Source organism: Mycobacterium sp. KBS0706 (assembly GCF_005938675.2).
GTDB lineage: Bacteria > Pseudomonadota > Alphaproteobacteria > DSM-16000 > Inquilinaceae > Inquilinus.
This window is the reverse complement of sequence record NZ_VCCH02000020.1, coordinates 1-55,882: the sequence shown is the minus strand read 5'-3', so window position 1 is coordinate 55,882 and position 55,882 is coordinate 1. Positions and strand designations below refer to the sequence as shown.

The 55,882-nt window shown below is 71.5% G+C and carries 50 protein-coding genes (1 of these 50 cut by a window edge); 16 read left to right on the top strand and 34 right to left on the bottom strand.

Annotated features, from left to right (window positions below; genetic code table 11):
- The 3 genes in view from addA to tsaE are tightly spaced (each overlapping or abutting the next) and all read right to left on the bottom strand, a layout consistent with a single transcriptional unit that may run on beyond the window.
- Window positions 1–3,022, bottom strand: the 5' portion of a protein-coding gene (addA, locus tag FFK22_RS13350) for a double-strand break repair helicase AddA (protein WP_138887961.1). 419 nt of this gene lie to the left of the window's left edge; only the first 3,022 of its 3,441 coding nucleotides appear in the window; it begins with the start codon at window positions 3,020–3,022; its stop codon lies beyond the left edge, outside the window.
- Window positions 3,019–5,964, bottom strand: a complete 2,946-nt coding sequence (addB, locus tag FFK22_RS13345) for a double-strand break repair protein AddB (RefSeq protein ID WP_138887960.1) — start codon at window positions 5,962–5,964, stop codon at window positions 3,019–3,021. Before addB ends, addA begins: the two co-directional genes overlap by 4 nt.
- Window positions 5,961–6,431: a tRNA (adenosine(37)-N6)-threonylcarbamoyltransferase complex ATPase subunit type 1 TsaE gene (tsaE, locus tag FFK22_RS13340; RefSeq protein ID WP_138887959.1), complete on the bottom strand. Its 471-nt coding sequence runs from the start codon at window positions 6,429–6,431 to the stop codon at window positions 5,961–5,963. The genes addB and tsaE overlap by 4 nt, the downstream gene beginning before the upstream one ends.
- A gap of 113 nt (window positions 6,432–6,544) precedes the next feature.
- Between tsaE and FFK22_RS13335 the strand changes: the two genes are divergently transcribed.
- Window positions 6,545–7,555: an NAD(P)/FAD-dependent oxidoreductase gene (locus FFK22_RS13335; RefSeq protein WP_221938572.1), complete on the top strand. Its 1,011-nt coding sequence runs from the start codon at window positions 6,545–6,547 to the stop codon at window positions 7,553–7,555.
- Between the two features lie 3 nt (window positions 7,556–7,558).
- On the opposite strand, the gene FFK22_RS13330 is transcribed toward FFK22_RS13335, so the two are convergent.
- Complete coding sequence (locus FFK22_RS13330; protein ID WP_138887957.1) at window positions 7,559–8,164, bottom strand: LysE family translocator; 606 nt, start codon at window positions 8,162–8,164, stop codon at window positions 7,559–7,561.
- Window positions 8,165–8,287: 123 nt separating this feature from the next.
- On the opposite strand from FFK22_RS13330, the gene FFK22_RS13325 reads away from it, so the two are divergent.
- Together FFK22_RS13325 and FFK22_RS13320 are read left to right on the top strand one after the other, a co-directional pair.
- Window positions 8,288–9,424, top strand: coding sequence for an aminotransferase class I/II-fold pyridoxal phosphate-dependent enzyme (locus tag FFK22_RS13325; RefSeq protein WP_138887956.1), 1,137 nt, complete (start codon window positions 8,288–8,290; stop codon window positions 9,422–9,424).
- Window positions 9,425–9,502: 78 nt separating this feature from the next.
- The gene (locus tag FFK22_RS13320; RefSeq protein ID WP_138887955.1) at window positions 9,503–10,468 is read left to right on the top strand and encodes a hypothetical protein; all 966 of its coding nucleotides are present in this window, start codon (window positions 9,503–9,505) and stop codon (window positions 10,466–10,468) included.
- A gap of 12 nt (window positions 10,469–10,480) precedes the next feature.
- On the opposite strand, the gene FFK22_RS13315 is transcribed toward FFK22_RS13320, so the two are convergent.
- Window positions 10,481–11,533: a calcium-binding protein gene (locus FFK22_RS13315; protein ID WP_138887954.1), complete on the bottom strand. Its 1,053-nt coding sequence runs from the start codon at window positions 11,531–11,533 to the stop codon at window positions 10,481–10,483.
- A 186-nt stretch (window positions 11,534–11,719) separates the two neighbouring features.
- Window positions 11,720–13,024 (bottom strand): adenosylhomocysteinase, encoded by a 1,305-nt coding sequence (ahcY, locus tag FFK22_RS13310; RefSeq protein ID WP_138887953.1) that lies wholly within the window; start codon window positions 13,022–13,024, stop codon window positions 11,720–11,722.
- Window positions 13,025–13,260: 236 nt separating this feature from the next.
- Here ahcY and FFK22_RS13305 point away from each other — a divergent pair, with 236 nt between their 5' ends.
- Window positions 13,261–14,028: a DeoR/GlpR family DNA-binding transcription regulator gene (locus tag FFK22_RS13305; RefSeq protein WP_138887952.1), complete on the top strand. Its 768-nt coding sequence runs from the start codon at window positions 13,261–13,263 to the stop codon at window positions 14,026–14,028.
- An 11-nt stretch (window positions 14,029–14,039) separates the two neighbouring features.
- Entirely contained in the window at window positions 14,040–15,200 is a 1,161-nt protein-coding gene (locus FFK22_RS13300) for an MFS transporter (RefSeq protein WP_138887951.1), read from the top strand.
- A 14-nt stretch (window positions 15,201–15,214) separates the two neighbouring features.
- Here the strand turns inward: FFK22_RS13300 and FFK22_RS13295 are convergent, their stop codons facing one another.
- The 10 genes from FFK22_RS13295 to FFK22_RS13250 all read right to left on the bottom strand — a co-directional run bounded on the left by FFK22_RS13295 (window position 15,215) and on the right by FFK22_RS13250 (window position 24,613).
- The gene (locus tag FFK22_RS13295) at window positions 15,215–15,592 is read right to left on the bottom strand and encodes a hypothetical protein (RefSeq protein ID WP_138887950.1); all 378 of its coding nucleotides are present in this window, start codon (window positions 15,590–15,592) and stop codon (window positions 15,215–15,217) included.
- Between the two features lie 104 nt (window positions 15,593–15,696).
- Entirely contained in the window at window positions 15,697–16,680 is a 984-nt protein-coding gene (locus FFK22_RS13290; RefSeq protein WP_138887949.1) for an NAD(P)-dependent oxidoreductase, read from the bottom strand.
- Window positions 16,681–16,691: 11 nt separating this feature from the next.
- Window positions 16,692–18,479, bottom strand: coding sequence for a phosphoenolpyruvate--protein phosphotransferase (ptsP, locus tag FFK22_RS13285; RefSeq protein WP_138887948.1), 1,788 nt, complete (start codon window positions 18,477–18,479; stop codon window positions 16,692–16,694).
- 4 nt (window positions 18,480–18,483) lie between these two features.
- Entirely contained in the window at window positions 18,484–18,786 is a 303-nt protein-coding gene (locus tag FFK22_RS13280; protein WP_138887947.1) for an HPr family phosphocarrier protein, read from the bottom strand.
- On the bottom strand, window positions 18,783–19,208 hold the full coding sequence (locus FFK22_RS13275; RefSeq protein WP_221938571.1) for a PTS sugar transporter subunit IIA: 426 nt from the start codon (window positions 19,206–19,208) through the stop codon (window positions 18,783–18,785). The genes FFK22_RS13280 and FFK22_RS13275 overlap by 4 nt, the downstream gene beginning before the upstream one ends.
- A gap of 28 nt (window positions 19,209–19,236) precedes the next feature.
- On the bottom strand, window positions 19,237–20,070 hold the full coding sequence (gene rapZ / locus FFK22_RS13270; protein WP_306770107.1) for an RNase adapter RapZ: 834 nt from the start codon (window positions 20,068–20,070) through the stop codon (window positions 19,237–19,239).
- A 47-nt stretch (window positions 20,071–20,117) separates the two neighbouring features.
- Window positions 20,118–20,579: an HPr kinase/phosphorylase gene (locus tag FFK22_RS13265; protein WP_221938570.1), complete on the bottom strand. Its 462-nt coding sequence runs from the start codon at window positions 20,577–20,579 to the stop codon at window positions 20,118–20,120.
- A 49-nt stretch (window positions 20,580–20,628) separates the two neighbouring features.
- Window positions 20,629–22,059 (bottom strand): pre-peptidase C-terminal domain-containing protein, encoded by a 1,431-nt coding sequence (locus FFK22_RS13260; protein ID WP_186002450.1) that lies wholly within the window; start codon window positions 22,057–22,059, stop codon window positions 20,629–20,631.
- Window positions 22,060–22,097: 38 nt separating this feature from the next.
- Window positions 22,098–23,840: a stimulus-sensing domain-containing protein gene (locus FFK22_RS13255; RefSeq protein WP_138887944.1), complete on the bottom strand. Its 1,743-nt coding sequence runs from the start codon at window positions 23,838–23,840 to the stop codon at window positions 22,098–22,100.
- 74 nt (window positions 23,841–23,914) lie between these two features.
- The gene (locus tag FFK22_RS13250; protein ID WP_138887943.1) at window positions 23,915–24,613 is read right to left on the bottom strand and encodes a response regulator transcription factor; all 699 of its coding nucleotides are present in this window, start codon (window positions 24,611–24,613) and stop codon (window positions 23,915–23,917) included.
- A gap of 141 nt (window positions 24,614–24,754) precedes the next feature.
- Here FFK22_RS13250 and FFK22_RS13245 point away from each other — a divergent pair, with 141 nt between their 5' ends.
- Window positions 24,755–25,480, top strand: coding sequence for a HugZ family protein (locus tag FFK22_RS13245; RefSeq protein WP_138887942.1), 726 nt, complete (start codon window positions 24,755–24,757; stop codon window positions 25,478–25,480).
- Between the two features lie 12 nt (window positions 25,481–25,492).
- Here the strand turns inward: FFK22_RS13245 and pip are convergent, their stop codons facing one another.
- Window positions 25,493–26,443: a prolyl aminopeptidase gene (gene pip, locus FFK22_RS13240; RefSeq protein ID WP_138887941.1), complete on the bottom strand. Its 951-nt coding sequence runs from the start codon at window positions 26,441–26,443 to the stop codon at window positions 25,493–25,495.
- A 123-nt stretch (window positions 26,444–26,566) separates the two neighbouring features.
- On the opposite strand from pip, the gene FFK22_RS13235 reads away from it, so the two are divergent.
- The 3 genes from FFK22_RS13235 (at window position 26,567) to FFK22_RS13225 (ending at window position 30,011) form a co-directional block, all read left to right on the top strand.
- Window positions 26,567–27,313: a thermonuclease family protein gene (locus FFK22_RS13235; RefSeq protein ID WP_138887940.1), complete on the top strand. Its 747-nt coding sequence runs from the start codon at window positions 26,567–26,569 to the stop codon at window positions 27,311–27,313.
- The gene (locus FFK22_RS13230) at window positions 27,313–28,644 is read left to right on the top strand and encodes a M48 family metalloprotease (protein ID WP_138887939.1); all 1,332 of its coding nucleotides are present in this window, start codon (window positions 27,313–27,315) and stop codon (window positions 28,642–28,644) included. Before FFK22_RS13235 ends, FFK22_RS13230 begins: the two co-directional genes overlap by 1 nt.
- A gap of 233 nt (window positions 28,645–28,877) precedes the next feature.
- Window positions 28,878–30,011: a M48 family metalloprotease gene (locus tag FFK22_RS13225; protein ID WP_138887938.1), complete on the top strand. Its 1,134-nt coding sequence runs from the start codon at window positions 28,878–28,880 to the stop codon at window positions 30,009–30,011.
- 3 nt (window positions 30,012–30,014) lie between these two features.
- Here the strand turns inward: FFK22_RS13225 and FFK22_RS13220 are convergent, their stop codons facing one another.
- The 7 genes from FFK22_RS13220 to FFK22_RS13190 all read right to left on the bottom strand — a co-directional run bounded on the left by FFK22_RS13220 (window position 30,015) and on the right by FFK22_RS13190 (window position 36,501).
- A complete protein-coding gene (locus FFK22_RS13220; protein WP_138887937.1) occupies window positions 30,015–30,902 on the bottom strand; it encodes an RNA polymerase factor sigma-32 in 888 nt (295 codons plus the stop codon).
- 160 nt (window positions 30,903–31,062) lie between these two features.
- Entirely contained in the window at window positions 31,063–31,881 is an 819-nt protein-coding gene (locus FFK22_RS13215; protein WP_138887936.1) for a hypothetical protein, read from the bottom strand.
- A 140-nt stretch (window positions 31,882–32,021) separates the two neighbouring features.
- Window positions 32,022–32,522, bottom strand: coding sequence for a CarD family transcriptional regulator (locus FFK22_RS13210; protein ID WP_138887935.1), 501 nt, complete (start codon window positions 32,520–32,522; stop codon window positions 32,022–32,024).
- A 275-nt stretch (window positions 32,523–32,797) separates the two neighbouring features.
- On the bottom strand, window positions 32,798–33,139 hold the full coding sequence (gene fdxA, locus FFK22_RS13205) for a ferredoxin FdxA (RefSeq protein ID WP_138887934.1): 342 nt from the start codon (window positions 33,137–33,139) through the stop codon (window positions 32,798–32,800).
- A gap of 7 nt (window positions 33,140–33,146) precedes the next feature.
- Window positions 33,147–33,623, bottom strand: a complete 477-nt coding sequence (locus FFK22_RS13200) for a TerB family tellurite resistance protein (RefSeq protein ID WP_138887933.1) — start codon at window positions 33,621–33,623, stop codon at window positions 33,147–33,149.
- Between the two features lie 9 nt (window positions 33,624–33,632).
- Window positions 33,633–34,013, bottom strand: a complete 381-nt coding sequence (locus FFK22_RS13195; RefSeq protein ID WP_138887932.1) for an RNA-binding S4 domain-containing protein — start codon at window positions 34,011–34,013, stop codon at window positions 33,633–33,635.
- The gene (locus tag FFK22_RS13190; protein ID WP_138887931.1) at window positions 34,006–36,501 is read right to left on the bottom strand and encodes a helicase-related protein; all 2,496 of its coding nucleotides are present in this window, start codon (window positions 36,499–36,501) and stop codon (window positions 34,006–34,008) included. Before FFK22_RS13190 ends, FFK22_RS13195 begins: the two co-directional genes overlap by 8 nt.
- Before the next feature lie 122 nt (window positions 36,502–36,623).
- On the opposite strand from FFK22_RS13190, the gene FFK22_RS13185 reads away from it, so the two are divergent.
- From FFK22_RS13185 to htpG, 4 genes are all read left to right on the top strand, one after another.
- Window positions 36,624–38,123 carry a DUF2125 domain-containing protein gene (locus tag FFK22_RS13185; RefSeq protein ID WP_138887930.1) on the top strand — a complete coding sequence of 500 codons (1,500 nt, stop codon included), beginning with the start codon at window positions 36,624–36,626 and terminating at the stop codon, window positions 38,121–38,123.
- Window positions 38,124–38,156: 33 nt separating this feature from the next.
- Window positions 38,157–39,698 (top strand): hypothetical protein, encoded by a 1,542-nt coding sequence (locus FFK22_RS13180; protein ID WP_138887929.1) that lies wholly within the window; start codon window positions 38,157–38,159, stop codon window positions 39,696–39,698.
- 23 nt (window positions 39,699–39,721) lie between these two features.
- Window positions 39,722–41,761, top strand: coding sequence for a hypothetical protein (locus tag FFK22_RS13175; RefSeq protein ID WP_138887928.1), 2,040 nt, complete (start codon window positions 39,722–39,724; stop codon window positions 41,759–41,761).
- Between the two features lie 99 nt (window positions 41,762–41,860).
- Window positions 41,861–43,726, top strand: a complete 1,866-nt coding sequence (htpG, locus tag FFK22_RS13170; protein ID WP_138887927.1) for a molecular chaperone HtpG — start codon at window positions 41,861–41,863, stop codon at window positions 43,724–43,726.
- Between the two features lie 131 nt (window positions 43,727–43,857).
- Here htpG and FFK22_RS13165 read toward each other — a convergent pair whose 3' ends face one another.
- Window positions 43,858–44,889: a TAXI family TRAP transporter solute-binding subunit gene (locus FFK22_RS13165; RefSeq protein ID WP_138887926.1), complete on the bottom strand. Its 1,032-nt coding sequence runs from the start codon at window positions 44,887–44,889 to the stop codon at window positions 43,858–43,860.
- A gap of 204 nt (window positions 44,890–45,093) precedes the next feature.
- Between FFK22_RS13165 and FFK22_RS13160 the strand changes: the two genes are divergently transcribed.
- Window positions 45,094–45,804 carry a VWA domain-containing protein gene (locus tag FFK22_RS13160; RefSeq protein ID WP_138887925.1) on the top strand — a complete coding sequence of 237 codons (711 nt, stop codon included), beginning with the start codon at window positions 45,094–45,096 and terminating at the stop codon, window positions 45,802–45,804.
- Window positions 45,805–45,813: 9 nt separating this feature from the next.
- Complete coding sequence (locus tag FFK22_RS13155; RefSeq protein ID WP_138887924.1) at window positions 45,814–46,539, top strand: molecular chaperone DnaJ; 726 nt, start codon at window positions 45,814–45,816, stop codon at window positions 46,537–46,539.
- Window positions 46,540–46,542: 3 nt separating this feature from the next.
- On the opposite strand, the gene FFK22_RS13150 is transcribed toward FFK22_RS13155, so the two are convergent.
- The 7 genes from FFK22_RS13150 to FFK22_RS13120 form a co-directional block, all read right to left on the bottom strand.
- Window positions 46,543–47,985, bottom strand: coding sequence for an MFS transporter (locus FFK22_RS13150; RefSeq protein WP_138887923.1), 1,443 nt, complete (start codon window positions 47,983–47,985; stop codon window positions 46,543–46,545).
- 308 nt (window positions 47,986–48,293) lie between these two features.
- Entirely contained in the window at window positions 48,294–49,787 is a 1,494-nt protein-coding gene (locus FFK22_RS13145; RefSeq protein ID WP_138887922.1) for a carboxypeptidase M32, read from the bottom strand.
- The gene (locus FFK22_RS13140) at window positions 49,784–50,512 is read right to left on the bottom strand and encodes an SURF1 family protein (protein ID WP_138887921.1); all 729 of its coding nucleotides are present in this window, start codon (window positions 50,510–50,512) and stop codon (window positions 49,784–49,786) included. The genes FFK22_RS13145 and FFK22_RS13140 overlap by 4 nt, the downstream gene beginning before the upstream one ends.
- Before the next feature lie 4 nt (window positions 50,513–50,516).
- The gene (locus tag FFK22_RS13135; RefSeq protein WP_221938569.1) at window positions 50,517–50,864 is read right to left on the bottom strand and encodes a DUF983 domain-containing protein; all 348 of its coding nucleotides are present in this window, start codon (window positions 50,862–50,864) and stop codon (window positions 50,517–50,519) included.
- Window positions 50,865–50,876: 12 nt separating this feature from the next.
- Entirely contained in the window at window positions 50,877–51,758 is an 882-nt protein-coding gene (locus FFK22_RS13130) for a cytochrome c oxidase subunit 3 (protein ID WP_138887920.1), read from the bottom strand.
- Between the two features lie 70 nt (window positions 51,759–51,828).
- The gene (locus FFK22_RS13125) at window positions 51,829–52,431 is read right to left on the bottom strand and encodes a cytochrome c oxidase assembly protein (RefSeq protein ID WP_138887919.1); all 603 of its coding nucleotides are present in this window, start codon (window positions 52,429–52,431) and stop codon (window positions 51,829–51,831) included.
- Between the two features lie 267 nt (window positions 52,432–52,698).
- Entirely contained in the window at window positions 52,699–53,499 is an 801-nt protein-coding gene (locus FFK22_RS13120) for a ScpA family protein (RefSeq protein WP_138893591.1), read from the bottom strand.
- A gap of 119 nt (window positions 53,500–53,618) precedes the next feature.
- Here FFK22_RS13120 and FFK22_RS13115 point away from each other — a divergent pair, with 119 nt between their 5' ends.
- Entirely contained in the window at window positions 53,619–54,179 is a 561-nt protein-coding gene (locus FFK22_RS13115; RefSeq protein ID WP_138893592.1) for a flavin reductase family protein, read from the top strand.
- A gap of 66 nt (window positions 54,180–54,245) precedes the next feature.
- Here the strand turns inward: FFK22_RS13115 and nagZ are convergent, their stop codons facing one another.
- Together nagZ and FFK22_RS13105 are read right to left on the bottom strand one after the other, a co-directional pair.
- Complete coding sequence (gene nagZ / locus FFK22_RS13110) at window positions 54,246–55,262, bottom strand: beta-N-acetylhexosaminidase (protein ID WP_138893593.1); 1,017 nt, start codon at window positions 55,260–55,262, stop codon at window positions 54,246–54,248.
- A gap of 9 nt (window positions 55,263–55,271) precedes the next feature.
- Window positions 55,272–55,882: SPOR domain-containing protein (locus tag FFK22_RS13105; protein WP_143956817.1), on the bottom strand; the 611-nt coding region annotated here is incomplete at its 5' end.

Genomic DNA, 55,882 nt, shown 5'->3' with positions numbered 1-55,882 from the left:
GCCGCGCCGCCGCCTCGCGCGCCCCCGTCGGCAGCTCGGGCAGGGCCTGCAGCAGCGCATGGATCAGGGCACCGCGGCGGAACCGGCCCTGGTCGCTGCCCTCCAGCGGCGACCGGGCCGGCGGCTCGGCCTCGGGCCGCGACGGGGTCAGCGGCCGGGTCGGGTCCGGCTCCGGCGGCGGCGGCCGGTGCAGCCAGTCCGGCGCCGGCACCTCGGCCCCGGCCAGCGGGGCGACGGCTTCGGGACCAGCAGGCCGGTCGGCCTGCGGGCGGTGCAGGCGCAAACCTTCGCCCTCGACGCCGTCGATCGATACCGTCGCGGCATCGGCCAGCGTCGCCAGCCCGTCGCGGACCAGATGGTACCAGCAGCCATCGGCCGGCTTGCCGCGCTCGGTGGCGTAGTGGCCCAGCAGATACAGCCGGTCCTCGGCCCGAGTCAGGGCGACATACAGCAGCCGGCGATACTCCTGGGCGCGGCGGCGGTCGGCGCGCTCCATCGCCTCGCGATAGGCGGGCGGCCGGCTGGCCGCGCGCGGCGCCCACAGCGGCACCGGCAAGGCCTCGTCCGGCCACAGGATCTTCTCCCCGGCCCGGGCGCTGCGACTGGGCATGCCGACCAGGTCGGGCAGGATCACGATTGGCGCCTGCAGGCCCTTCGACCCGTGCACGGTCATGATCCGCACCTGACCGCCGCCCTGCTCCTGCTCGCGCTTGACCTCGGTCTCGCCGGTCTCCAGCCAGTGCAGGAAGCGCTGCAGCGACGGCGGCAACTGCCGCTCGAAGCCCAGCGCCAGCGACAGGAATTCGTCCAGCGGGTCCTCCGCCTCGGGCCCCAGCCGGCCCAGCATGGCGCGGCGGCCGGAGATCACATCGCCCGGGCAGGGCTGGGCCAGCACGCCGGAGAACAGCTCGAACGGCGCCTGGAAGTCGACCCGGTCCAGGATCTCCGACAGCCAGCTCCGCGCCGGCTTCACCGCCGGGTCGGGCGATGCCGCCATCGCCCCCCACAGCGTGCCGCGCCGGCCATGGGCCAGGGCGAACAGCCGGTCGTCGTCGAAGCCGACCAGCGGGCCCTTCAGCAGCTCGGCCAGGGACAGATCGTCCTCCGGCAGCAGCAGGAAGCGGGCCAGCGCCATCAGGTCCATCACCGCCAGCTGCTCGGTCAGCACCATCCGGTCCATGCCGCCGACCGGGACATTGGCCGCCTTCAAGGCCCGCATCAGCTCGACGAAGAAGCGGTTGCGGGTGCGCACCAGGATCAGCACATCGCCGGGCCGGATCGGCCGGCCCTTCGATTCGAGGATCGTGCCGTCGCGCAGCCAGCCGGCGATCCGCGCCGCGATCAGCTTCGCCAGCCTTGCGCCGGGGTCGCTGATGCCGCGCTGCTCGGTCGGCGGCTCCCAGGCCGGCGGCTCGTCGCTCTCGCTCGGGCCCAGGGGCGGCCACAGCTCGACCAGCCCGCCATGCAGCCGCCGGCCCTCCGACACGAAATGACGCGGCGGCTCCGGCGCCACCCCATCCAGCGCCGGGTCGCGGGCGAAGACGGCATCGACCAGCTCCAGCACCGCGGCGACCGAGCGGAACGAGGTTTCCAGCGGGATGGTATGGAAGGGCCGCTCGGCCTCGCGGCTGCGACGGTCGAACAGGCCGTGCACCCGGGCGAACTCGGCCGGGTCGGCGCCCTGGAAGCTGAAGATCGACTGCTTCTCGTCGCCGACGACGAAGACGGTGCGGTCGACATCCTCGCGGGCGCCGAGCCCGGCGAAGAACTCCCCGGTCAGGGCCTCGACCACCCGCCACTGCTCCGGGCTGGTGTCCTGCGCCTCGTCGATCAGCACGTGGTCGATGCCGCCATCCAGCTTGAACAGCACCCAGGCCGATTTCCCGGGCCGCTCCAGCAGGTCGCCGGCCTGCAGGATCAGGTCGTCATAGTCGAGCAGGGCGCGCCGCGCCTTGTCGGCCCGGTAGCGCTCGATCAGCGCCGCGCCCAGGGCCAGCAGCGCCGCGGTGGCGTCGGCAGTCTCGGCGGCGCGCAGCCGCTCGGTCAGCGCCAGGATCCGCTCCGCCTCCGCCTGCAGTGCCTCCAGCACGCCGGCGACCGCGGCCACGGACCGGGTGGCCAGCGTCTTGTAGATCGTGCCTTCCTTGGTCAGGAAGCCGCGGAGGTATTCGGCCCACCGGCCGGCCCGGCCGTCCGGGTCCTCCAGCCAGTTGGCGATGGCGGTGCCGCGGTCCTGGTCACTTTTCTTGTCGCTGTCGAGAAGCGCATAGGCGGCGGCGCGCACGGCATCGCAGTTCAGCGCCGAATCGGCACAGGCGTCCCGCAGCAGGCTGTCGGCGGTGGCGCCCTCGGGCAGCTCGAGTGCCCGGCGGATCTCCGCCACCAGGGCCTCCAGCCCGCCATGCTCGTCCAGCAGGCGGGTCAGCTGGCCGCGCTCGGCCACCAGGGCGCGCACGATCTCGCCGAACTCGTCGGCGCCGACCGACGCCGCCACCCGGTCGACCGCCCAGCCCAGGCTTTCATCCTCCAGCACCTGGCGGCGCACCCGCTCCAGCATCTCGGCGGCGCTGCGGTCGTCGATCAGCTCGAATTGCGGCGGCAGCCCGGCCTCGACCGGGAAACGGCGCAGCAGCGACTGGCAGAAGCTGTGCACGGTCTGGATCCGCATCCCGCCGGGCACGTCCAGCACCCGGGCGAACAACCGCCGCGCCTCGGTCTGGACCTTGGTGGCGGGCGGCGCCCCCACCAGGTCGGCCAGGGCGAGCTGGAGCTTGTCGTCCGGCATGGTGGCCCAGCGCGCCAGGGTGGCGGCGATGCGGTTCGCCATCTCGGCCGCGGCGGCGCGGGTGAAGGTGATGCACAGGATGCGGTCGGGCGGCGTGCCGGCCAGCATCAGCCGCAGCACCCGGTCGGTCAGCACCTTGGTCTTGCCGGTGCCGGCCGAGGCGCCGACCCAGACGGAGTGCCCGGGGTCGGAGGCGCGGCGCTGCGTCGCCGTCGGATCGGGGCGGATCGCGCTCATCCCTCGCCGTCCCCCGCCGACCATTCCTTGACCCGGGCCAGATGGGCATAGTCGGAGAAGCGCGGCGCCAGGCCGCGCGGTTGCGACAGATAGGGCGTCTCCGGCAGGTCGAAACGGCCGACCAGGCCCAGCAGCCCGGCCAGCGCCTGTTCGGCCAGGGCGGCGAGGTCGCCCTCGGCCGGTTTCACCGGCTTGATTTCGCCGGCGGTCGCGGCGCCGGACAGGCGCCAATGCTCCAGCCCGGCCACCGGCACGCCCGAGGGCACGCCGGGGAAGCCGCCGTCGCGGATCATCATCGCCTCCAGCGGCAGCTGCGGCTGGTGCCCGGCCAGGATCTGCTCGTTCGACGGCACCACGCCGGTCTTGTAGTCGACCACCACCAACCCGTCCGGCCCCTGGTCGATGCGGTCGGCGACGCCGGACAAGGCGAAGGCACCGGCCGGGGCGGCCAGGGTGACCAGCCCCTTCTGCTCGGTCAGGATCGCCCGCCGCCCGGCCGCGCGCAGCTGCGCCTCGGCCTCCACGAACCAGGCGGCGATGCGAGCGAAGCGGGGCCACCAGAAGGTGCGGATGTCCGGCCCCGGCGGCAGCTTGGCGAACTCGGCCCGGCCCAGCGCCAGCAGCCGGTCGAGGGCATCGGGCGGCAGCGTCTCGGGATGGGCTTGCAGGAAGGCGGCCAGGGCGTCGTGGATCGCGGTGCCGCGCTCGGCCGCGCCCGGCTCAGCCTCGATCGGGTCCAGCGGCTCCAGCCCCAGCACCATCCGGGCGTAGATGGCGTAGGGGTCCTGCATCCAGACCGAGATCTGGGTCACCGACAGGCGCCGCGGCCGGGCGGCGACCGGGGGCTTGGGCTTGGGCGGCGCCACCGGCCGCACGGCGTCGGGCTCGTCGATGTGCCGGGCCAAAGCGCGCCAGTCGCGCTGCGGCGGCGCCAGGGCCAGGCCGGCGCCGTCCAGCACCGCCTGCAGCCGCAGCAACCAGCGCGACGGCACCGTCGGCGTGCCCTCCACCTTCTCCGCCCGGGTCAAGAAAACCTCGGCCCCTGCGGCGGCCTGGGCGAAGTCGTTGGCGGCCAGGCCGATGCGCCGCTCCGGCGCCGGCAGGCCGAATTGCCGCCGCATCGGCCGCGACAGCCAGGGGTCGGCGGCCGGCGCGGACGGCCAGGTGCCCTCGTTCAGCCCGCCCAGCACGATGCGGTCGAACCGGGCCATGCGGGCCTCGACCGGGCCCAGGATCGCCAGCCGCGGGTGCCGGCCCCAGCGTGGCCGCACCACGGCCCCGTCCATCATCGCCTCGAACAGGCCGGGCCAGTCCTGGCCGGGGATCGTGGGAAAGCCGTCGAAGCCGGTCAGCAGCTCCTCGGCCAGGGCCTGTGCCGCGTCGCCGTCCTCGGCCCGCCACAGCCGGGCGGGGCCGGACTCGGCATCGGTCTCGGCCAGCGCCTCGGCGCAGGTGATATGCAGGCGCAACAGCTCGGCCGGTGACTGGGTCTCTTCGCCCACCGCGGCGACGAAGGGGCCGAGGATGTCGCCGACCTTGTCCAGCCAGGCGGCGAGCGCCGGCCCGGCGCCACTGGCGGCCAGCGCCGCTTTCAGGCCGGCGATGCCCGGCTCGGGCGCCGGGCCGCGCAGCACCTGTCGCTCCAGCCGCCGCAGCGCCTCGCGGAACAGGCCGATCGGCCCGCCGCCGGCCGCCAGCGGGTGCTTCAGCAGGGCCAGCACCGACAGCGGCGAGGCGTCGCGGAAGGCGACGTCGGCGACCAGCCGCAGATAGGCGCCGACCGGGGTGTCGGCCAAGGGCCGGCCGGCCGAATCATCGACCGCAACTTGCCAACGTGTGAGATGGGCCGCCACCCGGCGGGCCAGGTCCCGGTCCGGCGTCACCAGCGCCCCGGTGCGGCCGGGCGTCTCCAGCACCTCGCGCAGCAGCAGGGCGATGACGCCAGCCTCCTCCTGCGCCGTGGCGCAGTCGATCCGGGCCAGGCCGGCCAGCGCCGCGGCCTCCAGCCCGGCGGGGCTGCGCCAGGCATCGGTGGTGGCGGCCGGCCGCATCACCTCGCGCAGCAGCACGGTGCGGTCGGGACCGCCGGCCGGCGGCGTCGGCCAGTCGGCGACCGCTGTCCGGTCGACGCCCAGCCCTTCGAGCATGCGCTTCAGCGGCTGCTGCGGGTGGCCGTCATCGAGCTGGTCCCAGCTCTCGCCATCCATGAAGCGGTCCAGCCCGGGCAGCACCAGCGCACCCTGCGGCAGCGACGCGACCACGCGCAGCAATTCGATCTCGGCCGGGTTGGTGCCCAGCAGGCCGGCGGCGATCACCGGGTCGGCCGGCGCCGATTCCGACCAGGCCTCGGCCTGGGCGCAGGTCAGCCGGGTGCGCCATTCGGCCGGGTCGAGGGCGTCGAGGTCCTTCAGCACCTCGGGCCAGGCGGTGGTGACGATGCCGAGGAAGCGCAGCGTTTCCTGCCAATGCTCGGCCAGCTCCGTCGGCACCAGCCCGTCCAGCCGGTCGAAGCCCAGCCCCTCGGCCTGCACCTCGTCCAGCAGCCGGGCCAGCGCCGCCGCCAGATGCATTGCTTGGTCGGCGCCGACCTCCTGGTCCTTCCGGGCCAGGACCAGCCGGGCCAGCAGGATCTGCCGCTGCCTTGGCTGAATGGCCGGCGGCAGATCCAGCGCCTCGGCCACCGCCGGGGTCTCGCCGGCGGCCAGGCCCAGCGCGTCGGCATCGATGTCGCCGACCGGCAGCAGCCGCGGCAGCAGCAGGGGTTTGCCCTCTGCTGCGCGCAGGAAGGCGTCGCGCAGGGTGGTGCCGGCCCGTCGGCCCGGCAGCAGCACGGTCATGGCGCCCAGCGCCAGCGGGTCGCCCGCGGCTTGGGCCAGCAGGCCGCGGGCCAGCGCATCGGCAATGCCGCCGCCGGCCCCGATCGTATAGACCCGCGGGGTCACGGCCCCTCGCGCAGGGCCCGGGCCAGGGCCGCGCCGCGGCCGCCCAGGCCGATGATCGTGGCGATGCGGCCGTCGGCCTCGCCATGGGCCAGCTCGATCTTCAGCCGGTCGGTCGGCACCAGCGGGCCCAGCCGGTCCGGCCATTCCACCAGGCAGATGCCCAGCCGCGCCTCGTCCCAGCCGAGCTCCAGCACCTCCTCCGGCGCCGCCAGCCGGTACAGGTCGAAATGCCACAGCTCGCCCGCCGGCAGGTCGTAGGACTGGACCAGGGTGAAGGTCGGGCTCGGCACCTCCAGCTCCGGCTCGCCCGAAGCGGCGCGGATCAGGGCCCGCGCCAGGAAGGACTTGCCGGCGCCGAGATCCCCGGCCAGCAGTACGATATCGCCGGGCTGCAGCCGCGCCGCCAGCCGCGCCGCCAGGGCTGCGGTCGCGGCTTCGTCCGGCAGGTCGAGGGTGAATCGGAACATCGGCCGATTGTTCGCATAATGGGGCCCATTGCGTCACCCCGCGTCGCATCGCGATGATGCGCCGGGCCACGGAACCGGCTATCCCATCGGGGCCTGGAGCCCGGAGGACCACCATGCTGCACCGCACCGACGTCGCCATCATCGGGGCCGGCCCGGTCGGGCTGTTCGCGGTGTTCGAATGCGGCATGCTGAAGATGAAGTGCCATGTCGTCGACGTGCTCGACGTCCAGGGCGGGCAATGCGCCGCGCTCTATCCGGAAAAGCCGATCTACGACATCCCCGGCCAGCTGCGGATCGAGGCGGCGGAACTGATCGATAGGCTGGTGGCCCAGGCCGCGCCCTTCGACCCAGTCTATCATCTCTGCCAGCGGGTCGAGACGCTGGCGCGGCAGCCGGACGGCCGGTGGCTGGTCGGCACCAGCACCGGCACTGAGATCGACGCCGCGGCGGTGATCGTCGCCGCGGGGGTCGGCGCCTTCGGCCCGAACCGGCCGCCGCTGGCCGGGATCGAGGCCTATGAGAACCGCTCGGTGTTTTACATGGTGACGCGGAAGGAGGCGCTGCGCGGCAAGCGGGTGGTGGTGGCCGGCGGCGGCGACAGCGCGCTCGACTGGTCGATCCTGCTGGCCGACATCGCCGCCAAGGTCATGGTGGTGCACCGGCGCGACAAGTTCCGCGGCGCGCCGGACAGCGTCGCCAGGCTGCATGCCTTGGCCGAGGCCGGAAAGATCGAGCTGGTCACCCCCTACCAGCTGCACGGGCTGGAGGGGGCGGGCGGCCAGCTCTCCGCCGTCACCGTGGCGACGCTGGACGGCGAGGTGCGGCGGCTCGACGCCGACGTGCTGCTGCCCTTCTTCGGCCTGTCGATGAATCTCGGCCCGATCGCGGACTGGGGCCTGGCGCTGGACAAGAGCCACATCGCCATCGACCAGGCGACGGCGGCGACCAGCGTGCCCGGCATCTTCGCCGTCGGCGACATCGCCACCTATCCGCACAAGCTGAAGCTGATCCTGACCGGCTTCGCCGAGGCCGCCTCGGCCGCCCATGCCATCCACCCGCTCGCCCATCCGGGCGAGGTGCTGCATTTCGAGTATTCGACGACGTCCGGGGTGCCGGGGGCGTAGGCCTCAGCCCAGCAGGTCGGCCGCGATCGGGTACAGCGAGGCGACCAGCAGCAGGGCCATGCCGAGGTTGAAGGCGCGGACCGCGGCGGGGGCGTGCAGCACCCGGCGCAGCGCCGTGCCGAACAGGGCCCAGCACCCGACGCTGGGCAGGTTCACCAGCCCGAACACCACGGTGACGATGGCCAAATTGCCCAGGAATCCTGCCTGCGGCGTGTAGGTGGCGATGGCGCCCACCGCCATAACCCAAGCCTTGGGATTGATCCATTGGAACGCCGCGGCCTCCAGGAAGGTCATCGGGCGCCCGGCCTCGCCGCCGGCCGAGATCGGCCCCGACCGCGCGATCTTCCAGGCGAGGTAGAGCAGATAGGCGGCGCCGCCGTATTTCAGCAGCTCGTACAGCAGCGGCCAGGCGGCGAAGGCGGCGCCCAGCCCCAGCCCGACCGCCGCCACCATCACGGTGAAGCCGACGGCGATGCCGACCATGTGCGGCACCGTCCGGCGAAAGCCGAAGCTGAGGCCGGAGGCGGTCAGCATGATGTTGTTCGGCCCCGGCGTGATCGAGGTGACGAAGGCGAACAGGGTGAAAGAGGAGAGCAGCTCGGGCGTCATGGCCGCACAGTGGCGCGGCCGGAGGATCGATACAATCGGAACATTGTCCCGAACAATTCCGGCGTGGAGCAATATCAATCTCCGTGCCACCCTCCGGCCGCGCCGCCGCCTGAGGAGACACCGATGTCCTTGCCCGAATTCGCGCTCGAAGCCTATTTCGCGCGCTGGGAGTTCACCGCCCGCCACAATCTCTGTGCCTCCGACATGGAGTCGCTGACGCTGACCGATCTCCTGGCCCTCGGCACGCCGCAGCAGCGTGAGGCCTGGGACCGGCTGTGGCTCGGCTACACCGAGACCGCCGGGGCGCCGACGCTGCGGGCCGCCATCGCCGGGATGTATGCCGGGCTGGAGGCCGACGACGTGGCAGTCACGGTCGGGGCGGGGGAGGCGATCTTCCAGTCGGTGCGGGCCCTCCTCGGCCCGGACGACCATGCGGTGACGTTGATCCCGAACTACCAGTCGCTCGAGGCGGTGGCCGCCAGCATCTGCGCCGTCACCGGCGTGCCGCTCGACCCGGCTCCGGAGTCCGAACACGGCTGGTCGCTCGACCCGGACCGGATCGCGGCGGCGCTGCGGCCGAACACCAAAGCCATCATCCTGAACCTGCCGCACAACCCGACCGGCTACCTGCCGCCGCGCCCGGTGTTCGACGCGATCATCGACCTCGCGCGGTCGCGCGGGATCTGGATCCTGTCGGACGAGGTCTATCGCGGGCTGGAGCGGCGCGAGGAGGAGCGCCTGCCGCCGGCGGCCGAGCTCTACGAGCGCGCTCTGTCGGTCGGGGTGCTGTCCAAGACCTATGGCCTGCCGGGGTTGCGCCTCGGCTGGGTCGCATGTCGCGACCGCGAGCTGCTGCGCCGGATCGTGCGGCAGAAGGACTACACCACGCTGTGCGCCCCGGCGCCGAGCGAGGCGCTGGCCGAGATCGCGATCGGCGCGCGCGACCGGCTGATGGCGCGCAGCCGGGCCCTGGTCGCCAAGAACCTGCCGCTGCTCGACGCCTTCTTCGCCCGCCACGCCAACCGCTTTGAGTGGCAGGTGCCCGCGGGCGGCTGCATCGCCTTCCCGCGCTATCTCGGCGGCGAGGGGGTGGATGCCTTCGCCGATGACCTGGTCGAGCGCTCCGGCGTGCTGCTGCTGCCGGCGCGGGTCTACCGCTCCGCCCTCGGCCCGGTGCCGGCGGACCGCTTCCGCATCGGCTTCGGCCGCGCCGACATGCCGGAGGCCCTGGCGGCGCTGGAGGTGCATCTCTCCGCCTGACGGCCTGCGACGCGATGGCGGGGAGGCGCGGCGGGGCCGCAGCGTGTAGGGTGCGGCCGGACCACCGGAATGAGACCCATGCTGCGCCGCCTCGCCTTCGCTCTCTTGATCCTGCTGCCGGCCCTGCCCGCGGCGGCGGCCGACCAGACCCTCGGCACCTTCCGCGGCACGGTCGCGGGCACCGGCGGAGAGACCGAGGCGATCGAAGGCTTCGCGGCCGTGGTGAAGGACGATCGCGGCCGTTTCGTCCTCGGCATGACCGCGACCGGCGAGGGTGTGATCCGCGCCCGCCAGATCCAGCTGCTGCTGCCGGCCGATGTCGCGCCGGGCGATCTTCCGGTCGGCAGTTACGATTCGGCCCGCCACGACAAGGACGGCAAGGCCGCCGGCGCGCTCTACCTTGCCATCGGCGCGGACGGGTCGCGGGTGCGCGACTGCCGGCTGGTGCCGCAGGGCACGGTCGAGATCTCGGCCGTCTCGCCCTTCGCCGGCACGCTGAACTTCACCTGCCGCGATTCGTCAGAGGCGACGCTGTCGCTGACCTTCGACGCGGTGCCGGTCGACCCGAACCAGGTGGTGCCGTCCGAGCCGGCCGCGGCCTCGGCCGGCCCCGGCCGGGTCAGCACCAAGGTCGGCGCGCCGGTCAACGCCACCATCACCGGCACCGGCTCGGCCAAGCGCCAGGCCGCGGGCAGCCGGCTGCTGCTGCTGTATCTGGAGCAGGAGCGCGACGTCCACGGCACCAAGCAGATGATGCCGGTCGGCGCCGTGGTGGTCGCCCTGCCGAAGGACGCGGCGCTCGGCGCGCACGACCTGAAGCCGTTCTCCCAGGCGGTCGCGGCCGACAAGTCGGCGACCGGTTACGGCGTCTCCTTCAGCCTGGAGGCCGGCGACGGCTCGATCGACGGCTGCGACCAGGCGGCGAGCGGCACCCTGACCTTGACCGGCCTGGACCCGCTCGCCGGCTCTGCCCGCTTCACCTGCGCCGATCAGAGCGACCTGTCGGTCGAGAGCGACTTCGACGGCATCCCGACGACCGACTGACGGGCTGCTCGGCTAGAGCACGAAGTCGGCGGCCACCAGGCCGATGGAGCCGGTCAGCTGGATGTGGAAGTCCGAGACGCCGTCGCCGTTCACGTCGCCGGCGATGGTGGTGACGGCGCCGTTGGACGTGTAGCGCAACTCTCCCGCGTCGCCGTTGTAGAGGCCGGTGCCGATGAAGGTGAAGGCCTGGTTGCCCGCCACCGTCGTGTCGGCGTCGATCGCCGACAGGTCGATCTTGTCGCCCTGGGCGTGGCTGAAATCGGTGATCACATCGGCATTGGCGCCGACCGCGCTGTGATTGGTCTGGGAGAAGGCGAAGGTATCTGCCCCGCCGCCGCCGGTGAGGGTGTCCTTGCCGGCCCAGCCGTTCAGCACATTGGCGGCCGCGTTGCCGATGATGGTGTCGTCGGCGGTGCTGCCGTTGACGTTCTCGATGCTGCTGTAGCTGTCGCCCTGGGCGCTGCCGCCGCTGCCGACGCCGGTGGCCAGGTTCACGGTCACGGCCACCTCGTTCTCGGTGTAGGTGACCGCGTCGATGCCGTTGCCGCCGTCGAGGACGTCCATGCCGGCGCCTCCGCGCAGCACGTCGTTGCCGTCGCCGCCGGACAGGAAATCGGCCCCGGCGTTGCCGGTCAGGGTGTTGGCGCCGGAATTGCCGATGATGGTGTCGGCGCCGGCGCCGCCGGTCCCGCTCAGGTTGAAACCGCCGGTCAGGATCAGCCGCTCGACATATTGCGGCAGGGTGTAGGAGACGCTGGAATAGATCGTGTCGGTGCCGTCCATGGCCGAGTATTCGGTGACCGTGTCGCCGGCGTTGTCGACGATATAGGTGTCGTCGCCGAAATTGCCGATCAGGGTGTCGGCGCCGGTGCCGCCGTCGAGATAGTCGTCGCCGCCACCGCCATCGATGAAGTCGACCTCGGAGCCGCCATAGGCGATGTCGTCGCCGATGCCGGCATTGATATAATCGGCCCCGGCCAGGCCGTAGAAGGTGTCGTTGCCGCTGTTGTCCTGGCCGACCGCCGGCAGGCTGTCATCGCCGCTGGTGCCTGTGAATATCGTCATGGTTGTCTCGCTGGCTGGGAATAAAGTTTTAGAATTTCCAAGAGCCCGAAAGTATATGCAGCGGAAGGGCCGGGATTTGTTCCAAATATGTTGAAACTGGGGATCTTCGGCCGCCCGTCGCGCACGCACGAAAAAGCCCCCGCCGGAAGGCGGGGGCTTGTCTCGGTCGGACCCCGGAGGGGGTGATCAGTAGCGGTAGTGGTCGGGCTTGTACGGGCCCTGCGTCGGCACGCCGATGTAGTCGGCCTGCTTCGGCGTCAGCTGGGTCAGCTTGGCGCCGATCTTGTCGAGGTGCAGCGCCGCGACCTTCTCGTCGAGATGCTTCGGCAGGACGTAGACCTTGCGCTCGTAATTGGCATGGTTCTGCCACAGCTCGATCTGCGCCAGCACCTGGTTGGTGAAGCTGGCCGACATCACGAAGCTGGGGTGGCCGGTGCCGCAGCCCAGGTTGACCAGCCGGCCCTGGGCCAGGACGATCAGGCGCTTGCCGTCCGGGAACATCACCTCGTCGACCTGCGGCTTGACCTCCTCCCACTTGTAGTTGCGGAGGCCGTCGATCTGGATCTCGCTGTCGAAGTGGCCGATGTTGCAGACGATGGCGCGGTCCTTCATCGCCCGCATGTGGTCGAGCGTGATGACGTCGACATTGCCGGTCGCGGTGACGAAGATGTCGCCGACCGACGCCGCCTCGTCCATGGTCACGACCTGGTAGCCTTCCATCGCCGCCTGCAGGGCGTTGATCGGGTCGATCTCGGTGACCATGACCCGGGCGCCCTGGCTGCGCAGCGAGGCGGCCGAGCCCTTGCCGACGTCGCCATAGCCGGCGACGACCGCGATCTTGCCCGCCATCATCACGTCGGTGGCGCGCTTGATGCCGTCGACCAGGCTCTCGCGGCAGCCATACAGGTTGTCGAACTTCGACTTGGTGACGCTGTCGTTGACGTTGATGGCGGGGACCTTGAGGGTGCCCTTCTTCATCATCTCATACAGGCGGTGCACGCCCGTGGTCGTCTCCTCGGACAGGCCGCGGACCTCGGCCAGCATCTCCGGATACTTGTCGTGCATGATCTGGGTGACGTCGCCGCCATCGTCCAGGATCATGTTCGGGGTCCAGCCGCCCGGGCCGCGCAGCGTCTGCTCGATGCACCACCAGAACTCCTCCTCGGTCTCGCCCTTCCAGGCGAAGACCGGGATGCCGGCGGCGGCGATCGCCGCGGCGGCCTGGTCCTGGGTCGAGAAGATGTTGCAGGACGACCAGCGCACGGTGGCGCCCAGCGCCGTCAGCGTCTCGATCAGCACCGCGGTCTGGATGGTCATGTGCAGGCAGCCGACGATGCGGGCGCCCTTCAGCGGCTGCGACGCGCCGAACTCCGCCCGCAGCGCCATCAGGCCGGGCATCTCGGTCTCGGCGATCGCGATTTCCTTGCGGCCCCAATTAGCGAGGCTGAGATCCTTGACCTTGTAGTCGGTGAAGGTGGCGGCGTCGGGCATCGAAGGCTCCTCGAGGCAAAGCGGAATTGCTGCAGGGTGTAGCAGCAGGGCCCGTCGGCCACAAGCATAAAGATATCTTTATATATTTGATTCGCGCTCGACCGAACTCGTGGGAGTTCTTTCCCCAATCCGCCGTTGTGCAGAAGAGGGCAGGCGCCGGGCCGGAGAAAGTTCGCCGCCCGCTGTTGCGTGTTTCTGCATGATCGTGCATGATCAGGCAAAACCAGGCAAAGCCCATGACCGACATCCTGCTGCCGGAGGAACGGCGCCGCCGCCTCCTCGACCTGCTTGCCCTCGACGGCAAGATCATGGCCACCGCGGCCAGCGCCGTGCTCGGCGTGTCCGAGGACACGATCCGGCGCGACCTCAACGACCTCGCGCGGGCCGGGGCGGTGCGCCGCGTCCATGGCGGGGCGCTGCCGCTGACCCCCGCCACCGGCACCTTCGCCACCCGCGCGACCGAGCGGCCGGAGGCCAAGGCCGCGCTCGGCCGGGTGGCGGCCGGGCTGATCCGGCCGGGCGAGGTGGTGCTGCTCGACGGCGGCACCACCATGCTGGCGGTGGCCGAGGCGCTGCCGCCCGACCTGCGCGCCACCATCGTCACCCCGAACCTGCCGGCGGCGCTGGCCCTGACCCGGCATCCGGCGGTCGAGGTCGTCCTGCTCGGCGGCCGGGTCGACAAGGCCGACCAGGCCACCGTCGGCACCTCGGTGCTGGCCGCGCTCGACGGGCTGCGCGCCGATCTCTGCCTGCTCGGCGTCTGCAGCCTCGATGTCGAGGCCGGGCTCGGCGGCATGGACCATGAGGAGGCGCTGGTGAAGCGTCGCATGGCCGGATGCGCCGGCCGGGTCGCCGCCGCCGTCACCGCCGACAAGCTGGGCACCGCCGCCCCGTTCCCGATCCTGCCGGTCGGGCGGCTGGACGCGTTGATTACCGAACGGTCGGCCGACGCCGCCCTCCTCGCCGCCTATCGCCAGGCCGGCCTCACCCTGATTCTCGCCTGACCGGAGCCGTCATGACCAGTTTCGCCGAGGGAACGACCGCGACCGCCGATCTTCGCGGCGCGCGCCTCGCCACCCGCGCCATGTTCCTGATCTGCGGCACCGTCACCGCCAGCTGGGCGCCGCAGGTGCCGCTGGCCAAGGCCCGGCTCGGCATCGACGACGGCGTGCTGGGCCTCGCCTTGCTCGGCATGGGCGCCGGGGCGATGGTGGCGATGCCGCTGGCGGGTTTTCTCGCCGCCCGCTTCAGCAGCCGGGTGATCACGGCGCTGGGCGGGCTGGTGATCTGCCTGTCGCTGCCGCTGATCATCCTGGCGCCGGACGCCCTGATGCTGGGCCTCGCCCTGTTCCTGTTCGGCGCCGCCACCGGGTCGATGGACGTGGCCATGAACGTCCAGGCCGCGGCGGTCGAGGCGCGCGGCGGCCGGCCGCTGATGTCCTCCTTCCACGGCATGTTCAGCGTCGGTGGGCTGATCGGCGCCGGTGGCGCCAGCCTCATGCTCGGCCTCGGCCTGTCGCCCCTGACCGTCGCCCTGGTGGTCAGCGGCCTGATGCTGGCGCTGCTGGTCGCCCAGGCCGGGTCGATGCTGCCGCCGGAGCCCAGGCCCACCCAGACCGGGATGCGCTTCACCCTGCCGCGCGGCCTCGTGCTGGTGCTCGGCCTGCTGACCTTCGTGCTGTTCCAGGCCGAAGGCGCGGTGCTGGACTGGAGCGCCGTGTTCCTGCACGAGGCCCGCGGCCAGGACCCGGCCGTGGCCGGGCTCGGCTACGCCATGTTCGCGGTGGCGATGGCGGTGATGCGGCTGGCCGGCGATGGCATCACCAGCCGCTTCGGCGGCGAGGCGGTGGTCCGGCTCGGCTCCGCCCTCGCGGCGGCCGGCTTCCTGCTGGCGATCCTGGTGCCCTGGCCGGCGGCCGCGCTGATCGGCTTCGCCCTGGTTGGGATCGGCGCCGCCAATGTCGTGCCGGTGCTGTTCAGCGCCGCCGGCCGGGTGCCGGGCATGGCGCCCGGGCTGGCGATCTCGACCATCGCCACCCTCGGCTATTGCGGCATCCTGGCCGGCCCGGCGGCGATCGGCTTCATCGCCGACCATCTCGGCCTGCCGGCCGCGCTCGGGATCGTGGCGGCGCTGCTGGTCGCGACCGCGGCCTCGGCCCGGGCTGTGCGGGTGTAGCCCGGATATCCGGGCTAGTTCCGCCGCAACTGGCGGGCCGGCGACGGCAGGATATGGAGGCGCCGGTCGGCCGGCGCGCCGGGTGCCGGCCTGTCGCTGTCGGGCACGGCCGCGGCGACGGACATCCCGTTCAGCCGGGCGACGGTGGCCACGATGTCGCGGCGAAGCTCGGCCGGCAGATACGGATCGCCGGCGTCGATCACGCGCTCGACCCGGGCCAGCAAGTCCTCCAGCTCCTGGATCTGGCGGTCGCCGACGGTCGGGCTCCGCATCAGCGACCCGCATGTCCGGCCCAGCCAGTCGGCCAGGTCGTCGGCATCGCCCAGGCAGATCGGCGACCGGTCCCCATCCCGGACCCAGATCGCCGGTGTGATGTGAACGAATCCCTGCATGCTCTCCCCACGACGAGCCGGCATGGGCCAGTTTTGTATAAAATATTATGTATTGCAATACGGAGAATGCGTGTTGGTCGCCGAGGGCGGCCGCGGGGTGCCGTTCAGCCGACCGGGTAGGGCCCTTCGGTGAAGGTCTCGGCGTGGTAGCCCTTCGACCCGACCAGCCGGGCCAGCGGGCTCCACAGCCCGCCGCCCGACCGCAGCCGGTCGATCACGGCCGCGAAGTCGTGGCGCGGCTGCCAGCCCAGCTCGGCGCGGGCCCGGTCGTTGACATAGACCCGGTCGATGCCCGGCAGCATCCGCCAGCCGCGGCCCGCATATTCGGCCTCGGCGCTGGGGACGCGTCGCCGCAGCACCGCCGGCGCATCGCGCCGCAGCTCCGCTAGGTCCTCCGGCCGGAACGGCGTGGTGGCGCTGACGATGTAGCGGCCGAAGCCGATCGCCCGAGCCTTCTCCAGCGCCAGCAGATGGGCCTCGACCACATCCTCGATGTCGACCCGCCGGAACAGGTATTCGTTGGCCTTGAGGTTGTCGTCGGCATAGGCCGCGCGCTTGGCCCCGTCGTCATCCGCCTCGGGGAAGAAGCGCGAGGTCCGCAGCACCAGGCAGGGCAGGCCCTGGTTGCGGTGGGCCAGCTGGCACAGATCCTCGGCCGCGGCCTTGGTGACGCCGTAGATGTTCTTCGGCACTGGCACCACCGCCTCGGTTACCCAGGCGGCCGGGGCCTCCGCGGGCGGCACCAGGGCATCGCCGAACACGCTGGTGGTGCTGGTGAAGACGAAGGCGCCGATGCCGGCCGCCGCCGCGGCCTCCAGCAGGTTCAGCGTGCCGGTGATGTTGGTGTCGACGAAATCCTGCCGGGCGTGGGTGGCGACATGCGGCTTGTGCAGCGTGGCGGCGTGCAGCACCGCCTGCACCCCGGCCATGGCCTGCCGCACGAGGTCGCGATCGGCGACCGAGCCGACCTGTGCCGTGAACGGCCCCGGCAGCACATCGAGGCCGGTCGTCTCATGCCCCCGGTCCCGCAAGCTGCGGACTAGTGCCTCGCCGAGATGGCCGGAACTGCCGGTGACCAGGACCTTCATCGGCTGCTCTCTCAACCGCCTTCGTTGAAATCGTCGAGCAATGCCGCGATCCGGCCGGAATCGGTCTGGTCCAGCATCATCCGGGCACGGCGGGCGGCGGCGACGCTGTCCAGCGTCAGGATCCGCCGCTTGACCTCCAGGACCCGCAGCGGCGCCATCGACAGGTCGCGGATGCCCAGGCCGACCAGCAGCGCGGTGAAGCGCGGATCGCCCGCGATCTCGCCGCAGGCGCTGACCGGGATGCGGGCGCGCAGCGCCGCCTCGACCGTGAACTGCACCAGCCGCAGCACCGAGGTGTGCAGCGGGTCGTAGAGATGCGACACCGCCTCGTCGCCGCGGTCGGCGGCGAGCGTGTACATCACCAGGTCGTTGGTGCCGATGGCGAAGAAGTCGACCTCGCGCGCCAGGGCGTCGGCGATCAGCGCCGCCCCCGGCACCTCGATCATCACCCCGAGCGGCGGCATCGTTGCCGGCACCGGCACCCGGCGCCGCTTCAGCCGCCGCATCGTCCGGTCCAGCGCCGCCTTGACCGCGCGGATCTCGCCGATCGTGGTGATCATCGGCAGCAGCACCCGGATCGGCCCGTGCGCGCCGGCCCGCAGGATCGCCGCCAGCTGCGCCTCCAAGAGCTTCGGCTCCTTCAGCGACAGCCGGATGGCGCGCAGGCCCAGCGACGGGTTGGCGGTCTCGGCGAAGCGGCCGCCGAGGGCCGAGGCGATCTTGTCGCCGCCGAGGTCGAGGGTGCGGATGGTCACCGTCTTGCCGGCCATGCCCTCGACCATGCCGCGCAGGATCGAATACTGCTCCTCCTCGCCCGGCAGGTCGTCCCGGTTCATGAACATGAACTCGGTGCGCAGCAGGCCGACCCCGGCCGCGTTCAGCTCGGTTGCCATCTGCACGTCGCGCGCCAGCTCGACATTGGCCGACAGGGTGACGTCGACGCCGTCGCGGCTGCGCGAAGGCAGGCCGATCAGCGCCTCGAGCTGCTTGCGGTCGGCCCGCGCCAGGTCGCGCCGGATGCGATAGGCGGACAGGGTCTCGGGCGCCGGATCGATGATCACCTGCCCGGCGGTGCCGTCGACGATCACGGTCTGCCCGGCACGGACCCCGGCCAGCAGGCCCGGCACGCCCAGCACCGCCGGCAGGCCCAGCGACCGCGCCATCACCGCGGTATGGCTCTGGGTGCCGCCGAGGACGGCGGCGAAGCCCATCACCCGGCGCGGATCCATCAGCGCCGTGTCGGCCGGGGTGATCTCCTCGGCCAGGATGATGCTGCCCTCGGGCAGGCCGGCCAGGGCCTGGAACTGGCGCTTGGTCAGGTTGCGGATCAGCCGGGTTCCGACCTCGCGGATGTCGTCGATCCGGCCGGCCAGGTAGCTGTCGTCCATCGCCGCGAACTGGGTGGCGATCGATGCGATCTCCGACTGCACCGCGTATTCGGCGTTGACCCGCTCCTCCGTGATGCGGGCCTCGACCCCGCGCAGCAGGCGCGAGCCGGACAGGATCGCGGCATGGGCGTCCAGCAGGTAGCCGATATCCTCCGCCGCCTGCTCCGGCAGCGTCTGCGCCTTGGCCTTCAGCTTCTTGATCTGGCGCCGGGACTTGGCCAGGGCCTCGGCGAAGCGCTCGCGCTCGCCGGGCAGGTCGGCCTCCTCCAGCCGGTATTCCGGCACCTGCTCGAAGCCACTCTCGATCAGATGGGCCGGGCCGATGGCGACGCCGCCGGAGACGGCGAGGCCACTCAGCACGATCTCGCGGCTGGGCTTGGATGGGGAGAGGTCGGCGATCCGGGTCGCCATCGTTTCAGTCCTCGTCGAAGCCGCGCTCGACCAGGGAGACGAGCGCCGCCAGGGCCTCGGCCGCCTGCGGCCCGGCCGCGGCGACGGCGATGTCCGTGCCGGGTCCGGCCGCCAGCATCATCAACCCCATGATCGACTGGCCGCCGACCTCGGTGCCGTTGCGCTCGACCCAGATCTCGGCGTCGAACTCGGCCACCAGCTTGACGAACTTCGCCGCCGCCCGGGCATGCAGCCCGCGCTGGTTGCAGATGGTGACGCTGCGCGTCAGTCTTTCCTCGGCCATGTCCGGAGACACCGGGCCGGTCATTTGCGCTTCTCCGGCTTCAGCAGGGCCGAGGCGACGCTGATGTATTTCTGGCCGGCCTCGCGGGCGGCGGTCACGGCATCGGTCAGGGTGTCGGTCTTGCGCACCGAGGCCAGCTTGATCAGCATCGGCAGGTTGATGCCGGCGATCACCTCGACATTGGCGCGGTCCAGGATCGAGATCGCCAGGTTCGACGGCGTGCCGCCGAACATGTCGGTCAGCAGCACCACGCCGCGCCCGCCATCGACCGCGGACACCTTGTCCATGATCTCGGCCCGGCGCTGCTCCATGTCGTCCTCGGGCCCGATGCACACCGTGGCGACCTGGGGCTGGGCGCCCACCACATGCTCCATCGCCGCGACGAACTCGTCGGCGAGACGACCATGGGTCACGAGGACCATGCCGATCATCGGGTGGGTGGTCATGTCGTTCCGGTTGCCTTCCTGTCAGCCCTTACGTCGGCATGTCGCGATGGACCAGCCCGCGGCGATAGCCCTGGCCGTCCAGCCAGGCCGCCAGCGTCTCCGCCACGAACACCGATCGATGTTTGCCGCCGGTGCAGCCGACGGCGATGGTGAGATAGCTCTTGCCCTCGCGGTTGTAGCGCGGCAGCAGCGGTTCGAGCAGGCCGAACAGCGAGGCCATGAATGGGTCGAATTGGGCGTCGCGCCGGATCATCGCCTGCACCGCCGGGTCCTGGCCGGTCTGCGGCCGCAGCTCCGGCACCCAGTGCGGGTTGTCGAGGAAGCGGACGTCGAATACCAGATCGGCCTCGCGCGGCAGGCCGCGCTTGAACGAGAACGACATCACCGTGACATAGAGGCCGGGCGTGGTGTCGAGGCCGAAATGCCCCTCGATCAGGCGCCGCAGGTCCTGCGGGCTGGTCAGCGAGGTGTCGACGACCAGGTCGGCCAGGGGGCGCAGCGGGTACAGCTCCAGCCGCTCGCGCCGGATGCCGTCCGCCACCGGCCGGTCGGTCGCCAGCGGGTGGCGCCGCCGCGTCTCGGTGAAGCGACGCTGCAGGATCTCGTCGTCGGCGTCGACGAACAGCAGCCTGACGTCGACGTCGCCGCGGGCGCGCAGCGCCGCGATCTCGGCCTCCAGCGCCTCGACCGAGAAGCCGCGGGTGCGGGTGTCGATGGTCACCGCCATCGGCCGGCCCTCGGCGTGGTCGACCAGCGGGCCCAGCAGCGCGATCGGCAGGTTGTCGATCGCCTCGTGGCCGAGATCCTCGAGGGTCTTGAGCGTGGTGGAATGGCCGGCGCCGGACAGTCCGCTCACCAGCACGAGACGATGACGGGCGCCGGATCGCGCAGGTGCTTGAGGGATGTCTGTCATCGTGCGAGGCGGTGTTCGGGCAGGGCCAGGGCGGCCAGGGCCAAGCGCAGCTTGACCGGCGCCGAAGCCTCGAAGGGGGCCACCGAGACCAGTGGCAGCCGGATGCCGAGATAGGCGCAGACGGAAGGCTCCGGGAGCCGCTCGATCGCCTCGGCCGGCTTCAGGTCGGCGACCAGCAGCACCGGGGCGGCCGGGTCGAACGGCACCGGGATGGGCCCGAAGCCGCGGGCCTCGATCAGCCCGGCCAGCGCCGCGGGCGGGCGCGCCACCACGACGCCGCCCTCGAGCGCGAGCTGCACCCGGTCGTCCGCGACCAAGCGCCCCCCGGCATCGATCAGCCGGAGGGCCAGGTCGGATTTGCCGCTGCCCGACGGCCCGCGCAGCAACACGCCGCGGCCGTCGACTGCGACGCAGGTCGCATGGATCGTCGCCATCGCGGGTGGGAAGGTGGACGGCACCCCCGGCCCCTGTCAATCGCAACGGCAAATCATCAGACAAGAAGACGCGTTATTTCGCCGGCACCGCCTTGGCCTCCAGCGTGTACGGCGTGTCGCCCTGGTAGGAGTAGACCCGCAGAAGATAGGTGCCGGGGTCCAGCCGCAGCTGCAGCTCCTCCGGGTCGGTGCCGGACTCGGCGCCGCTGATCAGGCTCTCCTGGTCCGAGGCGCGCAGGAGGTCGATATCGGCGTCGCCCTGGTCCATGGTCAGGCGGATGGTGACGTCGGCGCGGTTGACCAGGGTGAAGCGCCAATAGTCGTCGCGATCGGTGAAGCCGACCCAGTCCTTGATGGTGACGGCCTGCGGCCCGACGCGCTCGATCGTGCCGGCCTCCTCCGGGGTGTTGCCGGCATGGTCGGGCGGCGGCGGGGCGGCGGTCGCGCCGGCCACGGTCACCCGGTACTCGGTGGCCTCGCTGCCGGCCGGGTAGACGTTCAGGTAGTAGGTGCCGGGATCCAGCGTCGCGGTCAGCGCCTCCGCCTCGGTGTCGGTGTTGGTGCCGCTCAGCAGATTGGTGCCGTCGGCGCCTTCCAGGTTGATGTCGGCATCGGCCGACAGCCCGTCCAGGCCGATGGTGACCGCCTGCCGCTGGGTGATCCGGAAGGCGTAGTAGTCGGTGGCATCCGCCGGGCCGACCCAGTCGCTGGCGTCGGCGCTGGTGCCGGTGACGTCGCCCAGGTCGCGGGCGTCGGACTGGCTGGACCCGGCCGCATCCGCCGGCGGCTCCTCGCCCGGCGTGCCGGAGACGGAGAGGCGGTACGGCGTGTCGTCGCCGTAGCTGGTGATCACTAGGTAGTAGGTGCCGGGCCGGACCACCGCGGTGACATGCTCGTCGTCGGATCCGCCGGCGGCGGAGGAGCCGAGCGTGCCGCCATCACTGTCCTTCAGCTCGAGATCGGCATCGCCGGTCATGCCGGTGAGGTCGACCGTCAGGTTGGTCCAGCCCTCGGTGGTGATGGCGTAGACGTCGGTCTGGTCGGTGGTCGAGACCCGGCCCTCGGCGGCCAGCGGCGAGGGGCCGACGGTGCCGAGCGGCGTCGCCGTCGCGATGGTGTCGTCGGCGGACTCATCGGCCGGAGCCACGCCGGGCGTGCCCTCCGCGGCGGCGCCGGGCATGGCGATGCGCATCGGCGCCAGGGTCTGCGCCCACATGTAGCCGACCGGGGTCTTCGGGGTCTGCACCCGCACCCAGCCGCCCGCGGCCAGCCGGCCGGTGACGATGACCTGCGACCCGAAGGGAAGCGTCTCCTTCAGCTCGGCGGTGCCGTTCGGGGCGCCGCGGACCGAGGCGCTGGCCCAGGTGACGAAGGACAGCGCGTCCATCTCCTCCAGCACCGCCGGCGGTGCTGGAACGGCCGCCGGCGTCTGGGCGAAAGCCGGGCCGGCGGCGGCCAGGGCGAAGACGCTGCCGAGCAGCAGCCCGCGCAGGCACGATGTCATGGAACTCCCCCTTCGATACGGAAACGTCGATGTCGCCCTCATTTGGCGGGGATCTTCACCGTGAAGCGGGCGCCGGGGCGCCCCTCGCGGTTTTCGGAGAAGATCTGGCCGCGATGGGCGGTGATGATCTGCTTGGAGATGCTGAGTCCCAGGCCGGAATGGGTGCCGAATTTTTCCCCGGCCGGGCGCTCGGTGTAGAACCGGTCGAAGATCGCCTCCAGCTTGGCCGGAGGGATGCCGGGGCCGTCATCCTCGATGGTCGCGATCACCCAGGCGCCCTCCCGCCGGGCGCGCAGGGTGATGGCACCGTCGGGCGGCGAGAACGAGATCGCGTTGGTGATCAGGTTGCGGAACACCTGCACCAGCCGGTCCTCGATGCCGGGCACGGTCAGGGCCGAGCCGGGCGGCAGGCTCAGGCTGATCTTGAGGCCGGTGTCCTCCAGCGTGGTCTTGTACAGCTCGGTCAGCATGCCCAGCATGCGGCCGATATCGACCGTCTCGGTCTCGGCCCGCGACAGCTCGGCGTCGAGGCGCGAGGCGTCGGAGATGTCGGTGATCAGCCGGTCGAGGCGCTGCACGTCCTCGAGGATGATGGCCATCAGCCGGCGCTGCTGCGCCGGGTCGGTGATCCGGGCGGTGGTCTCGACCGCGCTGCGCAGCGAGGTCAGCGGGTTCTTGATCTCGTGCGAGACGTCGGCGGCGAAGCGCTCGATCGCGTCGATCCGGGTCCACAGCGCCGCGGTCATCGCCCTCAGCGCCGAGGCCAGCTCGCCGATCTCGTCGCGCCGGCCGCTCATGTCCGGGATCTCGATCTTGCGGCCGCGGCCCTGCTGCACCCGCTCCGCCGCCCTTGCCAGCCGGCGGATCGGCCGGGTGATGGTGCCGGCGAGGTACAGCGACAGGACGATGGTGACGCCCAGCGCGATGGCGAAGACCTTCAGGATCTCCTCGCGCACCGTCTGCAGGTTGCCCTCGATGTTGACGCCCTCGCGCGACATCAGCACCGCGCCCAGCACCAGCCGCACGCGCTGCACCGGCACGGCGACGCCGAGCATCAGCTTGCCGTCGTCGCGGGTCCAGATCTGGCGCCCGACGCCGCCGCTCAGCGCCGCGCGGACGCTGGCATAGTCGTTCGCCTGCTGGTCCTGGCGCTCGACATAGCTCGGCCAGCGCTTGCGTGGCCCGGCGAATTCGGTCGACCAGTCGTAGATCGCGTCCCAGGTGGCGCGCAGCCAGCCCTTGGATTGCGGCGGCAGGAGCGGCCGCACCTCGATGATGCCGCCGGGCTGGCCCAGCATCCGGCTGTCGGCCACCAGCTTGCCGTCGGCGCCGAACAGCCGGGCCCTGGTGTCGTTGGTCTGGTACACCCGGCGCACGATCTGGCGGGCATTGTCCGGGTCCAGCGACTGCTGCGTGTCGACGCCGCCGACCACCGCCGCCTCGGCCAGGTTGGCGGCCAGGATCGTGGCCTCGGCGTCGAGCGAGGACAGCTCGTTCTCGATCAGCCGCTCCTGGTAGGACGACAGGTACAGCATGCCGCCGACCAGCATCATCAGCGCCATCATGTTGACGGCCAGGACGCGGGCGGTGAGCTTGGAGAAGAAGCGCCGGCGCAGGCGCGCGACCGGCGCGTCGACGGTGCGGCCGCCGACCGGGGTCGCGGTGATCGGCTCGGCAGCCGGCTCCGGCGCGGCGGTCGGGACGGCGCCGATGGGGGTGTCCTCGGCCGGCTCGCCGAGGCGCGGCGCGGGGCCGCGGGAGGCTCTGAGCGGGGCCGTCATGGGGGAACCGTCACGGCATCATCCGGCGGGTCGGCGTCCGGTCGCGGCCGGGCAGGGGGCGGCCGCCGGTACGTTCACGCCTCCTTGTAGCGGTAGCCGACGCCGTACAGCGTCTCGATGTGGCCGAACTCCGTGTCGATCGCCTTGAACTTCTTGCGGATGCGCTTGATGTGGCTGTCGATGGTGCGGTCGTCGACATAGATGTGCTCGCCATAGGCCGCGTCCATCAGCTGGTCGCGGCTCTTGACGTGGCCGGGGCGGATCGCCAGCGCCTTGACCAGCAGGAACTCGGTCACCGTCAGGTCGATGGTCTCGCCGCGCCACAGGCAGGCGTGGCGGTTGCCGTCCAGCGTCAGGTCGCCGCGGGCGACGACGGCGGCGGGGTCGGCCGGCGTGGTGTCGGTCGCCAGCTGCTCGCGCCGCAGCAGGGCGCGGATGCGCTCGATCAGCAGGCGCTGCGAGAACGGCTTCTTGATGTAGTCGTCGGCGCCCATGCGCAGGCCCAGCAGCTCGTCGACCTCGTCGTCCTTCGAGGTCAGGAAGATCACCGGCATGTTGGTGGTCTTGCGCAGCCGGCCCAGCAGTTCCATCCCGTCCATGCGCGGCATCTTGATGTCGAGCACGGCCAGGTCGACCGGCTTCTGCGCCAGCCCGCGCAGCGCCTCGTCGCCGTCGGAGAAGGTGCGGACCTCATAGCCCTCCGACTCCAGCGACATCGCGACCGATGTCAGGATGTTGCGATCGTCGTCGACCAGCGCGATGGTCTGGGCCATGGCCCCCTCCACTCTCACGACCCGCCCCCGGCAGGCACAACCTCATTGCCGGGGACGCTGAACGCCCAATATGGCGTATTCACGGCCGAAATGTCACTCGGACGAGGTAATCCCCAGGAAAACCAGCGAGGTAGCGGCGCGATGACGACATCAGAGCTCGCCCCGGCCGCCCAGGCCCGGATTCTGCTGCGCAGCCTGGACCGCGCCGCCCTGGCGACGCTGGACGCGGAAGGCGGCCCCTACGCCTCGCTGGTGCTGGTCGCGACCGACCCGGCCGGGCAGCCGCTGCTGCTGATCTCGCGGCTGGCGGAGCACACCGGCAACCTCGAGCGGGACTCCCGCGCGGCGCTGCTGTTCGACGGCACGGCCGGGCTCGACCAGCCGCTGGCCGGGCCGCGCCTGACCATCTCGGGCCGGGCCGAGCCGGCGGATGATCCGGCGCTGCGCGCCCGCTATTTGGCCCGGCATCCGGATGCGTCCGGCTATGCCGGCTTCCCGGATTTCAGCCTGTGGCGGGTGCGGGTCGAACGCGGCCACATGGTCGCCGGCTTCGGCGCCATCCACCGCTTCGATGCCGACGATCTGCTGATCGGCCCGCCGCCGGCGTTGACCGCGGCCGAGCCCGGCATCATCGGCCATATGAACGACGACCACGCCGACGCCCTCGACCTCTACGCCCAGGCGCTGCTGGGCCGCAGCGGCACCGGCTGGCGGATGACCGGCATCGACGCCGACGGCGCCGATCTGCGCCTCGGCGCCGCCGTCGCCCGTCTGGCCTTCGCCGCGCCGGTGACCGATGCCGAGACGGCGCGGAAGGAGCTGGTGCGCCTGGTCCGCCACGCCCGCGGCGGCGGGCTGGCGGATTGACCGATCGATCGGTCAGCGTAACGCCTTCAGCCGTTCCATGGTCTCGACCAAGGCGGTGCGGATGCCGGGCTCCATCGCCGAATGGCCGGCATCCGGCACCACCACATAGGTCGCCTCCGGCCAGGCGCGGTGCAGCTCATCCGCGGTCCTGATCGGGCAGACCGTGTCGTAGCGGCCCTGCACGATCGCCGCCGGGATGTGGCGGATCCGGTCGACCTGCTGCAGCAGCCGGTCCGGCGGGGTGAACAGGTTGTTCAGGAAGTAATGCGCCTCGATCCGGGCCAGGCCCAGCGCATGCGCGTCCTCGCCGGCCGAGGCCACGATCTCCGGGTTCGGCAGCAGGGTGGAGCAGGAGCCCTCATAGATGCTCCAGGCCCGCGCCGCCGGCAGGTGCACCGCCGGGTCGGGGTCGGTCAGCCGGCGGTGATAGGCGCGGGTCAGGTCGCCGCGCTCGGCCGGCGGCAGGAACTCGACGAAGCTGCGATGCGCCTCCGGGAAGAAGGTACCCATGCCGTGGAAGAACCAGTCGATCTCCGCCGGCCGCATCAGGAAGATGCCGCGCAAGGTCAGCGACCGGCAGCGCTGCGGATGCGCCTGGGCATAGGCCAGGGCGAGGGTCGAGCCCCAGGAGCCGCCGAAGACGTGCCAGCGCTCGATGCCCAGCATGCGGCGCAGCTGCTCCATGTCGCCGACCAGGTGCTCGGTGGTGTTCTGCCGGGTCTCGCCCAGGGGCCGCGACCGGCCGGCGCCGCGCTGGTCGAAGATGATGATGCGGTAGAAGCCGGGGTCGAAGAAGCGGCGATGGGTGGGCGAGGCGCCGGCGCCGGGGCCGCCATGCAGGAACACCACCGGCACGCCGTCCGGCCTGCCGCATTGCTCCCAATAGATGCTGTGCAGGTCGTCGACCGGCAGCAGGCCGGTGGCGAAGGGCTCGATGGTCGGGAAGATCAGGTCGCGCGGCATGGGTCTCGCTGTCGGGCTGAGTCTCGACCCTTACTCTACGGTCTCGGCGGCGCATTGCAAAAAGCCGATCGAAGCGAAGCTCTGCGGTGCGAGGGCGCAGCCGGATCGGGCTATGCTGCAGCGATGCGCGTTCTGCTTGTCCTGATCCTGCTCTGCGCCGCCGGCGGCGCCCGGGCCCAGCCGGCGGACGGGCTCGACTACGGCCTGCCGGTCGCGGTCGAGGCCGTGTCCGACGGCCGCACCGTGGCGCTGGCGGACGGCACGGTGCTGCGGCTCAGCGCGCTCGACCTCCCCGCCGGCCGCTGGCGCGACATCGCCCGCGCGGCGCTGGCCGAGCTGCTGCAGGGCCGCTCGGTCCGCCCGGCCCGGCTGGCGCCGCCCGATCGTTACGGCCGGGTTCCGGTGCAACTGCAACGCGACGACGGTGCCTGGGTCCAGGCGGCGCTGCTCGGCCGCGGACTGGCGCGGGTCGATGCCGCCGGCGCCGATCCCGCAGCGGCGCTGGCCGCGCTGCTGGCGGTCGAGGCCGAGGCCCGCGCCGCCGGGCGCGGCCTGTGGGGCGATTCCGGCCTCGCCGTGCGGCCGGCCGAGTCGCTGGGCCGCGGCGATCTCGACCAGTTCCAGATCGTCGAGGGCCAGGTGCAGCAGGCGGCGCTGGTGCGCGGCCGCGCCTATCTCAATTTCGGCACCAATCCGCGGCAGGACTTCACCGTGACGGCGGAGCCGGAGCTGGTCCGCCGGCTGGAAGCGTCCGGGCAGGACCTGACGGCGCTGCAGGGGCGGCGCATCCGGGTGCGCGGCTGGCTCGACTGGTCGGGCGGGCCGCGCATCGCCCTGATCCGGATCGAGCAGATCGAGAGGCTGGATTGATGATTCGCCGTGACCTGTTGCTGGGCTTGGCCGCCCTGCCGTTGCTGCCGTGCCCGGCCCTGGCTGACACCGCCGAGGCGCGGGCGGTCCGGGCCGCCTTCGGCGGTCCCTATGCCGCCCCGGCGCTGCGCGACCACGTCGCCCGCATCGCCCAGCGTGTGGCGGATGCCGAGACCGGCGGGCGCCTGAAGGTGACGATCGAGCTGCTCGATTCCGACCAGGTCAACGCCGCCGCCCTGCCGGACGGCCGGCTGCTGGTCAATCGCGGCCTGCTGGCCCTGGCGCGCAGCGAGGCCGAGCTGGCCTTCGTGCTGGCGCATGAGATCGGGCATGTCGTCGCCGGTCATGCCCGGCAGGGCAAGGCGCGGCCGCCGGTCGATCCGGCGGTCGCCGGCCTGGCGGAGGTCCAGGCCGAGGCGGAGTTCGACCGGGCGCAGGAGCGCGAGGCCGACCGGATCGGCATCGACGCCCTGGCCCGGGCCGGCTTCGACCCATCGGCGGCGCCCCTCTTCCTGGCCCGGTTCGGCGCCGCCCAGAGCCTGGCTGCGACCCTGTCCGGCCGGCCGGAGCTGGCCACGGCCGCGATCAGCGGCGGCGACCATCCGGAGACGGCGGAGCGGATCGTCGCGGCTCGGGCCCGGGCGGCGGCGCTGCCGCCCGGCGAGACGGGGGAGGACGCCTGGCTCGACGCCATCGACCGCCTGCCCTGGGGCGAGGGGGCGGGCCAGATCCCGATCCGCGGCCAGGCGGTGATCGACCCCGCCGCCGGCTTCCGCTGGGACGCGCCGCCGGGCGTGGCCCTGCTGCGCCAGCGCCGGCGGGTGATGGGCATCGGCCCGGATGATTCGGTGATCCTGTTCGACCAGCTGTCGCAGCCGCGGGCGCTGCCGGCGCGGCTGTTCCTGGAGCGGGTCTGGGGTCGCCGGGTGGGCGGGGTGCAAAACGTCGGCGCCGGCGATCTCGGCGGCTTCCCGGCCGCCTGGGGCGTCGCCGGGCTGGCGATCGGCGCCGACCGGTGGGAAGCGCTGCTGGTGGTGATCGAGACCACGCCGGAGCGGCGCGACCGTTTCAACGTCCTGACCCGCGCCGGCAGCCCCGCCGCCGCGCCGATGCGCGGCGCGGTCGAGAGCTTCCGACGGATCGGCGCGGCCGAGGCCGCGGCGGTGCGGCCGCGTCGCCTCGCCGTGGTCCCGGTCCGGCCGGGGGACGCCGTGGCCGATCTCGTCGGCCGCATGCGGGTCGAGGCGGCGGAGGCGCAGTTCCGCCTGCTGAACGACGTCGGCGGCGACACGCTTTCGCCCGGAAGCCGGGTCAAGCTGATTGTCGAGTGAGGCTTGGTGAAGCGGTTCGAAAGGCTGGAGATGCGGCTCGCCCGCCGTGACCTGCTGCTGACGGCGACGGCCGCGGCTCTGCTGCCGGCCGTCTTCCGCGTGGCCACCGCCGACGACAGGGTGGCGGAAGACGAGGCGCTGGATGCGTTCGGCGGCCTGTTCCGCGCGCCGGCCTTGCGGGATCAGGTCGCCGCGATCGGGAGCGCATCGCCAACGCCGAGGTCCGCTGCGGGATGCGGGTCTCGGTCGAGCTGCTCGATTCGGACCGGGTCAACGCCGCGGCCGGGGCGGACGGCCGCATCCTGGTGACGCGCGGCCTGCTGGCCCTGGCCCGCAGCGAGGCCGAAATCGCCTCGGTGCTGGCACATGAGGTCGGGCATGTCGTCGCCGGCCATGTCGGGCTGCGGGCGGCACGCTCGAGCGAGACCGGAGGGACCGGCGCGGCGGGTCAAACCGCCTTCGACCGGGCGCAGGAGCTGGAGGCCGATCACATCGGCATCTCCGGCATGGCCCGGGCCGGCTACGACCCCGCCGCGGCCGTGGCCTTCCTGGCCCGGCTCGACGCCTGGCACCGCCTCGACGCCACGCTGGTGGGCCGGCCGGAGCTGGCCCTGGCGGTCGCGAGTGGCGGCGACCATCCGGAGATCGCGGATCGCCTTGCCGCGGCCCGGGTCCAGGCGGCGGCGCTGCCGCGCGGCGAGGCGGGAGAGGCGGCCTGGCTCGACGCCGTCGACGGCCTGTCCTGGAGCGAGGGATCGGGCCAGATCGCGATCCGCGGCCGGTCGGTGATCGATCCCGCCGCCCGGTTCCGCTGGGAGGCGCCGCCCGGCGTGCTGCTCACCCGGCGGCGGCGCAGCGTCCTGGGCTCGGGGCCGGACGATTCGGTCATCGTCTTCGACCAGCTGGTGCAGCCGGAGGCGCTGCCGGCCCGGCCTGCTCTCGAGCAATGGGGTAAGGCGATGGGCGGAGTCCGGGGCGTCGAGATCGGCGATCTCGGGGGCTTCGCCGCGGCCTGGGGCCTGGCCCGGGCGCCCGGCGCTTCGGCGGGCTGGGATGCGGCCCTCGCGGTGATCGAGACCTCGGCCGAGCGGCGCGACCGCTTCATGGTGCTGACCCGGTCGGGCAGCCCGGCCGCGGCATCGATGCGCCGTGCCGTCGCCAGCTTCCGCCGGATCGGCGCAGCCGAGGCCGCCGCGGTGCGGCCCCGCCGCCTCGTCGTGGTGCCCGTGCGGCGCCGGGACACCGTCGCCACCCTGATCGCACGGATGCGGGTGGAGGCGGCGGAGGCCTGGTTCCGGCTGCTGAACGACGTGCCGGGGAATGCCCTTCCGCCGCGGGGACGTCTGGTCAAGCTGATCGTGGAGTGACGGCTATTCCTCCAGGAACAGCTCTTCCGGCTGGGCGACATGGCGGGCGATCGAGGCGCGCAGCTTGGTCAGCGCCCGGTGCTCCAGCTGGCGCACCCGCTCCTTGCTGACGCCGAGCTGGCGGCCCAGCTCCTCCAGCGTGGCGCCGCTGTCGCGCAGCCGGCGCTGGCGGATGATGGTCTGCTCGCGCGGGCTCAAAGCGCCGATCGCCTCGGCCAGCCAGCGCGAACGGGTGACGTTGTCGCGCAGGCCGATCACCACCTCCTCGGGCGAGGGGCGGCTGTCGGCCAGCAGCCCCTGCCAGTCGTCCTCGCCATCCTCGGAGATCGGGGCGTTGAGCGACTGGTCGGAGGCCGAGAGGCGCATCTCCATCTGCTCGACATCGGAAACGTCGACGCGCAGCTCGGTGGCGATCCAGGCGCGGCCGGCCTGGGTCAGCCCGGTCTGGGCGCCGGCGTTCTCGATCTTGGCGCGCAGCCGCCGCAGGTTGAAGAACAGCGACTTCTGCGCCGCGGTGGTGCCGGTGCGGACGATCGACCAGTTGCGCAGCACATAGTCCTGCATCGCCGAGCGGATCCACCAGGCGGCATAGGTCGAGAAGCGGACCTCGCGGTCGTGCTCGAAGCGGGCAGCGGCCTGCATCAGCCCGACATTGCCCTCCTGCACCAGGTCGCCGATCGGCAGACCATAGTTGCGGAAGCGCGACGCGGTGGCGATCACGAGGCGGGTATAGGCCCGGACCAAAGCGTGCAGCGACGGTTCGTCGTTGTCCTGGCGCCAGCGCCGGGCGAGCTCGAACTCGGTCTCGCGCGACAGCAGCGGCTCGCTCATCGACGCCTTGATGAACTTCAGGTTGGCGCGCTGGGTCTCGGGATCGTCGAGATGCGGCATGGACGCCCCCTCTTCGGCCGAACGATGCCGCGGATCCGTCCCGCGACCTCGATAGACGAACACCCTCCCGCATGGCGTCGTTCCCTCGCCGGGCGGGAGCTTGTCCCTTCGTCTAGGAGTTCGCCGGAGCGGGGCGGTTTGTTACGGGGAGAGTGGTGTCTCAGGCTTCGACGATCTCGGCCAGCGTCCCATCGGGATCGAACAGCCCAGCGGCCAGGCGGCCGCCGCGGCCGCAGCCGGAATCGAGCGTCACCGTCATGCCTTCGAGCTGCAGCCCGCCGCCCGAAGGATCGTGGCCGCGGATCAGGCGGCGGAAGCCGGCATAGGGCTCGGCAAGCCCGGCGAAGCCGGCGGCCGACCACCAGAAGGCGTCGCCCTGAGCGGCCAGCGGCCGGCTCGGGTCGATGCCGGCGCTGACGAACAGGATGCCGTCGTCCTCGGTGACGCGGGGCTCGGTGAAGGCGGCCCGGCGCAGCGCGGCGTACAGCGCATTGTGGCCGGGGGCGGCGCGGATCGCCTCGCGCAGGCCGTTGGTCCAGCGGGTCAGCCGGACGGCGCCTTCGCGCGCCGCGGCCATGCCCTCCTCGGCCCGGCCGCCATAGGCGCGCAGCGTGCCGTCGACGCCCTGCGCCAGCATCCAGCGCAGCACGTCCAGCGGGTTCGGTGCGAATTGCAGCTGCAGCATCTTCTGCCACATCTCCTCCTGCGCCCCGCGCAGGAAGACGACGTCCTCGGCCAGCACGAAGGGGCGGGAGATCAGGGCCCGCCGCATCGACAGCACCTCGTCGACCAGGGCGTGCACCCGGTCGGACCGGCCGATCAGGTTGCCGAGATAGACCAGCCGGTCGCCGGGCTCGAAGCGGGCCGCGACATGGTCGTGCAGCACGGCCAGGCGGTCGATCTCGCCATGCACGGCGCCCACGGCCCAGATCCGCCGGGGGCGGCCGAGCCGGGCGAAGGTTCCGGTGTCGCCGGTCACGCGGAGAGGAAGGGATCTGTCATCTGCATTGCATTTTAGCGGCTCGCCCCGGTGACGCCAGCCCCCTTCGGCCGGCGGCGGATCCCGGACATGAAAAAGGCGGCCCGGAGGCCGCCTCTTGCAGTCAGCAGAGAAGGCGCTCAGGCCGCCTTCTTCAGCACCTGCTCCAGCTTCTGGGTCGCCTTGACCTCGTCGATCTTCTCGACCGCGGCCAATTCGCGCGCCAGGCGCTCCAGCGCCGCCTGGTAGATCTGGCGCTCGCTGTAGGACTGCTCCGGCTGGTCGGTGGCGCGGTGCAGGTCGCGCACCACCTCGGCGATCGACACCGGGTCGCCGGAATTGATCTTGGCTTCGTATTCCTGGGCCCGGCGGCTCCACATCGTCCGGCGCACGCGGCTGCGCCCGGTCAGGGTCTCCAGCGCGGTCTTGATCCGGTCCTTCGACGACAGCTTGCGCAGGCCGGACTTCTTGGCCTTGCCGACAGGAACCTTGAGCGTCATCCGCTCCTTCTCGAAGCTGATGGCATACAGCTGCACGGTCATGCCGCTGATGCTGTGCGTCTCGAGCGCCTCGATGCGGCCGACGCCATGCGCCGGATACACAACGTAGTCGCCGACGTCGTACTCAAGTTCCTGAGCCATGTCTGCCAATGGAGTCACCCTCTGTGGTCGGACCCAGTGGGCGGAGACCCTGCGGCCGCCACCCTGCGCTTCGCAGCGCCGCAACCGCTGTTCAACCTCCGCACCGAAACTAGAGACGCAGAAATCGATTCCGGCCCACGTATGGAAGGCCGGAACTGGTCATCAGCACCGGGAATGGACGAAGATTATAATACGTTGCGCTTCCGATATGAAGGCCGAGTCCGCCCCGACATGACGCTTTTTTTGCAATGCAGGCCGGCGGACTCGGCGAATCGTCAATTGCCTTCGCCCGGAGTCGCGCTGAAATGCTCGGCGAATTTGTTCTCGACCTCCTTCCAGGAGTCGGCGTCGGCCGGGGCGTCCTTCTTGCGCGTGATGTTCGGCCACAGGGTGGAATATTCGCGGTTCAGCTCGCCCCATTTCTCCGCGGCGTCGGCCTCGGTGTCCGGCTTGATCGCCTCGGCCGGGCACTCCGGCTCGCAAACCCCGCAGTCGATACACTCGTCCGGGTGGATGACCAGCATGTTCTCGCCCTCGTAGAAGCAATCCACGGGGCAGACTTCGACGCAATCCGTGTACTTGCACTTGATGCAAGCTTCACCCACCACATAGGCCATGCTTAACTTACTCCGGCTCTCCATTGGCGGCCGCCGTGGCGCCGTTGCGGGCAAGCACACGGCGGCGGGCAGCGCCGCTATCCGCATCCGAGACGAATAGAAGCGCCGCGACTCGCCGCATCAGATTGGCTTCGAGGGCGTCGACATTACCATCCGCGAGGATGACATCCCACAGCATTTCCACAATGCGGATGCGCGCCGGCTCGTCGCAATGCTCGCGGATGGTGTGGGTCAAGGCGTGCCAGGACACCGCGCCCTCGCTGGCCCGCTCGGCGTCGGTGCCCAGCTGCGCCGCCTCGAACGGGCCCAGCCCGAAGCGCCAGGCCAGCAGCGTCTGGATGCGCTCGCGCTCCGGCTCGTCCAGCGAATCATCGACCCGGGCGGCTTCCATCAGCAGCGCGGCGACGGCCCGGCGCAGCGTGCCGTCGTCCAGGGCCGTCGGCCGGGCGTCACCGCGGGCCCAATCGAGAATATGGTTCAGCATGGCGTGGATTTAGTCGCTGCCGCCCTTCGGCGGAAGAGCCCGGCGGTCGCGGTCGGTCGGGCGGGGGCCGCCGGAAGAGGGCAGCGCCGCCTCCGGAGTCGGCGGCTGCAGGTCGCGGTACAGCCCCTGCGCCTCGCTGGCCGGACCGCGCCGCTCGGCCAGGGACACGATCTCGATCACCCGGATGTGCCGGCCCTGGACGAAGGTCAGCACCATGCCGGGGCGGATTGCCGCATGCGCCTTCTGGGTCGGCACGCCGTCGATGCGGATGCCGCCGCCGGCGCAGACCTTGGCCGCCAGGCTGCGGGTCTTGAAGAAACGCGCCTGCCACAGCCATTTGTCCAGCCGCGGCCGCTCGGTCTCCTCGCGCTCAGCCCCCCGCTCAGCCATTGTGGCGGCGGAGCAAAGCGAGCTTGGCGAAGGGGCTGTCGGCGCTGGCCGCCGCCGGCCGCGGCGCCTGCGGCCGCTTCGTCCTCACCGGAACATAGGTCACGCGTCCCTCGTCATCCTGGGTCGGCCGATACCCGGCCGCCTGCAGGATAGCCGGGATTTCGGCGACGGTGCAGCCGACGATCGGCGCCAGCGCCGGATCGGCGGTCAGCCCGCCCTGGCGGCGGCGCGATTCGGCGGCGTCGCGCAGCGCGTCGATGCGGTCCAGGCGGATCCGCCGCGGGCCGCAGGGCACGAAGCCCGCCAGGTCCAGCGCCGCGGCGTCCTGGCCGGCTTCGGCGAGCACCGAGATCCGGGCCGGGGCGGGCAGGGCGGCGGGCAGGGGCCGTCCGGCGGCGACGGCGCCCAGCAGCACGCGCAAGCCGGTCGGCCGCGGCTTCAGCATCGGCGCCAGATAGACATGGCTCGGCCCGAATCGCATGCCCAGGCCGGACAACTGCTTGCGGTCGGCGGCGGTCAGAGCGTGGATCAGCCCGTCCAGCGTGCGCCGCGGCTGCAGCCCTAGCCCTTCGACCAGCTGGAAGGCGATGCCGCGGGCGGCGCCGGTCAGAGCTGCCTCGCGCAGCCGCAGCAGCGGCCGCAGCTCCTGCGCCACATGGTCGGCCAGGAAGCGCGTCAGCCGTGCCGCCACCCGGTCGCGACCGGCCCCGTCGAGCAGGTCGGTGTCGCGCACCCTCGCGACCGGGGCCAGGGGGGACGGGCCGGCGGCGATCCGGCCGATGCCGGTGCCACGCCAGGAGATGACGCCGTCGGCGGCCAGGGCCAGGTCCTCGTCCGGCGCCGCCTCCAGCTTGCCGACGCGGCCGGCCACCTCGTCCTTCAGCGCCCGCCGCGCGGCGCTGCGGATCGCCTTTAGGTCGTCGTCCTCGATGGTGGCGTCGGGGTAGAAGGCGAAGCCCTCGATGCTGCCGACATGCTCGCCCTCGACCAACACCTCGCCCTTGGCATTGACCGCGGCCAGCAGCTCGCCGCCCGCCTTCATCGACCGGACCAGCAGCGCGGTGCGGCGGTCGACGAAGCGCTGGGTCAGGCGCTCGTGCAGCGCGTCCGACAGCCGGTCCTCGACCGCGCGGGTGGTCTCCTGCCAATGGCCCGAATCGGCGATCCAGCTGCCGCGATGGGCGATGTAGGTCCAGGTCCGGACATGGGCGATGCGGGCGACCAGCGCGTCGATGTCGCCCTCGGTCCGGTCCAGCTTTTCGACCTGCTCCGCCACCCAGTCGGTGTCCAGCCGCCCGGCCAGGCCGGTGGTGAGCTGGCGGAAGATCTGGCCCTGCATGCGGATATGGGCGTCGGACAGCACCTTGCGGAAATCCGGGATCTGGCACACCTCCCACAGCAGGCGCACCGCCGCCGGATTGCGGGCGCGGCCGACCAGCTCCTCGTCGCGCATCAAGAGGCTCAGCGACAGCTGGTCGTCGGCCTCGGCCATGCGCCGCAGCTCCGGCCGCGTCGGCCGCCGCTCCAGGCTGCGCAGCAGGCCCAGCGCGCTGCGGAAGTCCAGGTCGCCGTTGCGCCACATCACCATCTGCAGCGGGTCGAAGCGGTGGTTCTGGACCCGGTCGACCAGCTCCTCGTCCAGGGTGCCGGCCTCATCGGTGGTGCCGAAGGTGCCGTTGGCCATGTGCCGCCCGGCCCGGCCGGCGATCTGGGCGATCTCGGTGGCGCGCAGCCGGCGCGGGAAGCGGCCGTCGAACTTGGTCAGCCGGGCGAAGGCGACATGGTCGATGTCCATGTTCAGCCCCATGCCGATGGCGTCGGTCGCCACCAGGTAGTCGACCTCGCCCGACTGGTACAGCCCGACCTGGGCGTTGCGGGTGCGCGGGCTCAGGGCGCCCAGCACCACCGCGGTGCCGCCGCGCTGGCGGCGCATCAGCTCGGCGATCTCGTAGACGTCGTTGGCCGAGAACACGACGATGGCGCTGCGCGGCGGAAGGCGGGTCAGCTTGCGCATGCCGGTGTGGGTCAGCTCGGAGAAGCGGGGCCGGGTCACGAACTCCGCCTCCGGCACCAGCTTGCGGATCAGCGGGCGGATCGTCTCAGCCCCCATCACCATGGTCTCGGCGTTGCCGCGGGCGTGCAGCAGCCGGTCGGTGAAGACGTGGCCGCGCTCCGGATCGGCGCAGAGCTGGATCTCGTCGATGCCGAGGAAGGCGACCGGCCGGTCCAGCGGCATGCTCTCGACCGTGCACAGGAACCAGCGCGCGCCGGGCGGCACGATCTTCTCCTCGCCTGTCACCAAAGCGACATGCGCCCGTCCCTTGATCGCCACGATCCGGTCGTAGTTCTCGCGGGCGAGCAGCCGGAGCGGGAAGCCGATCATGCCGCTCGCATGGCCGAGCATGCGTTCGATGGCGAGATGGGTCTTTCCGGTGTTGGTCGGGCCGAGCACGGCCGTGAGGCGCGGGCGATCACCTGCGAGGTCCATAAGCGACAATTGAACGCTGCCGGTCGCTAATGCAAGACTGCCGCCCAGCCAGCGGTGTGGGCGGCCCATTGGCCGCAGACGATTTTTCCAGGGCCTCCGCCCGATTTGACGAGGGTCATACGATGCGTACGCTTTCCCTGCTTGCCGCCGGCATCGCCGCCTGGGTCCTCCTGCCGGCTGCCGCCCAGGCGCAGGCGACGGCGGAAGGCGCCGACAAGATCCGGCTCGGCCTCAAGGACTGGATCGCCACCCACCTGGCCACAGCCGACAAGTCGGTGGTGTTCAACTTCCAGGGGCCGATCACGGTCGAGCCCCAGGGCAAGTTCTACAAGGCGGTGATCCCGAAATCGGAGATCCTGTTCGCCGCCGAGGGTGACACCGCCCGCCTCGCCCTCGACCCGGTCGAGCTGCAGCTGACGCCGCAGGAGAACGGCTGGCTCGACACGGTCGCGACCATCCCCACGACCTACAGGGTGATCACCGACAAGAAGGATGAGGGGGTCGAGGTGACGATCGGCACCCAGGCGCTGCGCGGCGTCTTCGCCCCGCAGTACCACGCCTTCATGTCGCTGGACGGCAAGCTGGGCCAGATCACCGCCCGGTCGCTGGATCCGGCCGAGGCCAAGGGCGCATTCAAGATCGACGGGCTCGCCCTGGTCGGCGACAGCAAAGCGGTCGGCCCGGACACCTATGACAGCACCGGCAGCGTGACCCTGTCCGGCATCTCCTTCGTCGACGAGACCGGGGCCCAGCTTCTCCGCCTCGACGGCGCCACGCTCGAAGGCAAGGCGGCGGCCGCCAACATGGCGGCGCTACGCGCCTTCAGCGACAAGCTCACGGATCTGCAGAAGCGCTACCCGCCGCAGGCCGACGGCGAGATGCCGAAGGAGTTCCTGACCGATCTCGGCCGTGTGTTCCAGGGCACCCCGAAGCTGTTCGATGATTTCGGCGTCAGCTACGGGCTGACCGGGGTGGAGGTCACGCCCAACGAGCCCGACGTCGAGAAGGTGACCCTGGCTTCCACCGGTTTCGGCGTCGGCCTGACCGGCCTGGCCAAGGACGGCTCGACCTTCCAGATCACCTTCGACCTGGCCCAGCTCGGCATCCAGCCGCTGCCGGAATTCGGCCAGTTCATCCCGCACAGCGCGACCGTGGACCTGGCGCTGACCAACCTGCCGAACCAGGCGCTGCTGCAGGCGCTGACCGGCATGCTCGACAGCTCGGCCACGCTCGGCCCCGACCAGGCGGCGGAGATCGCGGTCGCACAGCTGCAGCAGGTGGTGATGAACGGCAACGGCGCGCTCGAGATCCGCTCGTTCAAGGCCGCGTCGCCGCTGACCACCATCGACCTGACTGGCACGCTGCGGCCGAACCCGAAGGCGCCGCTGATGCTGACCGGCGACGCCACCCTGGTGGTGACCGGGCTGGAGGACGCGCTGGAGGCCGCCAAGGCCGCGCCGGACGGGCAGGAGATGGTGCAGGGGCTGACCGTGCTGCAGACCATGGGCGCCCAGGACACGGTCGACGGCAAGCCGGCACGCACCTACAAGCTGGTGGTCGGCGAGAACGGCGACATCCTGCTGAACGGCACCGATCTGAAGCCGCTGCTGGGCATGCGCTGAGGCGCGGCCGCGAATCGCATTGGGGGAGCGAACATGACACGGTCGATCTGCATCCTGCTGGGCGCCGCCCCGCTCTGGCTCGCCGGCAGAGCCCTGGCCCAGACCCCGGACGCCGCGGCGCTGCGCGACGGGCTGAACGAGATGCTGAAGCCGATCCTGGCCATCCAGGTGCAGCAGCAGCCGCTGTTCACCGGCCCAGTCAAGGTCGAATCGGGCTGGGACGGCGCCACCGTGGTGTTCCCCGGCATCGACCTGATGCTGAAGGACCCGCAGGGGAAGGGCACGAAATCGGTGGCGCTGCGCTGCGACGCCCAGACCTACCGGGCGACCTCGACCGGCGCCGCCACCTGGCGGCTGGAGAGCAGCCAGCCGCTGAACTGCGTCGCCGAGCCTCAGGGCGAAGCCAAGGTCACCCTGACCAGCCGGGCGCTGCAGGCGCATTTCGTGGTCGACCTCGGCCAGAAGCTGTTCACCGAGGGCGAGTGGCGGGCCGACGCCACGGTGCTCGCCCAGGAGGGCGAACCCGTCAAGGTCACGATCGATACCCTGTCCGGCACCAGCCAGCTCCGGCCGGCCACCGCTCCGGGCCGGCACGATGCCGTGCTCAAGATGGAGGCCCGCGGCCTCAGCGTCGTGGACGACAAGGGCGTCGAGCGCGTCACCCTCGGCCACACCGCCTATGACATGACCATGGACGGCATGGATGTGCACCAGGTCATCGCCTCCTACGGCGAGGTGATGGACGTCTATGTCGAGATGCTGGAAGCCCTGACCACCTCGGGCCAGTCGCCGGCCGATCCGCAGCAGGCGGCCGGGATGCAGGCCGATGTGATGAAGAAGATGATGGGCCCGTTCAAGCAGATGATGGCGTCCTATGGCGGCGGCGGCCAGTTCGCCGGGACGCTGACCGATCTGCGGATCAAGGCGCCGGAGGTGCAGGTGACGGTCGACCGCGTGCGCTTCGCCGAGGGCTATGGCGGCGCGTCCACCCCGGGCGGCGGCACCGGAGTGCTGGAGATCGAGATGGGCGGGCTGGCGCTGGCCCCGAAGCCGCCCTTCGCCGAGTGGATCCCGACCGACGCGACCATCCGGCTGAACGCCAGCAGCATCCCCTGGGCCGATGTCGGCACCGCCTATCTGGCGCTGATGGAGACCTCGGCCGGCCAGGCGGCGGATCCGGCCAAGGCCCAGCAGCAGATGGCGCAGTCGATGATGGAGCTGGGCGGCATCCTGCGCCGGGCTGGCAGCCGGCTCGACGTCACCAGCTTCCATTTCGGCGCCCCGGAGGCGGCGATCGACCTCGGCGGCTCGGTGCAGGGCAAGGATGCGGCGGCGCATGGCGTGACCGCCGATCTCGATCTGCGCATCACCAATCTCGACGGGCTGATCAAGTTCCTGCAGGGCCTGCCGGACGGCGCCGAGGCGGCGGCCGGCCTGTCGATGGCGCAGGTGATGGGTCGCCAGGCCACCACCGCCGACGGCCGCCCGGCGCGGGACTACGACATCGTCGTCGACGATGCCGGCAAGATCCTGGTCAACGGCACCGACCTGGCCGCGCTGATGCCGAAGCAGTAGCCGCCGTCGAATCGGAAGTTCCCATGCGCCGTCTCGCTCCGGCCCTGCTCGGTGCCGCCTTGGTCCTGGCCGTCGGCCCGGCCTTCGCCCAGGCGACGCCGGAGGGCGCCGCCGCCCTGCGGCATGGGCTGACCGCGATACTGACCCCGACCCTGGCGACGGCCGGGCTGGGCGAGCCGATCTTCGAGGGCGGCTGGACGGTCGAGCCGGACGGGGCGGGCTACCGCGTCGCCGGCCCCGCTCTGTCGCTGGCGCTGCGCGACGATGCCGACGGCCGCAAGCGGGTTGTGCGGATCCGCTGCGACGGCGACCGCTACACCGCCACGGCCGGGCAGGGGGCGGTCTATCGTCTGCACGGCGAGACTCCGCTGCGCTGCGAGATCCGGCCGGGCAGCGGCGAGCCGGCGGTGCTGCTCACCAGCCGCAGCCGCCGCGCCGAGCTGACCGTCGATCTCGCCGCGGCGCTGCTGACCGCCTCGACCGACGAGTCCGAAGGCGTGACGGTGACCGAGGACGGCGAGACCAAGCTCGCGGTCCACCGGCTGCTTCTGACCAGCGCCACCACCCCGAGGCCCGGCTCGACACAGCAGGACATCGCCTTGCAGTTCGAGGCGGAAGGCGTGTCCGCGGGCGATCCCGCGGCCGGTGACGGCATGACCCTCGGCGGCCTGCGCTATGGCGGGCGGATCGAGGATGTCGACGCCGCGGCGCTGCGCGACCGGATGTGGCGGCTGATTGCCTTCGCCGTCGACGCCGCCCGGCGCGACCCGAAGGCGTCGCCCCCGCCGCATGTCGAGCGCAAGCTGTGGACCCTGGCGCACCGGGCCCTGGCGCAGGCCGGCGACGCCATGGACGCCGGGCTGACCCTGACCGATCTGCGGATCACCGCGCCTGACTCCGACAGCCGGATCGAACGGCTCGAGATGGCGGCGAACTATGCCGGGTTGAACCGGGCGGTCGCCGCCGGATCCGGGGGCCCCGGACTCGCGGGCAAAATCTCGCTGGAACTGAAGGGTCTGTCGGCCGCTGGGCCGGCAATCGACGGCGCCCCTGCCGGTTCGGCCCGGGGCGGCCCCGTGGTCACGATCGATCGCCTCCTGCTGTCGGCCGCGCAGGCGGCCGGGACGGGCGATTCGAGCAGCCCGGTCGAGTATGGGGCCGAGATCGAGCGACTGCGCGTCGCGCTGTGGCAGGAAAAGACCTTCGTCAGCCTGGCGGACGGCCACTATCGCGGCCGGATCGGCGGGCTCGGCCTGGCCCAGGTGGTCGAGGCGGCGGAGACGCTGGGGCAGGGCGCGGACAACCCGGACCGGACCGCTCTGGCGCCGATCCGGGTGCTGGAGCGGCTGGTCCGGTCGATCTCCGGCTATGAGGTGGATGTCGGCGTCAGCGACCTGAATGTGGCCGCGCCCGACGCCCGGGTCTCGCTCCGCTCCGCCGGATATTTCGAGTCCTATCAGGGCCTGACCGGGGATGACGGCACCGGCCGTCTCAAGCTCGATCTGGCCGGGCTGGGGATCGACCCGCCGCCGCCTTTCGCGGATTGGATTCCGCGGGACGGCACCATCGCCCTGTCGTTCGAGCGGCTGCCGTACCGCTCGCTGCTCGATGCCTATTGGACCTCCCTCACCGGGCTGATCCCGCAGGACGCTTCCGGCGGGATCAGCGATTTCGAGCAGGCCGAGGCGCTCTGGACGGCGCAGATCCTCGGCATCCTGAAGGCGTCCGGCGCCGGCGCGACGGTCGACAGATTCACCATCACCGCCCCGGGCGGCAGCATCGATATCGCCGGCACCGCCGGGGCGAATCCGGCCGCGGCCTATGGCGTGGTCGCGAAAGCGACCCTGCGGGCGGTCGGCCTCGAAGCCCTGACCGCTTTCCTCGGCACCCAGCCGGACGAGGATGCACGGTCTGCGGCAGCCGCCCTGACCCTCCTGCAGACGGTCGGCCGGCAGGCCCGGACCGGCGACGGCAAGGCGGCCCGCGACTACGACATCGAGGTGCAGCCGGGCGGGCAGATGACGGTCAACGGCGCCGACCTCGCCACGCTGATGCCGAAGTAATCGCGGACGCAGGCAAGGGCTGCCCCGGCAGGGGTTGCGGCCCGCCGCGGCTTTGCCCATATCCGGCGGCGACGACCAAGCCACCTCCCGGGACCCGAGATGGACCAGCAGAAGACCGACGAGACCCTGACCTTCCAGGCCGAAGTCAGCCGCCTTCTCGATATCGTGGCGCATTCGCTGTACAGCCAGAAGGAGGTGTTCCTCCGCGAGCTGATCTCGAATGCCTCCGACGCCTGCGACCGGCTGCGCTACGCCGCGATCACGGCGCCCGAGCTTTCGGCCGGCGACGCCGAGTACCGCATCACCCTGTCCGCCGACCCGGCGGCGCGCACCCTGACCGTCGCCGACAACGGCATCGGCATGGGGCGCGAGGAGCTGGTCGGCAATCTCGGCACCATCGCCCGGTCCGGCACCCGCGCCTTCGTCGAGACGCTGTCGGGCGACGCCAAGAAGGATGTCGGGCTGATCGGCCAGTTCGGCGTCGGCTTCTACTCCGCCTTCATGGTCTCGCGCGAGGTCGAGGTGTTCTCGCGCAAGGCCGGCGAGGAGCAGGGCTGGCGCTGGGTCTCCGACGGCAAGGGCGCCTTCACCGTCGGCGCGGCCGAGGACGTCGCCCGCGGCACCCGCATCGTCATGCATCTGTCCGACGGCGAGGACGAGTTCCTGTCGCCGCTGCGGCTGCGCCAGATCGTCAAGACCCACTCCGACCACATCGCCATCCCGATCGTGCTCACCGGCGAGGACGGCAAGGCCGAGACGCTGAACCGCGCCTCGGCGCTGTGGACCCGGTCGAAGGCCGAGATCACGGCCGAGGAGTACAAGGAGTTCTACCACCACGTCGCCCACGCCTTCGACGAGCCGTGGCTGACCGCGCATTGGAAGGCCGAAGGCGCGATCGAGTACAGCTCGCTGCTGTTCGTGCCGTCCAGCCAGCCCTTCGACCTGTGGGAACCGGACCGCAAGCATCGGGTCAAGCTCTATGTCCGCCGGGTGTTCGTGACCGAGGCGGCGGAAGGGCTGATCCCGCCCTATCTGCGCTTCCTGCGCGGCGTGATCGACAGCGAGGACCTGCCGCTCAACGTCAGCCGCGAAATGCTGCAGTCGAACCCGACGGTCCACAAGATCCGCCAGGGCGTGACCAAGAAGGTGCTGGCCGAGCTCGGCCGCAAGGCCAAGGACGATGCCGAGGCCTACGGCAAGTTCTGGACCGCCTTCGGCGCGGTGCTGAAGGAAGGGATCTACGAGGACCGCGACCAGCGCGACGCGCTGCTGCCGCTGCTGCGCTTCCGTTCGACCAAGGGCGACGATCTCGTCAGCCTGGAGGAGTATGTCGGCCGGATGCGGCCGGGCCAGGACGAGATCTGGTACATCACCGGCGACGATGCGGCGGCGCTGGCCCGCTCGCCCCAGCTCGAGGGCTTCCGCGCCCGCGACGTCGAGGTGTTGCTGCTGACCGACCCGGTCGACGAGTTCGCCGTGCCGTCGCTCGGCGAATTCCAGGGCAAGAAGTTCAAATCGGCCACCCGCGGCGGCGCCGACCTGTCGAAGATCGAGGCCCCGGCCGAGGCGCCGAAGCCCGAGGCCGGCGAGGGCATGGACGAGCTGGTCGCGGCGCTGAAGCTGGCGCTGGCCGACCAGGTCAAGGATGTCCGCGCCTCGCAGCGCCTGACCGACAGCGCCGTCTGCCTGGTCGCCGACGAGGGCGACAACGACCTGCATCTGGAGCGGCTGCTGAAGCAGCACCGCCGGGTCGACAGCAGCTCGAAGCGCATCCTCGAGGTCAATCCCAACCATGCGCTGATCCGACGGCTGGCGGAGCGCGCCGCGGCCCAGGATCCGGCGCTGCAGGATTGCGCCTTCCTGCTGCTGGACCAGGCCCGGATCATCGAGGGCGAGCCACTGCCCGACCCGGTCGCCTTCTCCCGCCGTCTGGCCGACGCGCTGGTGCGCGGCCTGGCGGCCTGAGGCCTTTTCGGACTTCGATCGCCTGAACCGACATGTGTTCTCCGCTCTCCCCCTCCCCTTGCGGGAGGGGGAGAGCGGAAAATACGCGTCGGTCTTTGCTCCAGGCTGCAAGCGGTCCGCGGCGGCCGGCCCTACCGCACCTGGTCCGGCGGCACCGTCACACCATGCGCGGCCCAGGCCGCGGCGGCGCCGCGGTGGAAGGGCAGGGCGCGGTTGGTCAGCGGGTCGAGCTCCGGCGAGGCTTCGAAGCCGGCGGCCTCGGCCAGCGAAGCCGCCTCGCCGATCGCGATCTCGGTGGCGCGGCGGGCCGCATCCTCGGGCAGCGCGTCGGTCGCGACCAGCCAGGTCCACATGCCGGCGCTGGGCGGCAAGGGCTGCGGCGCCGGCACAGGAGCCGCCGGCGCCGCAGCCGGATCCACCACGGCGGCGGGATCGGCCGGAGCCGGGGCCGGCGGCGCGGGCGGCAGCGGCACGGTCGCGGCGGCCACGCCCGGGATGGCGGCGGCCACATTGGCGATCTCGGCCACCGTCAGGCCGAAGGTGACGGCCGGCTGCTCCGGCGGCAGGGCGAAGGGCTCCAGGCCGGTGGCGGCGACGGCGTCGATCTTTTTGTCGGCGAACTGCTTCGTGACCTCGGCCAGCGGCATCCGCCGCAGCGTCGCCTCGATCCCCAGCGCCTTCAGCATCGGCTCGGTCAGGGCGTCGTCGGTGGCCAGGGCCACGCGCTTGCCGGCGAGGCCGGAGGCGCCGGCGATGCCGCTGGCCGCCGGCACCACGAAGCGCAGCACCGCGGCCGGCGCCACCGGCGCCAAAGCGCGCAGATGGTCGAACTTCAGTCCCGGCGCCATCGGGCCGGTACCATTCCAGGCCGCGGCGGCAACGTCGAGCGAGACCAAGCCGATGCCCACCCGGCCGCTCTGCAGCAGCGCGCTGTTCGGCAGCGCGCCGGCGGTGATCGCCTCCGACACCGGCCGGTCCGCCTTCAGCCGCTCGACGAAGGCGCTGCCCCAGCGGCCGAGCGGCGAGTTGACCGGGGCGGTGGCGACGATGATTTCGCGGGGCGCGGCGGTCGTGCCCTGTGCCTGGGCGCCCGGGGCGGCGATGCCGAGGATGAAGGCGGCGGCCAGGCCGGCGAGGAGGGGGGCGCGCGAAGAGAGCATCATCGATCCGCAATGGTGAGGCACCGGCGATGAGGCTAGCGGTCGGCCGCGCTTTCCGCCAGAAGCCAGCGCCGGAAGGCCGCGGCGCGGGATTCGTTGCCGGGCGCGCTGCGCGGGAAGATCGGCCTGATCTGATGGGTTCGCGAGCCGTTCCGATTGGATTTCCGTCCGCCGGTCCCCATCCTTATTGGTGATGGAAACGAAGTCATGACGGGCTCCGACGACAAGCTGCCTGCCGGCCAGGCCCGGTCGGAGGTCGACGCCTTCCTGCGCCGGGTGGTGGCGACACCGGAGCGGCGCGATGGCGACCGACGTGGCCGGCTGATCTTCGCGCTCGACGCGACGCAGAGTCGCGAGGACACCTGGGACCGCGCCTGCCGCCTGCAGGGCGAGATGTTCACCGAGACCGCGGCGCTCGGCGGGCTGGACCTGCAGCTGATGTTCTATCGCGGCTTCGGCGAATGCAAGGCGACAGCCTGGGTCTCCGACGGCGCCGAGCTGGCGCGGCTGATGAGCAAAGTGCGCTGCCGCGCCGGCGAGACCCAGATCGGCCGGGTGCTGAGCCACGCCGAGGTGGAGGCCGGGCGCGGCAAGGTCGATGCCCTGGTCTTCGTCGGCGACGCCTTCGAGGAATCGCTCGACCCGGTCTGTGCCCAGGCCGGCCGGCTGGCGCTGCGCGGCGTGCCGGTGTTCCTGTTCCATGAAGGCCCCGACCCGCTGGCCGCCCGCGCCTTCCGCGAGATCGCGCGGCTGACCCGCGGCGCCTATTGCCCGTTCGATTCGTCGAGCCCGGGGCAGCTGCGCGACCTGCTGGCGGCGGTCGCGGTCTATGCTGCCGGGGGCCGCCCGGCGCTGGAGGATCTCGGCCGCCGCCGTGGCGCCGCGGTCACGGCGCTGATCGGGCGGATGGGAGGTTAGGCGGCCACCGTGCTCCAGCTCTTCATCCTGGTCCTGGCGCTCGGCCTCGGGCTGCCGCTGCTCGCCAGCTGGTTCGCCAACACCCAGCCGAAGCAGGTGATCCGCGGCGCGCGCTGGGGTGGCATCCTGCTGCTGGCCGGGCTCGGCCTGTTCCTGCTGCTCACCGGGCGGTTGGCCGGGCTGCTCGCCGTGCTCGGCGCCGCGATCCTGTGGCTGCAGCGCCTGTCGCCGCTCCTGATCCAGGGGCTGCCCTGGTTCCTGCGCTGGCGCCGCGGCCGGCAGACCGCGGCCGGGCCGACGCCGGGCGGCGCCTCGCGGCTGAAGACGCGCAGCCTCGACATCCAGCTCGACCACGCCAGCGGCGCCATGGACGGCTACGTTCTGCGCCCGGGCCCGGCTGAGGGGCGCAGCCTGGCCTCGCTGCAGCTGCCGGCGCTGCTGCGCCTGCTGTTCGAGTGCCGCGCCGACGACCCCGATTCGGCCCGGGTGCTGGAAACCTATCTCGACCGCCGCTTCGGCCCGGACTGGGCCAAACAGGACCAGTCCGGCCCGCGCCAGCAAGGGATGTCGGAGGCCGAAGCCCGCGCCCTGCTCGACCTGCCCGCCGGCGCCTCGCCCGCTGCGGTGAAGGCGGCGCATCGGCGGATGATGAAGCGGCATCATCCGGATCGCGGCGGCTCGGCCGACATGGCGGCCCGGCTCAACGCCGCCCGCGACCGGCTGCTGGGGAGCTGAGGCCTATTCCCCGGGCGCGACCCGGGGAGAGCCCGCCGGCGCCACCGGGGTGACGGCGTGGCCGGAGACTTCGGCGCCGGCATCGGGGGCGAGGCGCAGGAACATCAGCACCGAGCCCAGCGACAGCAGGCCGACCGCGAAGAAGGCCCAGGAGAAGTCGGTGGCCTGCAGCGTGGTGCCGCCATGCAGCAGCAGCGTCAGGTTCAGCAGCACCGCGCCGGTGGCGACGCCCAGGCTGGCCGACAGCTGCTGCGCCGTGCTCGAGAAGCTGGAGGCGCGGCTCATCTTCTGCGGCGGGATGTCGGCGAAGGCCAGCGTGTTCAGGCTGGTGAACTGCAGCGACCGGAAATAGCCGCCGGCCAGCAGCAGCGCCATGATCAGCAGATGCGGCGTGTCCGCCCGGAACAGCGCGTAGCTCATCAGGAAGATCGAGCTGATCGCCGCGTTCCAGACCAGCACCCGGCGGAAGCCGAAGCCGCGGATGATCCGGGTCGCGGTCATCTTCATGCACAGCGCGCCGGCGGCGCTGATGAAGGTCAGCATGCCGGATTCGAACGGGGTCATGCCGAAGCCCAGCTGCAGCATCAGCGGCAGCAGGAACGGGATGGCGCCGATGCCGACCCGGAAGATGGTGCCGCCGACCACCGAGATGCGGAAGGTGCGGAAATGCAGCAGCGTCAGATCGATGATCGGCGCCGGCACCCGGTGGGCGTGCCTGATATAGAGCCAGAGGGAGCCGAGGCCGATGACGAACAGCCCGCCGGTAACCGGCAGCGGCACGATCGATCGGCCCAGCGTCTCGAAGCCGAACACCATGCAGCCCAGGGCGACGCCGGACATCAGGAGGCCCCGAACGTCGAACGGGGTGCGCTCCTCTTCCCGCACATCGTCGATGAACAGCGTCACCAGGATCACGCCGATGATGCCGATCGGGACATTGATGAAGAAGATCAGGCGCCAGGAGCTGTAGGTGGTGATGAAGCCGCCCAGCGGCGGCCCCAGCACGGGGCCCAGCAGCGCCGGGGTGGTCAGATAGGCCATGGCCCGCACCAGCTCGGCCTTCGACACGCTGCGCAGCAGCACCAGCCGGCCCACCGGCACCATCATGGCGCCACCCATGCCCTGGATGATTCGCGCCCCGACCAGCTCGACCGTCGAATTCGACAGGCCGCACAGGATGGAGCCGCAAGTGAAGATGACGATGGCGGCGCGGAACACGTTCTTGGCGCCGAAGCGGTCCGCCACCCAGCCGCTGGCCGGGATGAACACGGCGAGGCTGAGCAGGTAGGAGGTGATGGCGAGGCTGAGATGCAGCGGATCGGTGCCGAAGGACTTGGCGATCTGCGGCAGCGAGGTCCCGATCACGGTCGAATCGAGATTCTCCATGAACAGCGCGCAGGCAATGATCAGCGGGGTCAGCACCTGGCGCGGAAGGCGGGTCGTCATGTCTCAAGGCCACGCGCGGGCGCGGCCCCCTCGGGCGTGCGGAGTCCGACTCAACTCGTATGATGTGTCGAAATCCTGCGCGCCAAAGTCACAATGGAGGCATGCAAGTTTCGGGCGTCAGTCACCCATGCCATATCCCGTGAGTCGACTCGGGCCACAGCCCCGCCGGGCTGCGTTCAAAGCCAACCCTTCAAGTGTCATGCCCGGGCTTGACCCGGGCATCCAGGGAAACTCGATGCCGCTCTGGGTGGCTCCTGGATTGCCGGGTCAAGCCCGGCAATGACAATTTGAGATTGGAGCTGCTCCTCTCAGCCCTCGCCGCCATAGCGACGGCGCAGATGCGTCTTGAACACGGCGGCGTCGAGCGGGCGGCCGGTGGCGCGGGTCAGGAGCTCGTCGGTCTCCCAGCGCGAGGCCTGGCCGTGAATGTTGGCGCGCAGCCAGCCGACCAGGGGCGCGAAGTCGCCGCGGCCGATCGCGGGCAGGATGTCGGGCTCGGCCCGGTTGGCAGCGTCGAAGATCTGCGCCGCGGTCATCGCGCCCAGCGTGTAGGTCGGGAAATAGCCCCAGCCGCCGCTCGGCCAGTGGATGTCCTGCAGGCAGCCCAGCCGGTCGTTCGGCGGCACCACGCCGAGCAGTGCCTGCATGCCGTCGTTCCACGCGGCCGGCAGGTCGGCCAGCGGCAGCTCGTCGGCGATCATCGCCTTCTCCAGGCGATAGCGCAGGATGACATGGGCGGGGTAGGTCACCTCGTCGGCGTCGACCCGGATGAAGCCGCGCTCGACCCTCGTGTAGTGGCGCCACAGCGCCTCCGCCTCCCAGGCCGGGCCGCTGCCGCCGAAGGCGTCGCGCATCCGCGGCGTGGCGAAGGTGATGAACTCGCGGCTGCGGCAGGCCTGCATCTCCATCAGCAGCGACTGGCTCTCATGCAGGCTCATGCCGCGGGCCTGGCCGACCGGCTGGTTCATCCAGGCCTGCGGCCGCCCCTGCTCGTAGAGCGCATGCCCGGTCTCGTGCAGCACGCCCATCAAGGCGCGGGTGAAGTCGGCCTCGTCGTAGCGGGTGGTGATGCGCACGTCGTTGTCGCCGCCGCCGCAGAACGGGTGGGTGGAGACGTCGAGGCGCCCGCGCTCGAAATCGTAGCCCAGCACCCCCATCAGGGCGACGCCCAGGGCCCGCTGTGATTCGACCGGGAACAGGCCCTCGGGCCGCGGCGTGGCGGGCCGGCGCGCCTGGGCGGCCAGCACCTGCTCGGTGAAGCCGGGCAGGAAGTCGGCCAGGTCGTCGAACAGCGCGTCGATCTTCTCCGACCGGCCGCCGGGCTCGTAGTCGTTCAGGAGGGCGTCATAGGCCGACAGGCTCAGCGCCTCGCCCTTGGCGCCGCCGATCTCGCGCTGCAGCCGCAGCACCTCCTGCAGCTTCGGCAGCAGCGAGGCGAAGTCCGAATCGGCGCGGGCCTGGCGCCAGGCCATCTCGCAGCCCGAAATGGCCTTGCTCGAGGCCTCGACCAAGTCGGCCGGCACCACGGTCTGCACCGTCCACAGCCGCCGGATTTCGCGCAGATTGGCGCGCTCCCACTCGCCCAGCGCATTGTCGGCCTCGGCCTCGGGCAGCCAGTCGGACAGGCGCGGATCGGTGACCATGCCGTGGCGCAGCACCTGCAGCAGGGCCATGCTCTCGGCCCGGGTCTCGGCGGCGCCCTTCGGCATCATCGTGGCGTTGTCCCAGTCGAGGATGCCGATGGCGTTGGACAGCGCGGCGATGCGGCCAAAATGGACGGCGATCTCGGCATAGGCGGTCATGCGTCGGGTCCTTTCCGGGCGGCGCGGCCACGCCGCAGGTGATGCAGCAGGTAGATCGCGACCAGCATGAAGGCAAAGCTGAACCAGGTGATCGCGTATTCGAGATGGTTGTTCGGCAGATCGATGTTGGTCTGGCCGCCGATCGGGGGGCGGGGCCGGTCGGGGCCGGCCGCCTGCTCGACCACCACCGGCGCCGCCCGCTCCAGCCCGGCCGCGGCGGCCATGGCCGGCAGGTCGGTCCAGAACCACTCATTGGTGGCCGGGCTGTTGTCGGGCTGCATCCAGCCCTGGGGTAGGGGGCGGCGGGCCACGCCCTCGACCGTCACCGTGCCGTCGGGCGGCGGGTCGAAGGCCGTGGGCTTGCCGTCGGGGCCGAGCGGCACCCAGCCGCGGTTGACCAGCACGGCCGGGCCGCCGTCGGCGCGGAGCAGCGGCGTGACCACCTGGATGCCGGCGGCGCCGTCATGGACGCGGGCCAGCAGCCGGAAGGCATGGGCGGCGTCGAAGCGGCCGGTGATGGTGACGTGGCGGTAGTCGAAGCTGGGATCGGTCTCCGTCGGCAGCGGCGCGGGCGGGGCGGCCAGGCCGTGCTCGATCCGGTCGATCAGGTCGGTCTTCCAGGCCAGGCGCTCGAGCTGCCAGATGCCGAGGCCGAGCATCAGGGCGAGGGCGGGGACCAGGAAGACGGTCGGCCAGAACTCCGGCCGGAAGCGCCGCGCAGTCATGGTTTCACTGTCCGGTGCGGCGGTGCCGGTATTGCAGCGCCACGACAAGGGCCTTGGCGGGGCGGATCAGGAGGACGGTGAGGAGGACCAGGAGGACGGCCCCGATCGCGACCGGCGCCCAGTCGGGCAAATCCGTGGCGAAGCCGAGCCAGAGCGTCAGCGGCACCACGGTGAAGCCGAGGATGAAGATCAAGAAGACGGCCGGGCCGTCGCCCGAATCGACCTCCGAGAGGTCGAGGTCGCAGGCCGTGCAGCGGTCGGCGACCGTCAGGAAACCCTTGAACAGGGCACCCCGGCCGCAGCGCGGGCATTTGCAGCCCAGCGCCGCGGCCAGGGGAGAGACAGGAGCCACCGAGGCCGAGGCCTAGTGCGCGGCGACGGCGCCGCCATGGCCGCCCCACCAGTAGATGGCGACGAACAGGAACAGCCAGACCGCGTCGACGAAGTGCCAGTACCAGGCGGCGGCCTCGAAGCCGAAATGGCTGTCCTTGGTGAAGTCGCCGCGCGCCGTGCGGAACCAGCACACCGCCAGGAAGATGGTGCCAACCAGCACGTGGAAGCCGTGGAAGCCGGTGGCCATGTAGAAGGTCGAGGCGAAGACGCCGTCGCTGAAGCCGAACTCGGAGTGGGTGTATTCCCAGACCTGGATGCAGGTGAAGATCGCGCCGAGCAGCACGGTGATGCCGAGCGCCTTCGCCGCCTGCTTCATGTGGCCTTCGACGATCTCATGATGCGCCCAGGTCACGGTGCAGCCCGACAGCAGCAGCACCAGGGTCATCAGCAGCGGGAAGTGGAAGGCGTCGACCGGGGTGATGCCCTTGGGCGGCCAGACGCCGCCAGTGGCCGCGACCCGGGCGTATTGCGAGGCCTCGCCGACGAACAGGCTGGAGTCGAAATAGGCCCAGAAGAACGCGACGAAGAACATCACCTCCGAGGCGATGAACAGCATCATGCCGTAGCGCAGGCCCAGCTTCACCACCGGGGTGTGCAGCTTGCGGAAGGTGGCTTCCTTGATGACGTCCCGCCACCAGCCGAACATCACGGCCAGCACGCCGAGGAAGCCGGCGATCAGCAGCACCGGCCCTTCGTCATGCATGTACAGCACGCCGCCGATCGCCATGCAGCCGGCCGCGAGCGAGCCGAGCAGCGGCCACGGGCTGGGGTCGACCAGATGATAGGGATGCGGAACCGCGTTCAGTTCGTAGCTCGTCTCGTGCCTGTCGGCATGGACGTCGGTGCTGCTCATCCTCGTGCCCCTCTCGGTCTCTCGTCCGATATCCGCTTCGGTGTTCCGCCCTGGCGCTGCCGGCAAGCCGTCAGCCGTTCTTCTCGGCCGCACGATAATAGGCGGCCACCGCATTCTCCAGCGCCTTCGAGCGCTGGCCGTAGAAGGTGTAGGACAGGGTGATGGCACGCACGTCGCTCAGGTTCGGCTGCGCGTCCATCGCCGCGTCGACATAGAAGTAGACTGGGAACTCGACCGTCTCGCCCGGCTGGATGATCTGCTCGGTGAAGCAGAAGCACTGCACCTTCGAGAAGTAGAGCCCGACCTTGTCCGGCGTGACGTTGTAGACCGCCTGGCCGGCGGTCGGCTCGGTGGCGGTGCTGGTCGCCTGGAAGTAGATCAGCGCCGGCTCGCCGAGGCGCACCTCGACCTCGCTCTGCTCGGCCTTGAAGGTCCAGGGCAGGCCGGCATCGGTGTTGGCGACGAAGCGCACCCGCACCTTGCGGTCCAGCACCTTGTCCGAGACCGCATCGGCGACCTGGGTGGTGCCGCCATAGCCGGTGACCTGGCAGAACATCCGGTACAGCGGCGGCGAGGCGAAGGCCAGCACACCCATCGAGAAGGCGACGCCGCAAAGCGAGGTCATGATGAGGCGGTTGCGGCGCCGGATCTTCGGATCCAGGTTAGCCTGCATATCCCACCCCCCTTACGTCCTGCGTCGCCTTGCGGTGAGTCGAATGAGGGCGCGGGCCGCGAAGAGCGTATAGGGACATACGGTCGAGCGGCCCGCGCCCGCAGGCGGCCGCCGCAAGGCGACCCTCCGGGCCGGTTGAACATGCCGACATGGTGCGTCGAACGGCTTGCGCGATGAACCACATCGCGCTGCGCCGTCCTCCTGCCCTGTCGGCATGTTGAACCGGCGCAGGACGCAGGGAGGGTGGGAAATACAGGCTTAGTTCGGTCATTCTTCCGGAGTCTGAGAAGCCTGGGCCTTGAGCCAGATCGGGCCGAACGGCCCGTCCTGGCGGAGCACGAGCCGGCCGGCCTTGGCCAGCTCGAGCGTGGCGACGAAGGTGGAGGCGAGCGCCGAGCGCCGCACCAGCGGGCTGCCGGTCAATGGCGGCAGGAAGGCGGCCAGCGTGGTCCAGCTCGGGAACCGGCCGAGCATGGCCTCCAGCCGCTCCAGCGCCTGCTCCGGCGAGAACAGCACCGAGGCCTCGATGCGCAGGCTGCCTTCGGCCGCGGCCTTGGCGCGGTGGTGCTCGGCATAGGCCTTGAGCAGGTCGTAGAGCGACACGGCCCAGACCGAGGTCGGGGTCGCCTCGTCCTCCTCCGCGGCGCCGCGGGCGAACAGGTCGTGGCCGAGCTGCGGCCGCGCCATCAGCGCCTGCCCGGCCTCGCGCATCGCGTTCAGCCGGCGCAGCTGGAAGGCCAGCGCCTCGGCCAGCTCGGCGCCGCTCGGCTCCTCGTCGCCCGGCGGGGCGGGCAGCAGCAGGCGCGACTTGAGATAGGCCAGCCAGGCCGCCATCACCAGGTAATGCGCCGCCAGCTCCAGCGACAGGCGCCGCGCCCGTTCGACGAAGGCGAGGTACTGGTCGGCCAGCGCCAGGATGGAGATCTGGGTCAGGTCGACCTTCTGCTCGCGCGCCTGCTCGAGCAGCAGATCGATCGGCCCTTCATAGGATTCGAATTTGAGAATGAAGGCGGCGTCCTCCCGGCTCGTCACCGGCGGCGCATCGACCTTCGACCAGTCTTCCAGCATGGCCGGAGTTTCGCCGCCCGGACGCGCCGAAGCAACCTCGATCGCGACATCCCGCCGCCCCGGCCTGTTCGCAGGCCGCGGCACCGCCAGATCCCTGGAATCCGCCTCGGAGACTCGTCATGGCAAGACCGCACAGGAAAACCGATTTCCCTGTCCACGAGGTCCGGCGCTACCTGGAGCCCGGCCCGATCGTGCTGGTGTCGTCGCGATGGCGCGACCGCACCAACATCATGACGCTGGGCTGGCACACGGTGCTGGAGTTCTCGCCGTCGCTGGTCGGCTGCATGATCTCCGGCGGCAACCACAGCTTCCGCCTGATCTGCGACAGCGGCGAATGCGTCATCAACCTGCCGACGACGGCCCTGACCGACACGGTGGTCGGGATCGGCAACACCTCCGGCGCGAAGATCGACAAGTTCGAACAGTTCGGGCTGACCGCCGAGACGGCGCAGGAGGTCGGGGCGCCGCTGATCCGCGAATGCCACGCCAATTTCGAGTGCCGGCTGCACGACGATGCCCTGGTCGACCGCTACAACTTCTTCATCTTCGAGGTGGTGAAGGCGCATGTGGCGCCGGTGCCGAAGCACCCGAAGACGCTGCACTATACCGGTGGCGGGGTGTTCGTGACGGCGGGTGGAGTGCTGGATCGGAAGGCGCTGTTCCGGCCCTCGATGCTGTAGGATCTGCACACATTATGCCTCTCCCGCCAGGCGGGAGAGGCAATACGTTCTGTGTGTCTGAGAAAACTACGCCGTCGGCAAGTCGAGCAGCTCTTTCACCCGCTCCAGATAGCTCTCCACCGGCCGCTCGCTGGCGGGGCGGCGCCACGCTTCCGCGCGGGCCAGCCGGACCGAGGTTTCTGGTCCGATCGCCGGCACCGCGGCCGCGATCGCCCGCATCTCCGCCAGGTCGCCGTTGCAGTGCAGGGCCAGGTCGCAGCCGGCGGCCAGGGCGCGCGCCGCCCGGTCCGGCAGGGTTCCGGACAGCGCGCCCATCGACAGGTCGTCGCTGCACAAGACTCCGCCGAAGCCGATGCGGCCGCGCACCGCGTCGCGGATCGCGGTCGGCGACTGAGTGACCGGATGGTCGGGATCGAGCGCGGTGAAGACCAGATGGCCGGTCATGCCCCAGGGCAGGTCGGACAGATCCCGGAACGGCGCGAAATCGGTGCGCTCCAGCGTGTCCAGATCGGCCTCGACCAGCGGCAGCGCAAAATGGCTGTCGACCTTCGAGCGGCCATGGCCGGGGAGATGCTTGATCACCGGCAGCGCGCCGCCGTCGAGCAGCCCTTCGGCCACGGCGCGGCCGAGACGGGCGACCACGGCCGGATCGCCGGAGAAGGCGCGGTCGCCGACCACGGTGCGGTCGGCGCCGGGCAGGTCGAGATCCAGCACCGGCGCGGCCACGATGTCGATGCCGGCGGCACCAGTGGTCAGCGCGATAGCGGTGGCATTGGCGCGGGCCGCCTTCTCCGCCGCCGCCGGGTCGAGCGCGTCCAGCGCGCCGAAGCGGCCGGCGGCGGGAAAAGCCGGCCAGTGCGGCGGCCGCAGCCGGGCGACGCGCCCACCCTCCTGGTCGATCATCACCGGCGCCTCGCGGCCGACCGCATCGCGCAGATCGGCGACCAGGGCGGCGAGCTGGTCCGGCGTCTCGCAGTTGCGGCGGAACAGGATGAAGCCGAGTGGATCGGCGTCGCGGAAGAACAGTCGCTCCTCCGCCGCCAGAATGGGGCCGGCGCAGCCGAACAGGATCGCCTTAGGCATGGACGAAACTCAGCGGGGAACGACGAGGCAGCCGGTCTTCTCGCTGGCCAGGGCCTCGCACAGCCGTGCCGCGGTCGCCTGGTCGAGCGGCACGGCCTGGACGCGATAGCCGAGCCGGGTCGAGGCCGAGACCTGCGGCACGGCGAGCTGCAACGCGCCGAACAGCTCGGGGAAGCGGCGCTGGAACCGGGCCCATTCGGCCTGCGCCTCCTGCGGCGAGGTCACGGCCGCGATCTGCGCCGCGAAACGCCCGGCCGGCACGGCGACGATCACCGGCAGGGTCGGCGCCGAGGCCGGAAGGCCGGCGACCTGCGTCGGCGCGCCGGCATCCGGGTCGATCCAGCCGCCCGCGGCGGCCGGGTTGTTCAGCAGCGCCGCGATCGGGTCGGCGGCCGGCAGGGCCGCCTGAGGGGCGGGCTCGGATACGACCGGCTCGGCCGGAGCGACCGGCGCCAGCGCAGCGGTCTGGACCGGGGCCGGATCGGCAGCAGGGGCCGGATCCGCGGCGGCCGGTGCTGCGGCAACCGGCCCAGGGGCGGGTTCCGGGGCCGCCGGCTGGACCGGCGCGGCCGATTCGGGTGGCGGTGCGGCCTGGGCGGGGCGCGCCAGCAGGATCTCCA

What these genes read in the sequence shown, in the direction of transcription:
- FFK22_RS13250 (WP_138887943.1), bottom strand. Translation starts at nt 24,613, where the DNA reads ATGGCCCAGACCATCGCGCTGGTCGACGACGATCGCAACATCCTGACA.
- FFK22_RS13330 (WP_138887957.1), bottom strand. Translation starts at nt 8,164, where the DNA reads ATGACGCCCGAGCTGCTCTCCTCTTTCACCCTGTTCGCCTTCGTCACC.
- FFK22_RS13115 (WP_138893592.1), top strand. Translation starts at nt 53,619, where the DNA reads ATGGCAAGACCGCACAGGAAAACCGATTTCCCTGTCCACGAGGTCCGG.
- FFK22_RS13185 (WP_138887930.1), top strand. Translation starts at nt 36,624, where the DNA reads ATGCGTACGCTTTCCCTGCTTGCCGCCGGCATCGCCGCCTGGGTCCTC.
- FFK22_RS13195 (WP_138887932.1), bottom strand. Translation starts at nt 34,013, where the DNA reads ATGGCTGAGCGGGGGGCTGAGCGCGAGGAGACCGAGCGGCCGCGGCTG.
- FFK22_RS13305 (WP_138887952.1), top strand. Translation starts at nt 13,261, where the DNA reads ATGACCGACATCCTGCTGCCGGAGGAACGGCGCCGCCGCCTCCTCGAC.
- nagZ (WP_138893593.1), bottom strand. Translation starts at nt 55,262, where the DNA reads ATGCCTAAGGCGATCCTGTTCGGCTGCGCCGGCCCCATTCTGGCGGCG.
- FFK22_RS13140 (WP_138887921.1), bottom strand. Translation starts at nt 50,512, where the DNA reads ATGACTGCGCGGCGCTTCCGGCCGGAGTTCTGGCCGACCGTCTTCCTG.
- FFK22_RS13235 (WP_138887940.1), top strand. Translation starts at nt 26,567, where the DNA reads ATGCGCGTTCTGCTTGTCCTGATCCTGCTCTGCGCCGCCGGCGGCGCC.
- FFK22_RS13230 (WP_138887939.1), top strand. Translation starts at nt 27,313, where the DNA reads ATGATTCGCCGTGACCTGTTGCTGGGCTTGGCCGCCCTGCCGTTGCTG.
- FFK22_RS13165 (WP_138887926.1), bottom strand. Translation starts at nt 44,889, where the DNA reads ATGATGCTCTCTTCGCGCGCCCCCCTCCTCGCCGGCCTGGCCGCCGCC.
- ahcY (WP_138887953.1), bottom strand. Translation starts at nt 13,024, where the DNA reads ATGCCCGACGCCGCCACCTTCACCGACTACAAGGTCAAGGATCTCAGC.
- FFK22_RS13335 (WP_221938572.1), top strand. Translation starts at nt 6,545, where the DNA reads ATGCTGCACCGCACCGACGTCGCCATCATCGGGGCCGGCCCGGTCGGG.
- tsaE (WP_138887959.1), bottom strand. Translation starts at nt 6,431, where the DNA reads ATGTTCCGATTCACCCTCGACCTGCCGGACGAAGCCGCGACCGCAGCC.
- FFK22_RS13200 (WP_138887933.1), bottom strand. Translation starts at nt 33,623, where the DNA reads ATGCTGAACCATATTCTCGATTGGGCCCGCGGTGACGCCCGGCCGACG.
- FFK22_RS13255 (WP_138887944.1), bottom strand. Translation starts at nt 23,840, where the DNA reads ATGACGGCCCCGCTCAGAGCCTCCCGCGGCCCCGCGCCGCGCCTCGGC.
- FFK22_RS13320 (WP_138887955.1), top strand. Translation starts at nt 9,503, where the DNA reads ATGCTGCGCCGCCTCGCCTTCGCTCTCTTGATCCTGCTGCCGGCCCTG.
- FFK22_RS13275 (WP_221938571.1), bottom strand. Translation starts at nt 19,208, where the DNA reads ATGACCACCCACCCGATGATCGGCATGGTCCTCGTGACCCATGGTCGT.
- pip (WP_138887941.1), bottom strand. Translation starts at nt 26,443, where the DNA reads ATGCCGCGCGACCTGATCTTCCCGACCATCGAGCCCTTCGCCACCGGC.
- FFK22_RS13130 (WP_138887920.1), bottom strand. Translation starts at nt 51,758, where the DNA reads ATGAGCAGCACCGACGTCCATGCCGACAGGCACGAGACGAGCTACGAA.
- FFK22_RS13295 (WP_138887950.1), bottom strand. Translation starts at nt 15,592, where the DNA reads ATGCAGGGATTCGTTCACATCACACCGGCGATCTGGGTCCGGGATGGG.
- htpG (WP_138887927.1), top strand. Translation starts at nt 41,861, where the DNA reads ATGGACCAGCAGAAGACCGACGAGACCCTGACCTTCCAGGCCGAAGTC.
- FFK22_RS13290 (WP_138887949.1), bottom strand. Translation starts at nt 16,680, where the DNA reads ATGAAGGTCCTGGTCACCGGCAGTTCCGGCCATCTCGGCGAGGCACTA.
- FFK22_RS13180 (WP_138887929.1), top strand. Translation starts at nt 38,157, where the DNA reads ATGACACGGTCGATCTGCATCCTGCTGGGCGCCGCCCCGCTCTGGCTC.
- FFK22_RS13225 (WP_138887938.1), top strand. Translation starts at nt 28,878, where the DNA reads ATGCGGGTCTCGGTCGAGCTGCTCGATTCGGACCGGGTCAACGCCGCG.
- FFK22_RS13220 (WP_138887937.1), bottom strand. Translation starts at nt 30,902, where the DNA reads ATGCCGCATCTCGACGATCCCGAGACCCAGCGCGCCAACCTGAAGTTC.
- FFK22_RS13125 (WP_138887919.1), bottom strand. Translation starts at nt 52,431, where the DNA reads ATGCAGGCTAACCTGGATCCGAAGATCCGGCGCCGCAACCGCCTCATC.
- FFK22_RS13300 (WP_138887951.1), top strand. Translation starts at nt 14,040, where the DNA reads ATGACCAGTTTCGCCGAGGGAACGACCGCGACCGCCGATCTTCGCGGC.
- FFK22_RS13160 (WP_138887925.1), top strand. Translation starts at nt 45,094, where the DNA reads ATGACGGGCTCCGACGACAAGCTGCCTGCCGGCCAGGCCCGGTCGGAG.
- FFK22_RS13325 (WP_138887956.1), top strand. Translation starts at nt 8,288, where the DNA reads ATGTCCTTGCCCGAATTCGCGCTCGAAGCCTATTTCGCGCGCTGGGAG.
- FFK22_RS13145 (WP_138887922.1), bottom strand. Translation starts at nt 49,787, where the DNA reads ATGACCGCCTATGCCGAGATCGCCGTCCATTTTGGCCGCATCGCCGCG.
- FFK22_RS13280 (WP_138887947.1), bottom strand. Translation starts at nt 18,786, where the DNA reads ATGACCGGCCCGGTGTCTCCGGACATGGCCGAGGAAAGACTGACGCGC.
- FFK22_RS13120 (WP_138893591.1), bottom strand. Translation starts at nt 53,499, where the DNA reads ATGCTGGAAGACTGGTCGAAGGTCGATGCGCCGCCGGTGACGAGCCGG.
- FFK22_RS13315 (WP_138887954.1), bottom strand. Translation starts at nt 11,533, where the DNA reads ATGACGATATTCACAGGCACCAGCGGCGATGACAGCCTGCCGGCGGTC.
- FFK22_RS13150 (WP_138887923.1), bottom strand. Translation starts at nt 47,985, where the DNA reads ATGACGACCCGCCTTCCGCGCCAGGTGCTGACCCCGCTGATCATTGCC.
- FFK22_RS13175 (WP_138887928.1), top strand. Translation starts at nt 39,722, where the DNA reads ATGCGCCGTCTCGCTCCGGCCCTGCTCGGTGCCGCCTTGGTCCTGGCC.
- FFK22_RS13190 (WP_138887931.1), bottom strand. Translation starts at nt 36,501, where the DNA reads ATGGACCTCGCAGGTGATCGCCCGCGCCTCACGGCCGTGCTCGGCCCG.
- ptsP (WP_138887948.1), bottom strand. Translation starts at nt 18,479, where the DNA reads ATGGCGACCCGGATCGCCGACCTCTCCCCATCCAAGCCCAGCCGCGAG.
- FFK22_RS13245 (WP_138887942.1), top strand. Translation starts at nt 24,755, where the DNA reads ATGACGACATCAGAGCTCGCCCCGGCCGCCCAGGCCCGGATTCTGCTG.
- fdxA (WP_138887934.1), bottom strand. Translation starts at nt 33,139, where the DNA reads ATGGCCTATGTGGTGGGTGAAGCTTGCATCAAGTGCAAGTACACGGAT.
- FFK22_RS13260 (WP_186002450.1), bottom strand. Translation starts at nt 22,059, where the DNA reads ATGACATCGTGCCTGCGCGGGCTGCTGCTCGGCAGCGTCTTCGCCCTG.
- FFK22_RS13210 (WP_138887935.1), bottom strand. Translation starts at nt 32,522, where the DNA reads ATGGCTCAGGAACTTGAGTACGACGTCGGCGACTACGTTGTGTATCCG.